Origin of the sequence: Streptomyces sp. NPDC016459, assembly GCF_040632845.1 — a bacterium.
Taxonomy (GTDB): Bacteria; Actinomycetota; Actinomycetes; order Streptomycetales; family Streptomycetaceae; genus Streptomyces.
The window spans coordinates 448,893-506,563 of record NZ_JBEYCR010000003.1 but is presented as its reverse complement, the minus strand read 5'-3'; the positions used below and the strand labels follow the sequence as shown (position 1 = coordinate 506,563).

Sequence of the window (57,671 nt, the reverse complement as noted above, 5' to 3'; positions counted from 1 at the left end):
GAGCAGGTGGAGACCCGTCTGGAAAGCGAACAGGTCCGCCGCTGCATGCGCGGCCTGACCGAACTGCAGCGACAGACGGTGACCCTGGCCTACTACGGCGGGCTGACCTACCGTGAGGTCGCGGAATCCCTGCGCACACCGCTTCCCACGATCAAGACACGCATGCGCGACGGGCTGATCCGGCTCCGCGACTGCATGGGGGTGACCACGTGAAACAGCACCATTCCGACATCCACACCTTCGCAGCCGTCTACGCGCTCAGCGCCCTTGACGGGTCCGAACGGGAGGCGTTCGGCGACCACCTCCAGCACTGTGACGAGTGTCGACAGGAAGTAGCGGGGTTCGAGGCGACCGCCGCACGGCTGGCCGTCGCAGCGGCCCAGGTCCCGCCGGCCTCCATGAAACAGCGGACGATGTCCGCCATTGAGGCGGTACGCCAACTGCCGCCCCGCGTACCCGTCGCCGTGACGACGAGCCTCGCCGGAAGACTGCGGCGCAAGGTCGTCCCCCTCGCGCTTGCCGCCAGCCTGGCCGCCGGCGCGTCGTTCGCGGGCCTCGCCGCCTGGCAGTACCAGGAGACGGCGGACTCCCAGCAGCAGGCCCGCCAGGTCCAGCGGCAACTCGACGCGGTCAGCACCGTACTGTCCGCTCCGGACGCACGCGCCGTGCACGGGAGGGCCACCAACGGCGCCCTCACCAGCGTCGTCGCCTCGGAACGGCAGAACAAGGCCGTCTTCACCGCGACCGGCCTGCCCACCCCGGCACCGGGCACGACGTACCAGCTGTGGCTCGACCACGAAGGCACCATGCGCCCGGCCGGCCTCATCCGCACGGACGGCACCGTCCTCGTCGACGGCAATCCCTCCGACGCCACCGCGGTCGGCCTCACCCTCGAACCCTCCGAAGGGTCCTCACAACCCACCACCACCCCGTTGCTCCTGATGACCCTGCCCGCCTGACCCCCACCCGAGGTGCTTCCCCTCTCGCCGCCCCTGTGTCGCGCGGCGGGAGCACTGTGGGGCAACACCCGGACAGTGGCGGTGGTCGGTGCCGGGGTGGCCGCCCCGACCGCCGCCCACGTCTTGGCCTGCCCGTACGAGGTCTTCCGGTCCCGGCCCCGCGGCTGCCGCCCGCGTGCGGAACACGCCGAACCCACCGTGCACAGGCCGGCGCGACCGGGCCGAGCGACCCCGGTACGCCGCCCGAGCCCGGCGGTCAGGCGACCACGGCGAGCCCGCCGGACGGCGACGACCCGCCGGTGCCGGATGCGGCCCGGTGATCCGGGTCGGGGCATTCGCCGGCAGTACGCGGCGGCTCCGTCGAGGATCTCGTCCGCGGTCTTCGTCCAGACGAAGGGCTCGGTTCGGTCGTTCCCGTCGGTGACCCGCCATCCGGGGCGGGTATCACCCGCTGCTCGGGGCACACGACGTTCATGCACGGACAACACGCGCGTCCCGCGAGCACCCTGCCCGGCCCTGGCTCCACAGCTCAGCCGCCGCCCGTCCGAGGCGGCGGCGCCAAGCACTCCCGCCGTGGGCGTCTCACCGGCGGCTGACAGCACGGTCGGTCTCCGCCCCTCGACATCGAAGACATCAAGGAGTCAGAAGGTGAAGGGCTTCCGCAGCTTCATCCTGCGCGGCAACGTGGTCGATCTGGCCGTCGGTATCGTCATCGGAGCCGCGTTCACCGCCGTGGTGAACGGCTTCGTCGGCGCCTTCCTGACGCCGCTGGTCGGACTGGCCACCGGCGTCACCGGAGACATGAGCCGTAAGACCTTCACCGTGGGCGCCACCCAGTTCCCCTACGGCACCTTCATCAACGCGGCGATCAGTTTCCTCCTCCTCGCCGGCGCCCTGTACTTCCTGGTCGTCCTGCCGATCAACAAGCTGCACGAGCGCCTCGCCCCGCACCACGACGTCCAGGCCCCCAAGCGGGACTGTCCCGAATGCCTCAGCCCGGTCCCCGCTCAGGCCCGCCGATGCGCCTCCTGCACCGTCCCCCTGCCCGCCGTACCCGCGCAGGCCGGGGAGACGACCCAGCGCGCCGGGTAACCGGCGACCTCCGCGAGGCGGGTATCGAGACAAGGGAATCCAGACCCCGAGGCCCCGTCCCGCAGCCTGTCCTGCGTTCCTCCAGGTCAAAGCCGATGAAAGCAAGAACTTCGCAACTTCCTGACTGCCTTTGCGCTAGGGTTGCGCAGGTGACGCGAAGACTTGCCTTGGTGGCGAAGAAGGTGGGAGTCAGCGAGGCCACGGTCAGCCGGGTTCTCAACGGTAAGCCGGGGGTCTCGGAGACCACCCGTCAGTCGGTGCTCACCGCGCTGGACGTCCTCGGTTATGAGCGTCCCACGCAGCTGCGGGGAGAGCGGGCCAGGCTGGTGGGTCTGGTGCTGCCGGAGCTGCAGAACCCCATCTTCCCGGCCTTCGCCGAGGCCATCGGCGGGTCGCTGGCACAGCAGGGGCTCACCCCGGTGCTCTGCACGCAGACCAGGGGCGGCGTCTCGGAAGCCGACTACGTGGACCTCCTCCTGCAGCAGCAGGTCTCCGGTGTCATCTTCGCCGGCGGTCTCTTCGCCCAGGCCGACGCGCCGCACGGGCACTACCGGCGGCTTGCGGAGCGCAACATCCCCGTCGTCCTCGTCAACGCGCCCATCGAGGGGCTCGATTTCCCCTGCGTCTCCTGTGACGACATCGCCGCGGTCGAGCAGGCGTGGCGCCATCTCTCCTCACTGGGGCACGAACGCATCGGTCTGGTCCTCGGCCCCGAGGACCACATCCCGTCGCGCCGCAAGCTGACCGCCGCGACGGCGGCCGCGCACGCGGCGGGGGCGGCGTTGCCGGCGGAGTTCGTGGAGCGCTCGATGTTCTCGCTCGAAGGCGGGCAGGCTGCAGCGGCGCGACTGTGGGACCTCGGGGTGACCGGGGTCATCTGCGCGAGTGACCCGCTGGCCCTGGGCGCCGTCAGGGCCGCTCGCCGGCGTGGACTCGTCGTCCCCGCCGATGTGTCCGTGCTCGGTTTCGACGACTCGGCCTTCATGAACTGCACCGATCCGCCGTTGTCGACGGTGCGGCAGCCGATCGAGGCGATGGGGCGGGCTGCCGTCGATCTTCTCCACGCCCAGATCCAGGGGACGCGGACGCACCCCGGCGAGCTGCTCTTCGAGCCTGAGCTCGTGGTGCGGGGCTCGACCGCGCCGCCGTCCGTCGCCTGAACCCGCCTTCCCCTCTCCGCACCTCCCCCCAGGGGCCGGACCTCACGGTCCGGCCCCTTGTCCGTGCGCCCGGACGCCGTGGCGGAGGGGGCGGCCGAGGCGTTGACCAGGTGCGCGCGCCCCGCCGACGAAGCAGTCGTGCCCATCCCGTTGACAAAGTGGTGACCTGGCGGAAACCTGTCACCCGGTCATCGCAAAAGATTGACTGAATAACTCAAAAAGACTTGCTGACAGTCAAATGTTCCACCATGTCCGTGGAAGGAAGAGGACGTCATGCGATTGAGAGACCAGGGGCGACGAGTGATCGTCGGCTCCGTGATGGCGGGTCTGATAGGCGTGGGGATGCTCCCCGCTCCCGCCCATGCCGCGGAGGGCCCGAACCTGGCCCTGGGCAAGCCGGCCAGCGCGGGCGGTACGAACGGCGGCTACGTCGCGGGCAACGTGACGGACGGAAGCCAGGCGTCCTACTGGGAGGGCCCCACCGGGGCGTTCCCGCAGTGGGTGCAGGTCGACCTGGGGGCACGCACCGAGGTCGACCGGGTCGCACTGAAGCTGCCCGCCTCCTGGGGCTCCCGCGTCCAGACGCTGAGCGTCCTCGGCAGCACGGACGGATCGTCGTTCGCCGCGCTCTCCGGGTCGGGTCCGCGCACCTTCGATCCGGCGAGCGCCAACACCGTCAGCATCCCCGTCACGGCGACCACGGCCCGCTTCATCCGGGTGCAGGTGGCGGCCAACACCGGCTGGAACGCCGCCCAGTTGTCCGAGCTGGAGGTCTTCGGCGAGGAGGACGGCGGCGGTCCGGTCGACCCGCCGCCGACCGGCACCAACCTGGCGCGGAACAAGCCGATCGAGGCCTCCTCGTTCACCCAGTCGTATACGGCGGCCAACGCCAACGACGGGAGCACCGCCACCTATTGGGAGTCGGCCGGTCTCCCCGCGACCCTGACGGCGAAGCTCGGTGCCAACGCCGACATCGAAGCGGTCCGGATCAAGCTCAACCCCGACCAGGCGTGGGGTCCGCGGACCCAGGCCGTCGAGGTGCTCGGCCGCGAGCAGTCCGCGTCCGGCTTCACCTCCCTCAAGGCCCGCGCCGACTACGCGTTCAGCCCGTCCTCCGGGGGCAACACCGTCACCATCCCGGTCACCGGCCGGTACGCGGACCTCCAGCTGAAGTTCTTCTCCAACAACGGCGCTCCGGGCGCTCAGGTCGCCGAGTTCGAGGTCGTGGGCGCCGCCGCCCCCAACCCCGACCTCACCGTCACCGACCTCACGTGGACCCCCTCCTCCCCCTCGGAGACGGACCCCGTCGAGGTCAGCGCGACCGTCCGGAACGCGGGCACCGCCGCCTCCCCGGCCACGTCCGTCAGCGTCAGCCTCGAAGGCGCCGTGGCGGGCACCGCACAGGTCGGCGCGCTCGCCGCCGGCGCCTCCACGACCGTCAAGATCCCCGTCGGCAGGAAGGCGATGGGCAGTTACACCGTGTCCGCCGTCGTCGACCCGGCGAACACCGTCGTGGAGCAGGACGACAGCAACAACAGCCGGACCGGTTCCTCCAAGCTGGTCGTGGGCCAGGCCCCCGGCCCGGACCTCACGGTCACCGCGATCACACCGAACCCGGCCGCTCCGGCCGTCGGTGCGCAGGTCTCCTTCACGGCCACGGTCCAGAACCGGGGCACCACCGGGGTCGCGGCGGGGACCGTCACGCGTCTGACCGCGGGCTCCACCACCCTCAACGGCGCCACCCCCGCCGTCGCCGCCGGCCAGACGGTCAACGTACCGATCTCCGGCACCTGGACCGCCGCGAGCGGAGGGGTCAACCTCACCGCGACGGCCGACGCCACCGCGACCGTGGCCGAGACGAACGAGAACAACAACGTCTTCAGCCGTTCGCTCGTGGTGGGCCGGGGCGCGGCCGTGCCGTACACGGAGTACGAGGCGGAGGACGCCCGCTACCAGGGCACCCTGCTCACCGCCGACGCCAAGCGCACCTTCGGTCACACCAATTTCGCCACCGAGTCCTCGGGGCGCAAGTCGGTCCGTCTCAACTCGACCGGTCAGTTCGTGGAGTTCACCTCCACCAACGCGTCCAACTCCATCGTCGTACGCAACTCCATCCCGGACGCCCCGTCCGGCGGCGGCGCCCAGGCCACGATCAGCCTCTACGCGAACGACGTCTTCGTCCGCAAGCTGACCCTGTCGTCGAAGCACAGCTGGCTGTACGGGACGACGGACGATCCCGAAGGCCTGACGAACGCGCCGGGTGCCGACGCGCGCCGGCTGTTCGACGAGTCCCACGCGCTGCTGTCCCAGAGCTACCCGGCGGGCACCAGGTTCCGCCTGCAGCGGGACGCCGGTGACACGGCCTCCTTCTACATCATCGACCTGATCGACCTGGAGCAGGTCGCGCCCCCGGCGGCCCAGCCGGCCGGCTGCGTCTCGATCACCCAGTACGGTGCGGTGCCCAACGACGGTCTCGACGACACCGACGCCATCCAGCGTGCGGTGACGGCCGACCAGAAGGGCGAGATTCCCTGCGTGTGGATCCCGGCCGGCCAGTGGCGCCAGGAGCAGAAGATCCTGACCGACGACCCGCTGAACCGGGGGATCTACAACACGGTCGGCATCCGTGACGTGACGATCCGAGGCGCCGGCATGTGGCACTCGCAGCTGTACACCCTCACCCCGCCGCACCAGGCGGGCGGGATCAACCACCCGCACGAGGGCAACTTCGGCTTCGACATCGACCACAACACCCAGATCTCGGACATCGCCATCTTCGGCTCCGGCACCATCCGGGGCAACAACGCCCAGGAAGAGGGCGGTGTCGGTCTCAACGGGCGCTTCGGCAAGGGCACCAAGATCAGCAACGTGTGGATCGAGCACGCCAACGTCGGCGTCTGGGCCGGCCGTGACTACACGAACATCCCCGAACTGTGGGGACCGGGCGACGGCGTCGAGTTCAGCGGCATGCGGGTCCGCAACACCTACGCCGACGGCATCAACTTCGCCAACGGCACCCGGAACTCCACCGTCTACAACTCGTCCTTCCGCAACAACGGTGACGACGCGCTGGCCGTCTGGGCGAGCAAGTACGTCAAGGACATCTCGGTGGACATCGGCTCCAACAACCACTTCCGCAACAACACGATCCAACTGCCGTGGCGTGCCAACGGCATCGCGGTCTACGGCGGCTTCGGCAACACCATCGAGAACAACATCATCGCCGACACCATGAACTACCCCGGCATCATGCTGGCGACCGACCACGACCCGCTGCCCTTCTCCGGACAGACCCTCATCGCCAACAACGCCCTGTACCGCACGGGCGGCGCGTTCTGGAACGAGGACCAGGAGTTCGGCGCCATCACCCTCTTCGCCCAGGGCCAGCCCATCCCGGGCGTCACCATCCGGGACACGGACATCGTCGACTCGACGTACGACGGCATCCAGTTCAAGACCGGCGGCGGCGAGGTGCCGAACGTCAGGATCACGAACGTCCGGATCGACAAGTCCAACAACGGCTCCGGCATCCTCGCGATGAGCGGCGCCCGCGGCAGCGCCACCCTGTCGAACGTGACGATCACCAACTCGGCCGAGGGCAACATCCTGGTCGAGCCCGGCTCGCAGTTCGTCATCAACAACCCGTGACACCGTCACCGGCGCCCGAGGCGTCGTGACCGCGGGGTCCGGCCACGGCGGTGGCCGGACCCCGTCCACACCGCGACCCGCCCGCACCGCGCCCCCTCCCCCACCGCGTCCCGCCGAGATCGAGGACACATGAGAATCCAGAACTGGAGATCACGGAGCATGAGCGCCGTGATCGCGACGAGCCTGCTGGCCCTTGGCGGTCCCTTCATGACCGCCCAGGCCGCCGGGGGCCCCAACATCGCCGTGGGAGATCCCGCGGCGGCCAGCAGCGCCCTGCCCGAGTACGGTGCCGCGAACATCACCGACGGCAACCAGGGCACGTACTGGCAGAGCTCCGGCTCGAACCTCCCCCAGTGGGTGCAGGCCGACCTCGGTACGAGCACCCGCATCGACGAGGTCGTCCTGAAACTGCCGGCGGGCTGGGAGAGCCGCCAGCAGACGCTCGCCGTCCAGGGCAGCGCCGACGGCACCAGCTTCGCCACCCTGAAGAGCTCGGCCGCGTACGCCTTCAGCCCCGGCGCCGGCAACACCGTCACGGTGAGCTTCCCGGCCGCCCAGGCGCGCTTCGTACGCGTCGACATCACCGCCAACACCGGCTGGCCGGCCGCCCAGCTCTCCGAACTCGAGGTGCACGGCGCCGACGGCTCCTCGGCGAACCTGGCGGCCGGCAGGACCCTCACCGCGAGCAGCCACACCGACGTATACGCGCCGGGCAACGCCAACGACGGCAACAAGGCCACCTACTGGGAGAGCCGCAACAACGAGCTGCCCCAGTGGCTACGGGCCGACCTCGGCTCCTCCGTCCGCGTCGACCGCGTCGTGCTGCGCCTGCCCGACGGCTGGGGCGCGCGCAGCCAGACCCTGAAGGTCCAGAGCAGCGGCAACGGTACGGACTTCACCGACCTCACCACGTCGAAGGCGTACGAGTTCACGCCGTCCGCCCAGAACACCGTGACGATCCCGTTCGGCGCGACCACCGCGCGGTACGTCCGGGTCCTCGTCACGGCGAACACCGTGCAGGCGGCCGCCCAGCTCTCCGAGCTGGAGGTCTACGGCCCGGGCACCGGTGACACGCAGGCGCCGACGGCCCCGGCGAACCTGACGTACACCGAGCCCGCGACCGGCCAGGTGAAGCTGGTCTGGAACGCCTCCACCGACAACACCGCCGTCACCGGCTACGACATCTACGCCAACAACACCCTCCTCACCAGCGTCGCCGGCAACATCACCACGTACACGGACAACCGCCCCGCCAACCAGACCGTGACCTACCACGTCAGGGCCAAGGACGCCGCCGGAAACCAGTCCGCCAACAGCAACACCGTCACCCGGCAGGCCGATTCGGGTGACACGCAGGCGCCGACGGCCCCGGCGAACCTGGCGTACACCGAGCCCGCGACCGGCCAGGTGAAGCTGGTCTGGAACGCCTCCACCGACAACACCGCCGTCACCGGCTACGACATCTACGCCAACAACACCCTCCTCACCAGCGTCGCCGGCAACATCACCACGTACACGGACAACCGCCCCGCCAACCAGACCGTGACCTACCACGTCAGGGCCAAGGACGCCGCCGGAAACCAGTCCGCCAACAGCAACACCGTCACCCGTAACGGCAGCGGCTCCACCGGTTCCAACATGGCCGTCGGCAAGCCCATCAGCGCTTCCTCCACGGTCCACAGCTTCACGGCGGAGAACGCCAACGACAACAACACCGCCACCTACTGGGAGGGCGCGGGCGGCAGCTACCCGAACACCCTCACCGTCAAGCTCGGTGCCAACGCCGACCTCGACCGGCTGGTCCTGAAGCTGAACCCCGACACCGCCTGGGGCGCGCGCAACCAGACCGTCGAGGTCCTCGGCCGCGAGCAGAACGCGTCGGGCCTCACCAGCCTGGTCGCCCCGAAGAGCTACACCTTCGACCCGGCCGGCGGAAACACCGTGACCGTCCCGGTCACCGCACGCGTCGCCGACGTCCAGCTCAAGTTCACGGCCAACTCCGGATCAGCGGCGGGCCAGCTCGCCGAGTTCCAGGTCGTCGGCGTCCCCGCGCCCAACCCGGACCTGGAGGTGACCGGCCTGACCACCACGCCGGCCGCACCGGTCGAGTCGGACGTCATCACCGTGTCGGCCACGGTCCGCAACAGCGGTCCCGCCGCCGCGCCGGCCAGCTCCGTCGCGCTGCGCCTGGGCGGCACCAAGGTCGCCACCGCCCAGGTCGGCGCCCTCGCAGCGGGAGCGCAGACCACGGTCACCGCCTCCCTGGGGGCGCGGGACGCCGGGTCGTACCAGCTCAGCGCCGTCGCGGACGAGGCGAACGCGGTCGTCGAGCAGAACGAGACCAACAACACCTACACCAGCCCGAGCGCGCTCGTCGTCAAGCCGGTGTCGAGCTCCGACCTGGTCGCCGCCTCGGTGACCACGTCGCCGTCGAGCCCGGCCGCCGGTGACACGGTCACCTTCAAGGTGGCCGTGCGGAACCAGGGCACCCAGGCGTCCGCCGCGGGCGGCCACGACGTCACCCTCAGCCTGGTCGACTCCACGGGCGCGACGGTCAGGACCTTCACGGGGGCGCACACCGGGACCATCGCCGCCGGAGCCACGGCGGAGGTGAACCTCGGCCCCTGGACCGCGGCCAACGGCTCGTACACCGTGAGGACCGTCCTCGCCGCCGACGCCAACGAGCTGCCGGTCAAGCGGGAGAACAACACCTCCACCCAGCCGCTCTTCGTGGGCCGGGGCGCCAGCATGCCGTACGACATGTACGAGGCGGAGGACGGTACGGCCGGCGGCGGCGCGACCGTGGTCGGTCCCAACCGGACCGTCGGTGACATCGCGGGCGAGGCCTCGGGCCGGAAGGCGGTGAACCTGGACGCGACCGGCGAGTACGTCGAGTTCACCACCCGGGCGTCCACCAACACCCTGGTCACCCGCTTCTCGATACCGGACGCCCCGGGCGGCGGCGGCATCGACTCGACGATCAACCTCTACGTCAACGGGGTCTTCACGAAGGCCCTCCCGCTGACCTCGAAGTACGCGTGGCTCTACGGCGCCGAGACCATGCCGGAGAACGCGCCCTCGGCCGGCGGCCCCCGCCACATCTACGACGAGGCCCACCTCGTGCTGGGGCAGACGGTCCCGGCGGGCAGCAGGATCCGCCTCCAGAAGGACGCCGCCAACAGCGCCGCAAACTACGCGATCGACTTCGTCAACCTGGAGCAGGTCGCCCCGGTCGCCAACCCCGACCCGGCCGCGTACGCCGTCCCCACCGGCTTCGGCCAGCAGGACGTCCAGAACGCGCTCGACAGGGTGCGGATGGACTCCACGGGCAAGCTCGTCGGCGTCTACCTGCCGCCCGGCGACTACCAGACGTCGAACAAGTTCCAGGTCTACGGCAAGCCGGTGAAGGTCGTCGGCGCGGGCCCCTGGTACACGAAGTTCCACGCGCCCGCCTCCCAGAACAACACCGACGTCGGCTTCCGGGCCGAAGCCGCGGCGAAGGGCTCGACCTTCCGTGACTTCGCCTACTTCGGCAACTACACCTCGCGCATCGACGGTCCCGGCAAGGTCTTCGACTTCGCCAACGTGACCGACATGCAGATCGACAACATCTGGACCGAGCACATGGTGTGCCTCTACTGGGGCGCAAACACCGACCGGATCACGATCAAGAACTCCCGGATCCGGAACATGTTCGCCGACGGCATCAACATGACCAACGGCTCCACGGACAACCACGTGGTCAACAACGACGCCAGGGCGACCGGTGACGACAGCTTCGCGCTGTTCTCGGCGATCGACGCCGGCGGCGCCGACATGAAGAACAACGTGTACGAGAACCTCACGTCGACCCTGACGTGGCGGGCGGCGGGCGTGGCCGTGTACGGCGGCTACAGCAACACCTTCCGCAACATCCACATCGCCGACACGCTCGTCTACTCCGGCGTCACCATCTCCTCGCTGGACTTCGGCTACGCCATGAACGGCTTCGGAACCGAACCGACGACGCTGGAGAACATCTCGATCGTCCGGGCCGGCGGCCACTTCTGGGGGAACCAGACCTTCCCCGGCATCTGGCTGTTCTCCGCCTCCAAGGTGTTCCAGGGCATTCGCGTGAACAACGTCGACATCGTCGACCCCACCTACAGCGGCATCATGTTCCAGACCAACTACGTCGGCGGTCAGCCGCAGTTCCCGATCAAGGACACCGTGCTCACCGACATCTCCGTCACCGGGGCCCGCAAGAGCGGCGACGCCTGGGACGCCAAGTCCGGCTTCGGCCTCTGGGCCAACGAGATGCCCGAGTCCGGGCAGGGCCCCGCCGTCGGCGAGGTCACCTTCAACGGGCTGCGGATGAACGGCAACGCCGTCGACATCCGCAACACCACCTCCACCTTCAAGATCAACATCAACCCGTAGCCAACCCCTTCCCCGGCGACCTCCCGAAGGCCGCCCACCGCCGGCGCGGGCCTCCCAGGAGGCCGGCGCCGGCGGACCACCGCCACGCCCTCCCGCCACTGATCCACCCCCGGCCCTCCGACCCGTAACGACGTACGGTCGGGAGCGCGCATCCACGGGAGTGAGAGCGGGACTGGCGCGGTGGGATCCCGCCGCGCGAAAGACCCGGCCGCCCGCAGCCCCGAGCGCGGGCGGCCGACCGCTGTCCGGACCCGGAGGCCCCGCCTCCTGGAAGGTCGGGCGAAGCCGGCCGGAGTCGAACCGGCGTCCTCGCGATTGTGGAGACCGCGCGCGTCGACCTCTGCGCTACGGCTCCGCCCGGCGGTGATCGTACCCGGGCCGCGCCGTTCAGGGCCGTTGTCGCGAGGGCCTCACGGTCACGGCTGCTTGGACCCGCGGCGCAGGCGCCGTGCGGTGAGGTATCCGCCCGCCACGGTGGCCCCGACGGCCAGGGCGAGACCGATGCCCACGCTGAGGCCGGACGGGCCGGACGCTCCGCCGATCCCCGCTCGGGTGCCACGGCTCGGAACGACGGGGGCCGTGGGCTGCAGGGGGGTGGCGCTGGGATTCACCGGCTGGACGGCGGTGGAGCGCGGGCTCACCGGCGGCACGGTCGCGGCACTCGGGAGCAGCGGCGGCACGGTGGGAGCGCTCGGGCTCACCGGCGGCACGGTCGTGGCACTCGGGAGCAGCGGCGGCACTGCGCCCATGCTGCTGCGTCTGGGCAGTGCCTCGCAGGCGATGCCGTCATCGGGGCCCTGGTCCTTGTCGAGCCTGTTCGGGTCGCGCGTGTCCCGGTCGAACTCCTCCTGGGCGTCTTCCTGATACCGGAAGTGGCGGCAGTCGAGATCCTGGGCGTGGGCGAGACCGGAGAACGGTGCGACGGAGGCGATCGCCAGGGCTATGCCGACGACCACGCTGCGACTGCTCATGGGAAGACCTCCTCAGTACCTTGTAGGCGTCACCCCACGCTAAGAGCGGCCCACGCCCGGGGCCGCGTGACGCTAGGCCGAACGGGCATCACGCCGGGTGGCCCACCCGCCCGCCCGTCCGGGTCCCGCCCCTGACGTTCCGTCGCGCGCCTCGACTCCGACGGGTGCGAGCCGTACGCGGACCGCGGTGACGGACTCGCCCACCTGCTCTTCCGCCCGCCTTGCGATCCCAGGGCGGAGGCGGGTACGCGGCATGCGAAACGTGGGCGCCGCGCCCTGATCCCTGTCGGGCGGCGGCCGTGTTCCCCACCCGGCCGGACTGTCGATTCACTGTGACGTGATCACGGTTGCGTTACGCATGACTGTCAGGCAATTACGAAATCAGCGCGAGATCTTGCGTTCACTTGTTCGTGGTGATTGAGTGTGCCGCGCCCCACAACGCACCGGCGATGGGGCCACCTCCACGTTCTTGCCCGAAGGGGTCCACGCATGAGAAGTGCCCGGTTCCGCCGCAGCCGTCGTGTCGCCGCAGTCACCCTCGTCTCCGCACTCTCGCTGACCGCGCTCGCCGCCTGCGGCACGAGCAGCAGCAGCGACGACGGCAGCGACGGAGCCCCGCAGAGCGGGTCCTCCGACCCGTCTGCCCCGCTGGACCCGAAGACCAAGGTCACGCTCACGATCGACTGCATGCCACCCACGGCGAAGGCGGCCGAGCTGAAGGAGTGGAAGGAGGACGTCGCCGAGTTCAACAAGACGTACCCGAACGTCACGATCGAGGGCCGCTCCACCCCCGGCCAGTGCCTGGAGCCCCCGCGCTTCACCGCGATGCTGAAGGCCAAGTCGCAGCCGGACGTGTTCTACACGTACTTCACCGACCTGCCGCAGGTGCTGTCCGAGGACGGAGCCGCGGACATCACCGCGTACGTCCACGACAAGAGCGTGCCGGCGCTGAAGGACATCGACCCGAACGTCCTCAACTCCCTCAAGCAGGACGGAAAGCTCTACGGGCTGCCGACCAGCAACTACACCATGGGCCTGCTGATCAACCGCAAGCTCTTCAAGGACGCCGGTCTCAACCCCGACGCCCCTCCGCGCACCTGGGAGGAGGTCCGCGCCGCCGCCAAGAAGATCGCGGGCCGGGGCAAGGGCGTCGCCGGCTTCGGCGAGTACAGCGCGGGCAACACCGGCGGCTGGCACTTCACCGCGCAGATGTACAGCATCGGCGGCGAGGTCGTCGACGCGAGCGGCAAGAAGGCCGCGTTCAACAACGACCTCGGCAGGCAGGTCGCCGCGAACCTCCACGCCATGCGCTGGGAGGACGACTCCATGGGCAAGACCCAGCTGCTCAAGTGGGGTGACCTGCAGAAGCAGATCGCCACCGACAAGCTCGGCATGTTCCTCGCCGCCCCCGACGACATCGCGTACATGGTCCAGCAGTTGGGGGCGGCGTACGAGAACTTCGGCATGGGACCGATCCCCGGCGGCAAGAACACGCTCGCCGGCGGCAACAACTACATGATCAAGAAGGGCATCTCCGGCGACAAGATCAAGGCCGCCGTCGCCTGGCTCAACTTCAAGAACCTCACCGTCGGCAAGGGCCAGTTCGACTGGGCCCGCACCAAGGCCGACGGCCTTCCGGTGGGCATCCCGCAGCCCAACTTCTGGCTGAACGGGTCCAAGACGACGGACGACGCCGCCCGGGTGCAGCACGCCACCATGCCGGTCGCCAACTTCAAGGCCTTCATGGACAACCCCGTCGCCGGCAAGAACGAGCCGCCGAAGGCGCAGGAGGTCTACAAGGTCCTGGACAACGTGATGTCGGGGCTCCTGACCAACAAGGACGCGGACATCGACAAGCTCCTCGCCGCCGCGGAGGCGCAGGTCAACCAGGTCCTCGCCAACCAGTGACGGGCCGGGCGGGGGAGGGGCCGCGGCCGCCCCCGCCCGCGGACCGGACCTTCACGGCCGGCCCCTCCCCCACCGCCCGTCCCGATCCCCCGAACCGGCAGCCAGTACCAAGGAGCGACCATGTCGGCCCCCAGCCTGACCCCGAGCAAGGCGGACAGCCCCCGCCCGTCCCCGCCGACCGAGGCCGGTCCCGTGCCCGCCGGCGGCCGGTTCGCCCGGAGCCTGCGGCGCAATCTGACCGCCCACGGATTCCTCATCGGCGCGGTCCTGTGCTTCGGGGTCTTCTCCTGGTATCCGATGGTCCGGGAGTTCTTCCTCGCCTTCCAGAAGACCGAGAACGGCCGTACCACCTGGGTCGGGCTCGACAACCTGGCGACGGTCGTCAACGACCCGGCGTTCTGGCAGGCCTGGGGCAACACCGCCCTGTTCACCGTGCTGGCGCTCGTCCTCGGCTTCGCGGTGCCCTTCCTCGTCGCGATCGTCATCAACGAGTTCCACCACGGCCAGGGCTACCTCCGGCTCCTCGTCTACCTGCCGGTGATGCTGCCGCCGGTCGCCTCGGTCCTCCTCTTCAAGTACCTGTACGACCCCGGCTACGGCCTCCTCAACACGCTGTTCACCTCGATCGGCCTGCCCGAGCAGCAGTGGCTCCAGGACCCCGACATCTCGATGGTCGCCGTCGTCATCGCCTCCACCTGGATGAACATGGGCGGCGCGACGCTGATCTACCTCGCCGCCCTCCAGTCCATCCCCGGCGAGCTGTACGAGGCCGCCGAGCTCGACGGCGCGGGACTGCTGCGCAAGATCTGGCACGTCACCATCCCGCAGACCCGACTCATCCTGTCGCTGATGGCGCTCATGCAGGTCATCGCCACGATGCAGGTCTTCGTGGAGCCGTTCCTGCTCACCGGCGGCGCCGGCCCCGAGGGGTCGACGACCACCGTCGTCTACCTGATCTACCAGTACGCCTTCAACTTCAACAACTACGGTGCCGCGGCGGCGCTCGGTCTGCTCCTGCTCGTACTGCTCGCCGGATTCTCGGCGGTGTACGTCAGGCTCAGCCGCGCCGAGGACGAGTAGGACCGGAGAGCAGCCATGTCCACACGCACACTCATCTCACCGGCGGTCCTCGCCAGGCCCCGCGGCAAGGTCCTCTACTGGACCGTCTTCGCCGCCGTCGTCCTCCTGTTCACCCTGGTCTTCCTCGGCCCCCTCTACTGGCTCGTGTCCAGCGGATTCAAGGACGCCCAGGAGGTCATCCAGACCCCGCCCACCCTCGTCCCGGACACCTTCGAGCCCGAGAACTACTCGCGGGCCTGGGAGGTCATGGACCTGGCCACCCTCCTCTTCAACACCCTCTACTACGCCTTCGGCGCGCTCGCCTTCCAGCTCGTCCTGGACGTGGCGGCCGCGTACTCGCTCTCGAAGCTGCGGCCCCTCTTCGGCAAGGCGATCCTCGGCATGATGCTCGCCACGCTGATGATCCCGGCGACGGTGCTCGTCGTGCCGCAGTACCTCACCGTGCTCGACGTGCCGGTGATCGAGCGCAACCTGCTGAACACGCCGTGGGCGATCTGGCTGCCGGCCGTCACCAACGCCTTCAACATCTTCCTCCTGAAGCGGTTCTTCGACTCCATCCCCAAGGAGCTCCTCGACGCCGCCTCCATGGACGGGGCCTCCTCCACACGGGTCCTGTGGTCGATCGTGCTGCCGATCTCGCGGCCCATCCTCGGCGTCGTGTCGATCTTCGCGGTCGTCGGCGTGTGGAAGGACTTCCTCTGGCCGATGCTCACCCTCCCCGACCCGACGAAGCAGACCCTCAACGTCGGCATCTACTCGCTCTCCAACGGCGTCCCGGTGAACGTCCTCATCGCCGCCCTCACCATCGCCTCCGTTCCCACGCTGCTGCTCTTCCTGATCTTCCAGCGCAACATCATGAGCGGTCTCACCGCCGGCGGGCTCAAGGGCTGACCGAGCCCCTTCGTGCTCCACTCCGCACCCCAGAACTTCGTCGCCGGCCCGCCTTCCCGTGCCCCGCCGCACCGGGCCGGCGACGAGGAACCCCGACCTGCCCGAAAGGACCCTCACGTGGCAGCCCCTGACCTCCCCCGCACCCATGACTGGTGGCGCAGCGCCGCCATCTATCAGGTGTACCCACGCAGTTTCGCCGACGGCGACGGCGACGGCACCGGGGACCTCGCGGGCGTCCGGGCGAGACTGCCCTACCTCGCCGAACTCGGTGTCGACGCGATATGGTTCACGCCCTGGTACCTCTCTCCGCTGGTCGACGGCGGCTACGACGTCGCCGACTACCGCACCATCGACCCCGCCTTCGGCTCCCTGGCCGAGGCCGAGAAGCTCATCGCCGAGGCCCGCGACCTGGGTCTCCGGGTCATCGTCGACATCGTCCCGAACCACGTCTCCGACCAGCACGCCTGGTTCCGGGCCGCCCTGGCCGCAGGCCCGGGCAGCCCCGAGCGGGCCCGCTTCCACTTCCGGCCCGGCCGGGGTGAGAACGGCGAACTCCCGCCCAACGACTGGCCGTCGCAGTTCTCCGGGAACACGTGGACCCGCGTCGCGGACGGTGAGTGGTACCTGCACCTCTTCACCCCCGAGCAGCCCGACCTCAACTGGTCCCACCCCGATGTCCGCCGCGAGCACGAGGACATCCTCCGCTTCTGGTTCGAACGAGGGGTCGCCGGCGTACGGATCGACTCCGCTGCCCTGCTCACCAAGGACCCCGACCTCCGCGACTTCGTCGAGGGCGTCGACCCGCACCCCTACATCGACCAGGACGAGATCCACGACGTCTACCGTGCCTGGCGCGCGATCGCCGACGCGTACGGCGGTGTCTTCGTGGGGGAGGTCTGGCTGCCCGACTCCGAGCGCTTCGCCCGCTACCTCCGCCCGGACGAACTGCACACCGCCTTCAACTTCAACTTCCTCTCCTGCCCCTGGGAGCCGGACCGGCTCCGCCGGACCATCGACGACACCCTCGCCGAACACGCCCCCGTGGGCGCCCCCGCGACCTGGGTCCTCTGCAACCACGACGTCACCCGCACGGTGACCCGGTACGGCCGCGACGACACCGGCTTCGACTTCGCCAAGAAGCGCTTCGGCACCCCGACCGACCTGGTCCTCGGCACCCGTCGGGCCCGTGCCGCCGCCCTCCTCACCCTCGCCCTGCCCGGCTCCGTCTACCTCTACCAGGGCGAGGAACTCGGCCTTCCCGAGGCCGACATCCCCCGCGACCGCATCCAGGACCCGATGCACTTCCGCTCCGAAGGGGTCGACCCCGGCCGCGACGGCTGCCGCGTCCCGCTCCCCTGGGAGGCCGACGCCCCGTCGTACGGATTCGGCGCCGGTACGGATCCCTGGCTGCCGCAGCCCGCCGACTGGGCCCGCTACGCCGTCGACCGGCAGGCCGCCGACCCCGGCTCCATGCTCAGTCTCTACCGCACCGCCCTGGAGCTGCGCCGCACGGAGGCCGGGCTCGGGGACGGTCCCATGGGTTGGCTGCCGTCCCCCGACGGGGTGCTGGCCTTCGCCCGCGCGGAGGACCTCCTCTGTGTCGTGAACCTCTCCGGCGAGCCCGTACCCCTTCCGCCGCACGCCGGCGTCCTGCTGGCCAGCGACGAGCTGCCGGCCGACGGCGCGCTCCCCCCGGACACCGCCGTCTGGCTGCGTACCTGACCGCGCCGCCCCTCGGCGGCATCCCCTCTGACAGAAGCGAGCCCGACATGCATCCGAGCCGATCCGGCCGCGGCGCGCGCGGCGGCCGAAGAGCCGTCCTCGCGACCGCCGCCCTCGTACTGAGCCTGAGCACGGCCCTCGACGGCATCGCGGCGGCGGGGACGGAGGGCCGGGAGGCCGCGGCCGGTCCCGTGGTCACCAGGGCGGCCCTCTCCCCGGACCTGGTCGCCGGCCGCGGTGCCACCGTCGCCTTCGACGAGCAGGAGGCGGAGAACGCCACCACCGACGGCACGGTCATCGGACCGGACCGGACTCCCTACACGCTTCCGTCCGAGGCGTCGGGACGCTCCGCCGTGCGGCTGGCCTCCGGGCAGTACGTCGAGTTCGTCCTCCCACGGGACGCCAACGCCCTCACCGTCCGCTACAGCATCCCCGACGCGCCCGGTGGCGGCGGCATCACCGCTCCGCTGGACGTCGTCGTCGACGGACGCCACCGCAGGACGATGACCCTGACCTCCCAGTACTCCTGGCTCTACAACCAGTACCCCTTCACCAACGACCCGCGCGCCGACCTGCTCCACCCGGACTGGTGGATCACCGAGTGCGCCTGCGTCCCGGCCGCCACGACCCCCGCGCCGGAGATCACGAAACCCTTCCGTCCCACCCGCTTCTACGACGAGCAGCGCCTCCACCTCGGCCGCACCTTCGAGGCGGGCGACCGGGTCCGGCTGACCGTCCCCGCGGGCAGCCCCGCCGCCTGGACGGTGATCGACCTGCTGGACACCGAACTGGTCGCCCCGCCGCACGTGGAGCGCGGCGGCGTGAACGTCCTGGCCTTCGGCGCCGATCCCACCGGCCGCCGCGACGCCGCCCCCGCCGTCGAGCGCGCCATCGCCCTCGCCCGCCGGACCGACCGGCCCGTGTACCTGCCGCCGGGCACCTTCCGGGTCGACCGGCACATCCTCGTCGACGACGTCACCGTCGTCGGCGCGGGCAACTGGCACACCGTCCTCAAGGGGCGCCAGGTCACCCTGTCCGAGCCCGCACCCGACGGCTCCCGTCACACCGGTGTCGGCCTCTACGGCCGGAGCGCGGCCGAGGGCGGCAGCCGGAACGTGCACCTCTCCGGCTTCGCCATCGAGGGTGACGTCCGCGAGCGGATCGACACCGACCAGGTCAACGCGATCGGCGGCGCCATGAGCGACTCCACGATCGACGGCCTGTACCTCCACCGCACCAAGGTGGGCCTCTGGTTCGACGGCCCCATGCGGAACGTGAAGGTCACGGACAACGTGATCACCGACCAGATCGCCGACGCCCTCAACTTCCACACCGGCGTCACCGACTCCCTCGTCCACGACAACTTCATCCGCAACACCGGGGACGACGGGTTGGCGATGTGGTCGGACAGGAAGGCCGACGCGCGCAACACCTTCTCCCGGAACACCGTCCAGTCCCCGACCCTGGCGAACGGCATCGCGATCTACGGCGGCGAGGACAACACCGTCAGCGGCAACCTCGTCGCCGACCCCGTGCGCGAGGGCAGCGGACTCCACGCCGGCGCCCGCTTCGGCGCCGAGCCGTTCACCGGCACGCTCCGCTTCACCGACAACACCACGGTCCGCGCGGGCACCCTCGACCTCAACTGGAAGATCGGCCTCGGGGCTCTCTGGTTCTACGCCCTCGACGGCTCGATCGACGCCGACGTCCGGGTCACGGGCGACCACTACCTCGACTCCACGCACAACGCGATCATGCTGGTCAGCGAGTACGGGGTGAAGGACCGCTACGGCATACCGGCCGTCCACTTCAAGGACATCCGGGTCGACGGCACCGGCAACTCGGTGCTCAGCGCCCGGACCAAGGGCTCCGCCACCTTCGAGAACGTCGACGCCCGCAACGTCGGGGCCGTCGGCGTGAACAACTGCGGCTCGTTCAACTTCCCGGCCACCGGCTCGGAGTTCGCGCTGACCGACCGCGGAGACAACGACGGCGGCTGGCTCGCGCCCTGGCTGCTGCCCAACACCGTCACCTGCGACGACCGCCCGCCCGTCGTCGCACCACCGGCACCGGCCACCTGGTGACGCGCCGCCGGAACGCCTGAGGGATGTGGCCGGTCCCGGTCCACGGACCGGGACCGGCCACACGGACTCAGCGCAGTCGGCGGGCGCGCAGCACCACGTCGTCGGTGTGGTGCGCGCCGGCTCCGCCGTCGGGTGCCACGCGCGGGCGCTGCTCGTCCACCTCCACCACCCAGTCGTCGTCGAGCAACGCCACGACCATGGAGGGCCAGACGTAGTCCGCGGGGTCGAAGCCGCTGTCGTTGACCTGCTGGGATTCCATTCCCGCGTGGTGGACGAGCAGGAGCACACCGCCGACCGCGACGGCCGAGAGCAGCGCACGCTCGGCCGAGGCGTCGGGAGTGCGCTGCAGCGCCGGGTACTGCGCGGAGACCAGGTCGAAGGAGCCGGCGGGGAGCGCCGCCTCCGTCAGCGTGGCGTGGACCCAGTGGATGTCGACGCCGGCGTCCCGGGCGTGCCCGGTCGCCCGCTCCAGGGCCACGCCCGAGACCTCCAGGGCGGTCACGTCCCAGCCTTCGCGCGCCAGCCAGACCGCGTCCGCGCCCTCGCCGCAGCCGACGTCGAGCACCCGGCCGGGGGTGAGCCCGGCCGCGGCGACCTCGGCCACGAGCGCGCCGTTGGGCCGGCCGCTCCACAGTTGTTCCCGGTCGGCGTACCGGTTGTCCCACTCCGCCCGTACCGCGGGGTCTCCGACGTATCCGTCGGCGGGCGGGGAGGTGTCGGAGGCGGGCGTTCCCGCTGCGATGTCGTCGGTCATGGGTCCACCGTCGCCGACCACGCCGCGGTCCCGCCACTGCTGTTGCCGGTCCGGCAAAACGCTGCTCGGGAGAAGGTGAGGATCCGGATGGTGGAGGACAGGCCGTGGGTCGCTGTCCGCCGGGCGGGAGCCCGCCGTTCACCCGCCGGACACGCCCAGGAGTCGGCGGGTGCGGGCGCTCGCCCCGCTGAGTGCGATCGGGATGCCCAGGCTCGCGCACATCCGGTGGGCGCGGGCGAGGGTGCTGAGGGTGGCGGGGGTGGGGTCGGCGCTCGGGACGGCGATGACCACCCTGGTGGGCCGGTGCGCCTGCACCAGGGCCTGGATCTGGAGCGCGCCGGCGGCCCGGTTGGTGACGTCCAGGTCGCGGTGGAGGGTCACCGTCAGGACCTGGTCGCTTACGGCATGGCTGATGAGCATGGTGATCCTCCGCGCGGGACGAGGAAGACCCACGTCCGGACACGGGGTGGGCGGTTCGTCCGAGGATGTCACGGAGATCGTCCCGACGACGTCCTCGTGGCGCCGGCGGCGCGGAGTGTCCGGCCGGAGGGGGCCCCGGCCACTCCTGCGCGGGAGCGGCGTCGACGGCACGGGAGTGTCCGGGTCGTCTGAGCCACGGCCGCTCCTGCCCCCCGCGAGGTACGGCGCGAGGGGCAGGCTGCGCGGCATGGCGACGCTGCCGGTGGACCTCACCCCCGTGGGCTGAACGTCCGCCGGGGCGACGGGCGTCAGGCGCGGCCGCGCAGCGCGGCCGCGTAGGCCTCGTCGGGGTCGAGACGGCGCAGTTCCTCGGCGATCAGCTCGGAGGTGGTCCGCACCTTCAGAGCGAGGACCCGGCTGGGCTGGCCGGGGATCGCGAGCCTGGCCACCGGTCCCTCGGGACGGTCGATGCGGATCTCGCCGTCCGCGGTGCCCATGCGGACGGCCGTGACGACGGGACCGTCGGTGACGACCCGGTCGACGGGGACGCCGAGCCGCACCTCGAACCAGCGGGCGAGGAGTTCGGCGCTGGGGTTCTCCGCCTCGCTCTCGACGGCGGCCGAGGTCACGGTCAGCGGGGCCTGGTCGAGCGCGGCGGCCAGCATCGAGCGCCAGGGGGTGAGCCTGGTCCAAGCGAGGTCCGTGTCCCCGGGGGCGTAGGAGGCGGCTCGGATCTCCAGGGCCGCGAGGGGGTCTTCGACCGCGTACATGTCGGTGATGCGGCGCTGCGCGAGGGAGCCGAGCGGGTCCCGGGAGGGCACGTCCGGGGCGTCGACGGGCCACCAGACCACGATGGGCGCGTCCGGCAGGAGCAGCGGCAGGACCACGGAGTCGGCGCGGGCGCCGAGTTCGCCGTGGAGCCGGAGCAGGACCGTCTCGCCGGATCCGGCGTCGGTGCCGAGGCGGACCTCGGCGTCGAGCCGGGTCCCGTGGCGCTCGCGGGGTGAGCGGGCATGGCGCTTGATGACCACGAGGATGCGGGAGGGGTGTTCCCGGGAGGCCTCGTTGGCGGCCCTGACGGAGTCGTAGGCGTGCTCCTCGTCGGTGACGACGACAAGGGTGAGCACGACGCCGGCGGCGGGGGTGCCGACCGCCCTGCGGCCTTGCAGAATCGCCTTGTTGATCTTACTGGAGTCGGTGTCCGTCAGATCGATCTTCATGCGCGGCGGCCGTCCCTTCCTCTGCGGCGAGCCTAACCCTCCCCCGCGGCGGAGGGGTTGCGGACCCCCACCCCGGGACGGGACGGGCAGCTTCCGGACCCGGCTGGGGGGTTACGCGGGTCCGGGGTCCGGCTCGGGTGGGGTGGGGTTACGCCTCTTCCGGGTCCGGCTCCGCGGCGGACTGGGCCTCGGCGCGGCGGCCGACCACGGCAGCGGCGGCGACGGCGGTGCCGAGGAAGGCCGTGGCCACCACCCAGGGGCGGTCGAGGGCGTGCCCCGTGGCGTGGTCGACGGAGTACCGGCCCGCACCGGTGACGCCGATCGCGGCGGCGACGAAGCCGAGGAACGCCGGGTACTCGTAACCGCCGCCCTGGGCGAAGAAGCCCGCGGGGGCGTGGACGGCGACGGCGCCCGCCATGGCCCCCGCGGCCGCCGCGCCGGCGGCCGGGGTGGCGAGGCCGAGGGCGAGCAGGACACCGCCGCCCGCCTCGCCGAGACCGGCGGCGACGGCGCTCTCCCGGCCCGGCCGGAAGCCCATGGCCTCCATCGCCTTGGTGGTGCCCTCGATGCCGCCCCCGCCGAACCAGCCGAGGAGTTTCTGGGTGCCGTGCGCGGCGAGTACGGCACCGGTACCGACCCTCAGGACGAGGAGCCCGAGATCGCGCCGGTTGGGGTGGCCCATGTGTTTCTCCTGTGCGGGAGGCGGACACGTATGCCCTCCACTGTCGTCGCCCTCTCCGGCCCGCGCCTGCCGGGGCACCGGCTGAGTACTCCGCTTGAGTCATGTTTTGCGGCATTTGTCCGGTGCCGTTTCAGTGGGAGGGACGTCACCGTTCATGGGACCCTCACGAGCGGCGCCTCGTGGCGGCCCGAGGAGGTGCGTACGCACGACCGCCGGGGCCGCCGCTGAGCGCGCTCGCGGGCGCCGTCTGGCAGGCGCTGCCGGTGGCCGGAGTCGCGGCGCTGGTCCTCGGCGTCCTCGCCGGAGTGGTGCTCATCGTGTCTCCGCTGGAGTCGGCGGCGGTGCTCGCGCTCCCCGGCGGGATCTGGCAGGTCGCCGTCGGCGCGGTCGAGATCGTGGCGGCGTTCCAGGTGCGCTCGCGCGCCAGGCACCTGCCGACCGGGGCGGGACGCGACGGTTCGCCCGCTCCCCTCCGTCGCACGCGTCCCACCCCGCCGTCCGCCCGATTCCCGGGCGGGCGGCGGACACTGTTGACGCGTGCGCTACATTTTGCCGGTCCTAGACCACCGATCCCCCGAGATCGCGACCTTGCGGAGCCGGCACCCCATGAGCGACATCGTCAACGGCCTCGGCCGGGCCGGCGCCTACGGCGCCCTCGGCGTGGTCCTGCTGATCCTCGGCATCGTGCTCGTGGACCTGCTGACCCCCGGGAAGCTCGGGCGCCAGATCTGGGAGGACCGCAACCGCAACGCGGCGACGCTGCTGAGTTCGGCGCTCCTCGGCATCGGCGGCATCGTCTTCACCTCGATCTGGACGACGTACGACGACTTCGGCAAGGGCCTCGTCTCGACGGCCGCCTTCGGGCTCCTCGGCCTGGTGATGATGGCCGTGGCGTTCCTGGTCGTGGACCTGGTCACGCCGGGGAAGCTGGGCGCCACCCTGGTCGACCCGCAGCCGCACCCGGCGGTCTGGGTGACCGCCTCCTGCAACATCGCGGTCTCGGCGATCGTCTCCGCCTCGATCGCCTGACACCCGGCTCCTTCCCCCCGGTTCACCTCACATGGGCTCCACCTCCAGGAAGCGGCGCCCGCGCGGGCCCTTGTAGAGGAGGGCCTCCCAGCCGAGCCGCGCCAGGGCCGGCACACACGCGCCGAGCGCCGCCTCCTCCTCCCGCGCGGCGCCCGAGCCCGAGGGGCCCAGCCACTCCACCACCGCTGTGCCGGACCGGTCCCCCGCGCGGACCCGGTATCCGGTGGTGACCCGCACTCCCGAGGCGTCCACGGCCGAGGCCGCGAGCCCTCCGGACTCCAGGGCGAGGGCCACGGCACGCACCGGCTGCCGGCGCTCCCAGTCGGCTGGCGCCGTCCTCGGGTCCCCGCCCCGGTCCAGGGTGAGCCGCCTGATCTGGAGCAGTCCGTCGACAGCGGCCCGTATCTCCCGGGACCGCTGCTCGGCATCGGCAGGGGGCAGCGGCGGTCCGTCGCCGGTGGCCGCCTCGAAGGCGCCACCGCCCCCTGACCCCGCCGTCACCGCGGCCGCCGTACGGCAGCGGTGACGTCCTGCGACCGCTTCAGCCTGGTCGTCGTCATCATGGTGAAAACCGTAGGGGCACCCACTGACATCGGTACGCGTAGGCGAGGAAACGTGACCGGCTGCCGGACGGGCGTCGGTCCCCGGAGTCTGACGGGTGTCCGCCCGGCGCGGCAGCCCGTCCATCCGTGTGAACGGGCGGGCGTCGGGCATGTGGCCGACGCCCGCCCAGGGGCCTCGTCCTGGCGGGCGGAGGTCGTCGGCTTGGACTTTCGCGCCGGTTCGTGGATCCTTCTCCGACCCCGTGGCGGGCGGTCGGCCGGCTCGCGATCATTGCCGTATGAACGACGACATCCCGCTCCCGCTCGCCATGGCCTGGGTGACCGCGCCCAAGGCGTGGTCCCTCGCCGAAGGCGTCCTCTCGGTCACGGCCGCCCCTCACACGGACGTCTTCACCGACCCGATCGGCGGTGGCGCCCGCCGCGACGCCGCCGTGGCCCTGACCGTGCCGCCGGAGGGCGACTGGCAGCTCTCGGCCCGCCTCCGGGTCGACTTCCGGTCCGCCTGGGACGCGGGCGCGCTCGTCGTGTGGGCGGACGACGACCACTGGGCCAAGCTCACCTTCGAGCAGGCGCACGACGGGGCTCCGAGCGTCTATTCGGTCGTGACCCGCGGCCGGTCCGACGACGCGCTCGCGGGTCCGGTGGCGGGGGACGCGCTGTGGCTGCGCATCAGCCGGATCGGGGAGGGGTACGCCTTCCACGTATCGGACGACGGCGCGATCTGGCGCCTGGTACGGCAGTTCACCCTGGGCGAGGACGGCGCCGCGCCGCGGGTCGGCATCGTGGCGCAGTCGCCCGTCGGCGAGGGCTGCCGCGTCGACTTCGACGCGTTCCGTCTCGACCCGACGACGCTCGCGCACCTCTTCGACGGCCGGTGACCGTCCGAGGACGCGTGCGTACGGGCGTCAGCGCCCGGCGAGCGTCCAGTGAAGGACGGCCAGTTCTGTGGGGAGCGGCACGTGTTCGAGCCGGTGGGCGCCGCCCGCTCGCCCGCCGTCGAGCTGCGGCGCCGCCCCCGCGCCTACGCCGATTCGCGGTGGACGAGTTCCGTCGGCAGGATCACCGCCGACGGTTCCTCGCCCGCGATCCGGGCCAGCAGCATCCGTACCATCTCGGAGCTGATCCGGTCCCAGGGCTGGCGGATCGTGGTGAGCGAGGGCCGGGAGGACAGGGCGGCCGGGGAGTCGTCGAAGCCGCCCACGGCGATGTCCTCGGGCACCCTGCGGTCGGCGCGGGCGAGGGCGTCGAGGACTCCCTGGGCCATCAGGTCGGAGGCGACGAACACGGCGTCGACGTCCGGGGCCCGTTCCAGGAGGGCGCGGGCCGCGTCCTCGCCGCTGGCCCGGCTGTAGTCGCCGGCGGCGATCAGCGTCTCGTCGACGGGCAGCCCGCACTCGGTGAGCGTCTCGCGGTAGCCGGCGAGGCGTTCCACCCCGCCGGGGGTGTCGAGCGGTCCGGTGACGGTGGCGATCCGGCGCCGCCCGGAGGCGTACAGGTGGCGGACCATGTCGCGGGCGCCGTCGCGGTCGTCCGCGGCGACATAGCCGATCTTGGCGGTCTGGCCGAGCGGCTTTCCACAGGCGACGACGGGGACGCCGGCCTCGTGCAGCCGGGCCACCACGGGGTCGCCGGAGTGGCTGGAGACGAGGAGGACGCCGTCGACGTGGCCGGCCTCGATGTAGCGGAGGTTGCGGCGGCGCTCGTCCTCGGTGCCCGCGATCATCAGGAGCAGCGGGATGTCCTGGGCCGCGAGCGCCTGGGTGCAGGCGCGGAGCAGCACGTTGAAGTTGGGGTCCTCGAAGAAGCGCTCCTGCGGTTCGGTGAGGAGGAAGGCGACGGAGTCGGACTTGCCGGTGATCAGCGAGCGGGCGTGCCGGTTGACGACGTAACCCGTTCTGCGGATGGCGGCGTCGACGGCGGCCTTCGCCGTCGGGCTGACGTAGTGGCCGCCGTTGAGGACGCGGGAGACGGTGCCGCGCGAGACGCCGGCCTCGCGGGCCACGTCGTGGATGGTCGCCGGTCGGCGCCTGCTCGCTGCTGCGCTCATGCTCTGTGTTTCCCCTCGATCCCCTGTGCTCAGGACTTTACGGCGCCGGAGAGCAGGTCAAGGCTCCAGAAGCGCTGGATGACCAGGAACAGGGCGATGAGCGGGACGATCGCGAGGAGCGCGCCGGTGATCACCAGGGTGTAGAGGGCGGGTGTGTTGGAGCCCTGGGCGAGCAGGGTGAAGAGGCCGACGGTCATCGGGAACTTCTCGTCGTCGCTGAGCATGATGTACGGCAGGAGGAAGTTGTTCCAGATGGCGACGAACTGGAAGAGGAAGATCGTCACCAGGCCGGGGCCCATCATCGGGACGGCGATCCTGAGGAAGATCCGCCACTCCCCCGCGCCGTCCATCCGGCCGGCTTCCACCAGCTCCGCGGGGACGGCGGCGCCGGCGTAGACGCGGCCGAGGTAGACGCCGTACGGGGAGAGGATCAGCGGCAGCAGGACGGAGAGGTGACTGTCCGTCAGGTCGACCTTCGCCATGAGCAGGTACTGCGGGATGGCGAGGATGACCGGGGGCATCAGGACGCCGGTGAGCAGGATGTTGAAGACGGTCTCCCGGCCGCGGAAGCGGTACATCGCGAGGGCGTAGCCGGAGACGGCCGAGACCATCGTGGAGAGGATCGCGCCGAGGCCCGCGTAGAACAGCGAGTTGCCCATCCACTTCCAGTAGACGCCGTCCCGGTAGGCGTCGAGGTCGGCGAGGTTGTCGGCGAAGCCGCTGCCGGGGAGGAAGGTGAAGGTGGAGAAGAGTTCGGTGCCGGACTTGGTGGAGGCGACCACGACCCAGGCGACGGGGAGCAGGCAGTAGGCAGCGCCGAGCAGCAGGGCCGCCGTGGGCAGGACGGCGAATCGGCGGGGGCGCGGGGGTCCTTGGGAGGTGCTGGGGGTGGTGCCGGCGGCGGGGGCGGACCTGCGGGTCGGGGCGGTGGTGTCGAGCGTGCTCACCGGCTCCCTCCTTGCTTCGTGCGGGTGGTGGTGAGCCTGAGCAGGCCGAAGGAGAGCAGGAACGTGGCGAGGGCGAGGACGACGGCGGTCGCCGACGCGCTGTGGACGTTCCCGGCGACGAAGGCGTCGCTGTACACCTTCATCAGGGGGCTCCAGGTGGTGGAGATGCCGTTGGTGAGCGGCTTGAGCGTGGTGGGCTCGGCGAAGACCTGGAGGGTCGCGATGATCGAGAAGAAGAAGGTGAGCACCAGCGAGGGGGCCACCATCGGGATCTTGATGCGGAGCGCGATCTGGAGCGGGGTGGCGCCGTCGAGCTCGGCCGCCTCGTACACCTCGGTGGGGATGGAGCGCAGCGAGGTGTAGATGACGATCATGTTGAAGCCGGTGCCGCCCCAGACGGCGATGTTGGCCATGGCGCCCATGAGCATGCCGCCGTCGAGGAGGTCGGGGCGGGGCAGGCCGGCCCGGTCGAGCAGGTGGTGGAAGGGGCTGACGTCGGGCAGGTAGAGGAAGCCCCACAGGAGCGCGGCGACGACGCCGGGGATGGCGTACGGGAGGAAGATCGCGAGCCGGGCGAAGGAGCGGGCGCGGACGCGTTCGGTGTCCAGGAGCAGGGCGAAGAGCAGGGCGAGGCCCAGCATGACGGGGACGACGATCGCTCCGTAGCCGAGGACGCGGAGGGCTCCGTGGCCGAGTTCGGGATCGGTGAGGGCGTCCGTGTAGTTCTCGATTCCGGCCCACACCTCGGAGCGGGCGCCCTTGCCGAGGCCGAGGCCCTTCACCTGGACCTTGTGGAGGCTGAGCCAGAGGGCGTAGCCGATGGGCAGGGCGAAGAAGAGGGCGAAGAGGACGACGGCGGGGAGGAGGAAGCCGTACGGGGCGGCCTTCACCCCGTACGGCGTCCGGCGTGCGGTGGTCACCGAGCGACCTCGAAGCCCTGCTTCTCCAGGTCGGCGACGGTGGCGTCCCGCATCGCGGTGAGCGCCTCGCCGAAGCCCGACCTGGCCTTGGCGGCCTTGCCGTAGCTGTCCTTGAAGGCGGAGTAGGCGACGTTCACGTTGGGGCCCCAGGCGGCCGGTGCGGTGGTCTTCGCGATCTCGGCGGCGCGGGCGTAGAAGTCGGGCTGGTGGGGGAAGTGGTCGGGGGCCTTGGCGAGGGCGCCGCTGGTCTGGGCGGCGGTGGCCGCCGGGTAGATGCCGCTCTCCTTGACGAGGGCGGCGAGGGCCTTCGGGTCGGTGTTCAGCCAGACGGCGAACCGGGCGGCGGCCTCCTTGTGCTTCGAGTCCGCGGTGACGGCGGTGGAGGAGCCGCCCCAGCTGCCGGTGGCGGACTCGCCCTTGGTCCACTGCGGGAGGGGCGCCATGGCCCACTTCCCCTTGGTGTCGGGGGCGGCGGTGGTCAGGACGCCGGGGGCCCAGACGGCGCTGACCCAGCCGATCTGCTTGCCGGTGTTGACGGCCTTGTTCCAGGCGGGGGTGTACATCGGCTGGTTGTCGACGGCGCCTTCGGCGACCAGGCCGCCCCAGAAGTCGCTGACCTTGCGGGTGGCGGGGTCGTCGATGCCGACCTTCCAGGTGTCACCCTCGAAGGTCCACCACGTGGCACCGGCCTGCTGGGCGAGGCCGGCGAACTGGCCGGCGTCGTTGGCGGAGAACGTGGTGAGTGCCTTGTCGGGGGCCTTCTTCCGCAACTCGCGCGCGGTGGTGGCGAACTCGTCCCAGGTGGTGGGGACGGAGAGGCCGTACTGCCGGAAGAGGTCCTGGCGGTAGAAGAACATCATCGGCCCGGAGTCCTGCGGCAGCGCGTAGACGGCGTCGCCGCCGAAGGTGGTCTGCTGCCAGATGCCGGGGGCGAAGTCGTCCTTGGCGTCCTGGGTCTCCTTCGCTATGTCGGCGAGGGCGTCGTTGCTGACGAGGGTCGGCAGCGCCTGGTACTCGGCCTGCACCAGGTCGGGGCTCTTGTGGGCCTTGGCCGCTGTGATGATCTTGGTGACCAGGTCGTCGCCGGAGGCCTGCTTCTGCACCGTGACCCGGATGTCGGGGTGTTCGGCGTTCCAGAGGGCGGCGACCTTGTCCATGCCGGGCGCCCAGGCCCAGTAGGTGAGCTCGACGGGGCCGGAGCCCGAGCCCCCCTTGGCGTCGGAGCCGGAGCCGCAGGCGGTGAGCGCGGTGGCGCCGACGAGGACGGCGGTGGCGGCGGCGAGGCCGCGGCGCGTGAGGTGGGGCATGGGGGTTCTCCCTGACCGAATGGGGCCTCATCCGGGGACGGTGAGGCCGGCCATGCATCTGTGAGCGTTCACAGTAGAGAAACGTTCCGGACACTTGTCAATGGTTGTTCGTGTGCGGTTATGTTGCGATGCCCGCTCGAGATCGAGTGTGTGCACGTTCCCAGCAGACACGGCTTTCATCGTTCGAGGTTTCAGGAGAGACTCATGTCGCAGCCCACGCCCAAGGGCCTGCCCCGGCTCGCGTTCGGCGGGGACTACAACCCCGAGCAGTGGCCGGAGAGCGTCTGGCAGGAGGACGTCCGGCTCATGCGGGAGGCCGGCGTCACCATGGTGAGCGTCGGGATCTTCTCCTGGGCCCTCCTCGAACCGGAGCCGGGCCGGTACGACTTCGGCTGGCTCGACCGGCTGCTCGACCTGCTCCACGAGCACGGCGTCCGGGTCGACCTCGGCACACCGACCGTGGCACCGCCCGCCTGGTTCTACCGCGCCCACCCGGAGGCCCTGCCCGTCACCGCCGAGGGAATCCGGTACTCGTACGGCTCACGCGGAGCGATCTGCCACAGCTCCGCCGCCTACCGCACGGCCGCCACCGGCATCACCACCGCACTGGCCCGCCGCTACGGCGCCCACCCCGCGCTCGCGCTCTGGCACGTCCACAACGAGTACGGCGTCCCCGTCAGCGCCTGCTACTGCGACAGCTGCGCCGCCCACTTCCGCCGCTGGCTGCACGGGACGTACGGCTCCGTGGAGGCCGTGAACGAGGCCTGGGGCACCGCCTTCTGGGGGCAGCGGTACGGCTCGTACGAGGAGATCGACCCGCCCCGGGTCACGCCCACCGTCGGCAACCCGGCGCAGCGGCTCGACTACCGCCGCTTCGCCGACGCGACCCTGCGCGAGAACTTCCTGGCGGAACGGGACATCCTCCACGAGCTGGCGCCCGGCATCCCGGTCACCACCAACTTCATGACCGCCCTCAGCCAGTGCGACTCCCTCGACTACTGGGCCTGGGGCCGCGAGGTCGACCTCGTCACCAACGACCACTACCTCATCACCGACGGCCGCCGCACCCACGTCAACCTCGCCATGGCCGCCGACCTCACCCGCTCCGTCGCCGGCGGAGCGCCCTGGCTGCTCCTCGAGCACTCCACGTCCGGGGTGAACTGGCAGCCGCGCAACCCGGCCAAGCGTCCCGGCGAGATGGCCCGCAACTCCCTCGCCCACGTCGCCCGCGGCTCCGACGGCGCCCTGTTCTTCCAGTGGCGGCAGTCCCGGCGCGGCGCCGAGAAGTTCCACTCCGCGATGCTCCCGCACGGCGGCACCGACACCCGGATCTGGCGGGAGGCCGTCGCCCTCGGCGCCGGCCTGGACGCGCTCAGCGGGGTACGCGGCACCCGGACCGTCCCCGACGTCGCCGTGCTCTGGGACTGGCACTCCTGGTGGGCGCAGGGCCTGGAGTGGCGACCCAACGAGGCCCACGACGCCCGCGAGCGCGCCGACAGCTTCTACGAGACCCTCTACGACCGGCACCTCACCGTCGACTTCGCCCATCCCGAGTCCGACCTCTCGGCCTACCCGCTGGTCGTCGTCCCCGCGCTCTACCTCACCACCGGGGCCGCCGGGCAGAACCTCCGCGCGTACGTCGAGAACGGCGGCACCCTCGTCGTCTCGTACTTCTCCGGGATCGTCGACGAGCACGACGCCGTGCACCCCGGGCCCTACCCCGGCGCGCTGCGGGACGTCCTCGGCGTGACCGTGGAGGAGTGGTCGCCGCTCCTCGACGACCAGCGCGTACGGATCGCGGGGCCGGACGGCGCCACCCTCACCGGCGACGTGTGGACGGAGTTCGTCCGGCCGTGCGGCGCCGAGACCGTCTGGACGTACGCGGACGGGCCCGCCGCCGGCGGGCCCGCCGTCACCCGGCACCGGCTCGGCCGGGGCACCGCCTGGTACGTCTCCACCCGGCTGGACACGGCCGCGCTCGACGCGATCGTCGCCGCCGCCTGCGAGGACGCCGGAGTCGCCCCGCGCACCGCGCTCCCGCGAGACGTGGAGGTGGTGCGGCGCGCCGGGGAAGGCGGGGCGTACGTCTTCGTCCTGAACCACACCGGCGAGGACGCGAAGGTGCCGCTGGACGGCGCCGGGACCGAACTCCTCACCGGCGGAACTCCGGCGGTCGGCACGCTCACCGTCCCGGCCGGCGCCGTCAGGGTCGTACGCCTGACCGCGCCATCCCCCTCCCCGGCCGGTCGCCGGGGCCCCGTTCTCCCCGGGGACGGCAGCGCCCGCCGCGCCACCCCCCGGGCGAGCCGTACCCCACGAGGAACCACCGCACGACACCTCCCGTCCGCCACCGTCGAATGGACTCGACCATGCACCCCGCCCCCCTCAGAAACCGCTTCCGGCTGCGCGCCTCGGCCGTCGCCGCCGCGCTCGGCGCCCTCCTCCTGGCGCCGCTGCCCGCTGCCCCGCGGGCCGATGCCGCAGCCACCCTCATTAACGCCGGGTTCGAGGCCGGCGCCACCGGGACCGCCACCCCGGCCGGCTGGTCCACCTACTCGGCCGCCGGACAGCACGCGGCCTCGTTCACCGAGGCCGGGGGCCGCGGCGGCGGGCACCGCCTCAGCCACTGGTCGGCGTCCGCGTACAAGGTGGAGACGTACCAGTACCTCTCCGGGCTCACCGACGGCACGTACACGCTGAGCGCCTGGGTGCGCTCGGGCGGCGGCCAGAACGCGGCCTACCTGGCCCTGCGCGGCTGCGGCTCCGCCGAGCGGCGCACCGATCTTCCGGTGACCTCGAACGGTGCCTGGATACGGCTCGTCACCTCCGTCGAGGTGATCGGCGGCGCCTGCACGGTCAGCATCAACTCGGACGCCGGGGCGGGGCATTGGCTCAACGTCGACGATCTCACCTTCGCCCCGGGGTCGACCGGGCTCGCCGTGAAGGGCGTCGACCTGTCCACGCTCAAGAAGAGCCAGGACCTGGGCGGCGTCTACCGGACGAGCGCGGGCGCCGTGGGCGACCCGGTCGCGATCCTGCGGAACGCGGGCGCGAACTACGGACGTCTCAAGGTGTGGGTGAACCCCGCCGACGGCTACAACGACAAGGCCCGCGTCCTCGCCGCCGCCCAGCGCGTCAAGGCCCAGGGCATGAAGCTGCTCGTCGACTTCCACTACTCCGACATCTGGGCCGACCCGGGCGCCCAGACCAAGCCCGCCGCCTGGCAGGGCCACTCGTACGCACAGCTGAGGACCGACGTGTACCAGCACACGTACGACGTCCTCAACGCCCTGAAGGCACAGGGCACCACGGCCGACATGGTGCAGATCGGCAACGAGATCAACACCGGCATGCTGTGGCCCGAGGGTTCGACGAGCAACTGGTCACAACTCGCGGGGCTGCTCGACTCCGGGATCTCGGCCGCCAAGGCGGTCTCCTCCGGCACGCAGATCGCCCTGCACCTCGCGCACGGCGGTGACAACGCCCTGTACCGGACGTGGTTCGACAACGCGAAGGCGCGGGGCGTGAACTACGACGTGATCGGGCTGTCCTTCTACGGCTACTGGCACGGTGCCCTGTCCTCGCTCCAGAGCAACCTCGACGACATCTCGGCCCGTTACGGCAAGAAGGTCCTCGTCGTGGAGACCGCGTACCCGTTCCGCCTTGACAGCGAGGACACGCACGAGAACATCATCGACCTGCCGTCGGAGCTGGTCCCCGGCTATCCGGCGACCCCGGCCGGGCAGTCAGCCTGGCTGCGGGACGTCATGAACGTCGTCGAGGCCGTCCCGAACGGCCGTGGCCTCGGAGTCGTCTACTGGGAGCCGGCCTGGACCGCCGTCACCGGCAACGGCTGGGACCCGGCCGACCCCTCCTCCGGCAACGGCTGGGAGAACCAGGCCCTGTTCGACTACGACAGCAGGCTGCTGCCGGCGGCGGGCCGGTTCGCCCGCCGCTGACCGCACACCAGGAGGAAGGGGCGGGCTCGTTCGCGAGCCCGCCCCTTCCTGCTCCCCCGGCTGCCACTCGGCCGGCGAGCCGTCGTCCCGGCGCCAGGCCGGGTTGCTCCGGCGGTGCCCGATCCCGGCCGCCCGCCCGACCGCCTTCGCGTCGACCTCGATGCCGAGGCCCGGTCCGGTGGGCGGGGCCACGTGCCCGTCCTCGTACCGGAAGACCGAGGGGTCGACCGGGTGGTCGAGGAGGTCCGAGGGCCCGGTCAGCCGGATGCGCCGGCCCCGGGAGCGGCGGGACGGCCGGCGCGCCGGGTCCGCAGCCACGGAGGCCTGAGGGGAGCGTCCGGGGCCTGGGCGGTCCCCGGTTCGCGCGCTCGGTCCGCGCCGCCCGCGGTCCGCGTCCCCGGTCCGCGCCCCCGGGTCCGCGACCCCGTCAGGGATTCCTCGGCATCGAAGCGCTTCGATCTTCCTGAGCTCGATCTCTGGACACGTCAACCCCGCCGCGTTACGGTCTCGCTGAGCTGCCGAGGTGATCGTCCGCCCGTGATCGTCCGACAGCGCCGCAGGTCTTCGTCGAAGCGATTCACCTCAGTCACGGCCCCCGAGGAGAACGGATGGTCACGCTTGCCGAGGTCGCCCGGCACGCCGGGGTGTCGGCCAGCACCGTGAGCTATGTCCTCAGCGGCAAGCGGCCCATCTCGGACGACACCCGGCAGCGGGTGCGGGACAGTATCGACCGGCTCGGCTACCAGCCCCACGCCGGGGCCCGCGCGCTCGCCAGCAGCCGGTCCCGGATCATCGCGCTCATGGTGCCGCTGCGCACCGACATGTACGTGCCGGTGATGCTGGAGATCGCGGTCGCCGTCGCCACCGCCGCCCGCGCCCACGGCTACGACGTCCTGCTCCTCACCGGGGAGGAGGGCCCGTCGGCACTGCGCCGGGTCACCGGCAGCGGGCTCGCCGAGGCGGTGATCCTCATGGACGTGCAACTCGACGACGAGCGGCTGCCGGTCCTGCGCGCGGAGGGTCCGCCGGCCGTCCTCGTCGGCATGCCCGCGGATCCCGCGGGACTCAACTGCGTCGATCTGGACTTCGCGGCGGCCGGGGCGCTGTGCGTGGAGCATCTGGCCGGTCTCGGACATCGGGAGATCGCCGTGATCGGCGAGTCCCCCGGGGTCTACGCGCGGCACACGGGCTTCGCCGAGCGGACCCTGCGCGGGCTGCGCGACCGGGCGGCCGGACTCGGGATCCGCCTGCTCCACCGGCCGTGCGAGGGCGGTCATGACGCCGTGGCGGCGGTGCTCGCCCGGATCCTCGACGAGCGGCCGGCGACCAGTGCCTTCGTCGTGCAGAACGAGACGGCGGTCGAGCCGCTGCTCGCGCTGCTGCGGCGGACGGGCAGGGCCGTACCGGAGGACGTGTCGGTGGTCGCGGTGTGCGCCGACCAGATCGCCGCCCAGGCCTCGGTGGCGGTGAGCTCGGTGCCGATCCCGGCGCAGGAGCTGGGCCGCAGGGCGGTGGAGCGGCTCGTCGGGTGCCTGACCCGGCCGGAGGCCGAGGACGCCGTCGGGGTCGAACTCCTGACGCCCGAACTGACGGTACGGGCCAGCTCGGGCCCGGCACCGCGCGCCGGCGGGGACTGACGGCCCGCGCCGAACGCCCCGCGCGGGAAGGGGGGACGCGCGCACCTCACCCCCCGCGAGACGGGGTCCCGCACCCCGCACCCCGCACCCCGCACGAGACGCCGGCCCCACACCCCACGGGTCGCGTCCTCAGGAGTCGACGGTCCGCTCCTCGCCCGCGCGCAGGACCAGGCGGCTCGTCCCCCACGGGGTCCTGAGGTCGATCTCCGCGTCCCGGTCCGGGTGGAGGACCGCCCGGTACGCCCCTGGTGACCACGTGAGGTCCAGGCGGGCGCCGAACCGGGTCCGTACGCCCGTCAGTCGGCCGCGCGGGCACCGGTCCGGCGGCGCGGGCAGCAGGACGAGCCGCCCGGGCGTGGACTGGACGAGGGCCTCGATGAGGAGCGCGGGCAGGGCGTGCGCGGCGTCCGCGTTGTAGACGTCACGGGCCGGGTAGTGCGCGCTCATCAGGGAGTCGTGGAAGTAGTCGCCGGTGAGCACGCGCGCGAGTGCGGCGCCCGTACGGCCCGCGTCCCCCAACCGGGCGGCGACCAGGCCGTGGTGGAGGTGTCCGTGGGCCGAGTCGTTCTCGGGGCCCCGGAGTGCGAGGGCGCGCAGGGCGGCCCCGGCGAGGGCTGGGGTGTCGTACGGGGTGATCTCGTCCAGCGGCCAGACGGGGTAGAGGTGGCTGAGGTGCCGGTGGTCGTAGCGGTCGTCGAGTCCGGCCCAGGCCCATTCGGCGAGCGCTCCGTCGTCGTTGACCCGGTACTCCGGGAGCCGGGCGGCGAGCGCCCGCAGACGGGTGGCGTCCGGGGCCGACGCCCGGTCGGCGGCGGCGCGCAGGGCGTGCCGGGCGGCGGCGATGTCCATGGTGGCGTTCACCGCCGCGCCCCCGCTCCATCCGCGCGGCCGGTTCTCCGGGGAATAGGAGGGGACGACGGCGATCCGCCCGTCGGGGCCGGAGCGGGTGAGGAAGTCCTCGTAGAAGAGGGCGAGTTCGCGCAGGAGGAGTGACGTCCTGGGGTCCCGTCGTCCGTTTGCCTCCTCGTCGTCGAGGAGCGGTTTGAGGAGCCAGTCGGTGCCCGCCGTCCACAGGTGGAGGGGGTATTCGCGGCTGAAGTGGTACGAGTGCCCCGAGATGCCGTCGGTGTGGGAGGGGGCGACGATGCCGCGGGTGCCGAAGATCGCGCGGGCGTTGTCCCGCCAGTCCTCCACCTGCCGGTGGAGCAGGGCCGCATGGGCCTCCGTCACCTCGGGGAGGTCGGCGGCGACGGCGGACGCGGTCTGGAGGTTGAGGTTGGCGTCGGTGGTGAACGCCCCGGACCAGGCCGTCTCCCACTCCCCCGTCCAGAGGCCCGTGAGCCGGGGCGGGTGCGTACCGGAGGAGGAGAGCAGGTGGTAGCGGCCCGCGGCGAAGAGGCGTTCCAGGAGGGCGGTGCTGTCGGGGCGGCGGAGGAGGGCCGAGCCCGGCAGGGCCCGGTCGGCCTCGTCCGCGCCGAGGTCGAGGGTGACACGCCGGTAGGCGGTGCCGTGCAGGGCGGTGTGGCGGGCGAGCAGCCGGGCGTGGAGCGCCTCGGGGTCGACGGGCGCGCCTCCACCGGCCAGCACGCGCAGGGCTTCCGTCTCTCCGGTCGTGTCGAGGTCCCCGGCGTGGCTTCGTACCCGGGTGAGGAGCAGCATGCGTCCGGCGCCCTCGACGCGGATGCCGGAGGCCGTGACGGTGGTGCGTCCGGTGTCGGTGAGCAGGAGGGTGAGGCCGGTGTAGCCGAGTGTGCTGCCGGGGTAGCGTGCCCGCAGGGTGAGGACGGACTCCCCGCGGGCGGTGGCGACGCCGCGCCCCGCCTCCAGGTCGGCGGGGACGCCGGGCAGCCGGTGGTCGAGCTCGATTTCGACGACGGGCCCGGGCGAGGTGACGTACTGGACGAGGACGTCGTCGGCGCGGGAGACGAAGACCTCGCTCCGCCGCTCCCCGCGGAGGCAGGAGACGACCCCGGTGGTGAAGTCCACGGAGCGGCGTACGGGGAGGGCGGGGGTGTCGGGCGGGCGCCGGACCCGGGTCAGGAACCCGGGGTGGAAGGGCCGCACCCAGCGCAGCGGCCGCCCGTCCGTGAACGTTTCGGCCGCTGTCGGGTCCCCCGCGAGCAGGGCGTCCTGGAGGGCGGGGAGCGCGGCGGCGAGCCGGGGCGGCGCGGTGGCGGCGGGCGGGTTGTTCGGCCGTACGAGGGTGTGGTGGGTGACGATCACCCGGTCGTCCTCGGGGTCGCCGTGGACCAGCGCGCCGTGGCGGCCGTTCCCGGTGAGGAAGGCGTCCTCCCAGCGGGAGGCGGGCGCGGGTTCCCAGGTGCCGTGCACGACGGATGGTCCCCCGCCGCCGTGTACGGCAGCGGTCGCGTACGTGCGGGACGGCGGGGTCACGTCATGGGGGCTCGGCATCCGGCTCTCCGTGGGCGAGGGGGACTTCGGGTGGGCTCAGCCCTTCACTGCGCCGGTGAGCATGCCCTTCTTGAAGTGCTTCTGGACGAAGGGCGAGAGGACGGCGACGGGGAGCAGGGCGAGGACCATGACGGCCATCTGGACCGCGAGCCCGGAGAGGTCTCCCGCCTTGACGGCCTGGCCGAGACCGACGGGGATCTCCTGCTTCTGGACGAGCTGGATGAGGACGTTCTGCAGCGGCATCATGTTCTGGTCGCTGAGGTAGATGGAGGCGTTGAACCAGGCGCTCCAGTAGCCGACCGCGTAGAAGAGGGTGATGACGGCGATGACCGCCCGGGACAACGGCATCACGATCTGCCAGAGGATCCGCAGGTCTCCCGCGCCGTCGATGCGGGCGCTGTCGACGAGTTCGGGCGAGACGCCCATGAAGAAGCCGCGCAGCACGAGGATGTTGAAGACGCTGACGGCGCTCGGGAGGATCAGCGCGAGGTAGGTGTCGGTCAGACCGAGGGTCTGCACCAGGAGATAGGTGGGGATGAGGCCGGCGCCGAAGAACATGGTGGCCATGAGGGTCAGCAGCAGGAAGCGGTGGCCGAGCGAGCCGGGCCGGGAGAGTCCGTACGCGCAGAGGATCGACACGGTCATGGAGAAGAGCGTGCCCGTCAGGGTGACGAGGACGCTGACGACGGCGGCGCGGGTGACCTGTCCGCCGCTGAGGAGTTCCTGGTAGGCGATGAAGGTGATGTCCCTGGGGACGACCACAAGACCGCCGGTCTCCGTGATCGTCTTCTTGGAGGAGAGGCTGGTGACCACCACGATCCACAGGGGGAACAGGACCGCGAGGCAGGCGAGGACGAGGACCGCGCCCTTGGCCGCGAGTCCGGCCCCTCCGGGCGGCTCCTCCCACACGGGTCGGGCGGGCGCCGCCCACCGGGACCTGGGACTCCGGGTCACTTCCGGTACACCCCCTGCTCGCCCATGAGGTGGGCCGCCTTGTTCGCCGAGAGGACGAGCACGAGACCGACGACTCCCTTGACCAGTCCGGCCGCGGCCGCGTAGCTGAAGTCCTGGCTGCGCAGACCGGTCCACCACACGAAGGTGTCGAGGACTTCGGCCGCCCCCGGCCCTACGGCGTCGCGCTGGAGCAGCAGCTGTTCGAAGCCGACGGTCAGGGCGTCGCCCACGCGCAGGACGAGCAGCAGCGCGATGACGGGCCGCAGCGCGGGCAGGGTGACGTGCCACATGCGGCGCCACCGGTTCGCGCCGTCCATGGCGGCGGCCTCGTACAGGTCCTGGTTGACGGCGGCGAGTGCGGCGAGGAAGACGATGACGCCCCAGCCCGCGTCCTTCCAGATGCCCTCGGCGGTGACGAGGAACTTGAAGACGGCCGGGTCGGTCATCAGGTCGAAACCCTCGTGGCCGTGCTGCCGGAGGGTCTGCGCGATGATCCCCGCCCCGCCCAGGATCTGCTGGAAGACCGTGATGACGAGGACCCAGGAGAAGAAGTGCGGCAGGTACAGGACGGCCTGGACGATCGCCCTGACCCGGGGCCGCAGGACGCTGTTGACCAGCAGGGCGAGCGCGATGGGCACCGGGAAGAAGAGCAGCAGCTGGAGGAGGAACAGGACGAGGGTGTTCTCGACGGCGTGCCAGAACCCGGGGTCGGCGAAGACCCGTTCGAACTGGGCGAGTCCGACCCAGGGGCTCTCCAGCATGGCCGTGACGCCGTTGGTGGAGACGTACGGGTCGTAGTCCTGGAAGGCGACCACGTTCCCGAGGATCGGCACGTAGTGGAAGACCAGGACGAGCGCGAGGGCGGGGGCGGTCATGAGGAGGAGGGTCCGGTCGCGCCGGAGCCGCCGGCCGAGCGGGACGCGCCCGTCCGTACGGCTCCGGCGCCGGTCTCGGCGGCGGTCGCCGCGCGGGGGCGGGCCCGCGGCGGCCCGCCCTGCCGGCTCCGGCCTCGGGGTGTCGAGCGTGCTCACGGTCAGCTCGCCGCGGAGCCGTTGGTGTCGAGGAGCTTCCGGTACCAGTCGCGCAGCTGGTCGCCGCCCTTCGTCTTCCACTCGGAGACGGCCTGCTGCATGTCGGAGACCTTCTTGCGGCCGCGGACGATGTCCTTCTCCAGCTGCTCGAAGTCGTTCATGAGGCCGGTCCACCGGGACGGTTCGGTGACCGTCATGCCGTAGAAGGAGGACTTGGAGGTGACGGCGCCCATGCGCTGCTGCCACTCGATCATGGCCCGGGTGACGTCGGGGGTGTCGGGGTGGGCGATGTAGGGGGCGGGGCTGGCGACGAACATCCAGGAGCTGCTGACCTCCTGGTTGCCCTTGTCGGTCTTGACCGGCAGGCCGTCCTTGACGGTGTGGTGGACGCCCTCGACCCCGTAGTCGGTGAGCATCCGCTCCTTGGTGCCGTAGGGGGCGGCGGTGAAGTCGGCCATGGCGAGGACGTCCTCGATCACCGCCTTGGAGCTGCCCTTCCTGACGAAGGCCCAGATGTTGGCGGGGTTGGTGGCCCACAGCTTCGGGAGGCCGCCCGCGTGGCCCGGGATGTCCATCGCGGCCATGGCGAACGACCGGTTCTGCGCGGCCTGTTCGGCGGACTTGGCATACCAGTGCGAGAGGTCGTTGTTGTAGATCAGACACTGGCCGGCCGTGAAGCGGTTGCCGGTGTCGCCCTGGTTCTGGGCCTTCTCGTCGGGGTGGACGACTCCGGCGTCGTAGAGCTTGCGGGTCCACTCCAGGGCTTCGAGGTACTCGGGGGTCTCGATGCGGTTGACCAGCTTGCCGTCGACCAGGTGCCAGCCGAGCGCCTTGTCGCTGCCGGGCAGCACACCGAACATGTTGTACGCGGTCCAGGTCATGTCCCCACAGGCCCACACCTTCGCCCTGGCGCTGGTGATCTCCTTGGCGAGCGCGAGGAACTCCGCAGCGCTCCTGGGGAGTTGCCAGCCCTTCGCGTCGAAGAGGTCCTTGCGGTAGAAGGGCGCGATGTTGGTGACGTAGGAGGCCGGCATGGGCAGGCCGCGGAGTTTGCCGCCGAAGAGGGAGCGCTGCCAGGCGTCGGTGGGGATCGCCGCGAGGTTGGGGTAGGCCTTGACCTTGTCGCCGGAGAGGTACGGGCCCAGGTCCTCGAACTTGGCGTCGACGGCGCTGGGGATCTTGCCTCCGAGGTTCCAGCTGGGGACGACGACCACGTCGGGGATCTCACTGGACGCGAGGACGGCGCCGAGCTTCTGGTCGTAGACGTTGCCGTCCTGGTTCTGCCAGGCCGCCCGGACGCCGATGGCCTCGTTCATGGCCGTGTAGTACGGGTTGTCGGGGGCGGGCGGGGGTCCCCAGAAGGGCGCCATGATGGTGACGGCGCCGCCCTTGCCCCGCTTCACGGCGACGGAGGCCTTGAGCTCGGCGCTCGGGACGGCGCGGGTGAAACCGGCCGCCGAGCCGTTCTTCGACGCGATGTCGGGGGCCACGACGGCGCTGGGGACGAAGGCGGGGAGGAGCTTCGCCGCGTCCTTGCCGGTGGTGGTGCCGTCCTTCTTCCCGTTGTCCGTTCCGCCGCCTCCGCAGGCCGTGAGCAGCGGTGCGCCGCCGGCCACCGCCGCGGCGGCGACGGCGGTGGAAGCGAGGAAGCCCCTGCGGCTCGGGACGGCTCTCCGGGAGCCCGTGGAGACGGCGTTCGGCGTCATTGCGTCAACCCTTCATGGCACGCGCCAGGACTAACGGCGACCGTGGAGGTGCCGGCCGGCTGCGGTGGTGGAGGTGGTGCGGGGCGGGGCAGGGCGGATCCCGGGCGCCTTCGACGAGGGAGTCGAAGCGCTTCGACATTGCTGCGAGGTTAAGTGAACGTCACGGGCGCGGCAAGGGTCGTTCCGCAGAAACTCACCGCACTTCCAGAGCCAAGTGTGGCGGGACACGCGGGAGATGACCGTCGAAGCGCTTCGAATCGACTGTCGGTCAGGAGCCGACGTGGTCCTGGGGGGGCGGACACCTCCTTCGCGACCGTGGACCCGTGGACGGATGGCTACGTCTCTGTCGCCGCCGAGGGCGTGGAGGTTGCCGTCGACCCGAAATCCATGGATCCGCGAGACGGGTCCGAACGCGCGCCGGCGAGGGCGACGGACAGTGCCGCCACGACGAGCACCTTGCGCTGCTCCGGTCCTCGTACCGCCCGTGGGTTCGTCATGACCCCCGACCCTGAGGCCGCCGCCGACGGTCGGTGGAGGGAGGGCCGCAGGCCGGGGCCGTAGAAAACGCTTGCGCGAAGCATTGACGAAACACCCACGTCCCCCTAGCTTCATGCCCGTTGCACTTCGTACGTCATATATGAGACGCGATACATGAGATCTGAGAGCGCGCCATGTCCTTCGCCCCCAGTCCCATCCCCTCCCGCACCCAGTACGTCCTCGAAGCGATCAAGCACGACATCCTCACCGGGGGACTCAGACCCGGCCAGGCGCTCGTGGAGACCGAACTCGCTGCCCGTTTCGGGGTGTCGAAGACCCCGGTCCGCGAGGCGCTCAAGACCCTCGCGGGCAGCGGACTCGTGGTGATGAGCCAGTACAAGGGCGTCACGGTCCGGATGGTCGACGCGGACATGGCCCGCGCCGTATACGACGTACGGCTGCTCCTAGAGCCCGAGGCGGTCCGCCGCGCCGTCGCCTCCGGGGCCCCGCTCGACACGGCCCACGAAGCCCTGCGACGGGCCGCCGGTGCCGAGGACCCGGCCGAACGGTCCCTGGCCAACCGGGACTTCCACCGCGCGCTCTACCTGCCCTGCGGCAACCCGCTGCTCGGCCGCATGCTCGACGAGGTCCGTGACCAGGCCGCGCTCGTCTCCACGGTCGCCTGGGCCGCCGTCCCCTCCTGGGAGCGCGAGGCGGCGGAGCACGAGGCGATCCTGCGGCTCGCCGTCGCGGGTGACGTCGACGGGGCCGGCCGAGCCGTGCACGCCCACATCGCGTCGTTCGTCGAGCGCGCCTTCCCCCACTCCCCCCTGGACAGCGAATGAGCGGGCAGCAGCACGTGAGCATCGATTTCGAGACCCTCAGGACCGCCCTCGCCGACGTCGTGGCCATCCCGGTCACCCCGTTCGCCGAGGACGGCTCCGTGGACACCGTCACACACCGGGCGCTGCTGCGCCGGCTGCTCGACGGCGGGGTCCGCACCCTCACCCCGAACGGCAACACCGGGGAGTTCTACGCCCTCACCCCCGAGGAGCGCCGCTTCCTCACCGAGGTGACCGTGGAGGAGGCCGGCGACCGCGCCGTGATCCTGGTGGGCATCGGCCATGACGTACCGACGGCGGTGGAGGCGGCGCGGCACGCACGGGCCACCGGTGCCGGGATGGTGATGGTCCACCAGCCGGTCCACCCGTACGTCTCCGAGAGCGGCTGGGTCGACTACCACCGGGCCATCGCCGAGGCCGTCCCGGAGCTCGGTGTCGTCCCCTACATCCGCAACCCGCTCCTGAGCGGGGCCCGGCTCGCCGAGCTCGGCGCCGCCTGCCCCAACGTCATCGGGGTGAAGTACGCGGTCCCCGACGCGGCCCGGTTCGCCGGCTTCGCCCGGGACGCGGGCCTCGACCGGTTCGTGTGGGTGGCGGGCCTCGCCGAGCCGTACGCCCCCGCCTACTTCGCGAGCGGCGCCACCGGCTTCACCTCCGGCCTGGTCAACGTCTCCCCCGCGGTCTCCCTGGAGATGCTGGGCGCCCTGCGGGCGGGCGACTACACGGCCGCCATGAAGGTGTGGGAGCGGATCCGTCGCTTCGAGGAGCTGCGCGCGGCGAACGGCAGCGCCGACAACGTGACCGTGGTCAAGGAGGCCCTCGCCTCCCTCGGGCTCTGCCGCCGTTCCGTCCGCCCGCCGAGCCGGGAACTCCCGGAGACCGAGCGGGCCGAGGTCGCCGCGATAGCCGCCGGCTGGTCGGCATGAGCGGCGACGGGACCCGGCGTACGGAGCAGCGGCCCGCCGCGCCGCAGTCGGCCGGGCAGGCGTCCACGGGAGGGTTGCGGCCCGAGCAGCTCCGGAGCCATCAGTGGTACGGCACGGACGGACTGCGGTCGTTCAGCCACCGCGCCCGCACCCGGCAGCTCGGTTATCTGCCCGAGGAGCACCTCGGGAAGCCGGTGATCGCGATCCTCAACACCTGGTCCGACATCAACCCGTGCCACGTCCATCTGCGCGACCGCGCCCAGGCCGTGAAGCGGGGGGTGTGGCAGGCGGGCGGCTTTCCGCTCGAGTTCCCGGTCTCCACCCTTTCGGAGACCTTCCAGAAGCCGACGCCGATGCTCTACCGCAATCTGCTCGCCCTCGAGACCGAGGAGCTGCTCCGCTCGTACCCGGTGGACGGGGCGGTGCTGATGGGCGGCTGCGACAAGACGACCCCGGCGCTCCTGATGGGCGCGGCCTCGGTCGACCTGCCGACCGTGTTCGTGCCGGCCGGGCCGATGCTGCCGGGGCACTGGCGGGGGGAGACCCTCGGCTCCGGTACGGACATGTGGAAGTACTGGGACGAGAAGCGGGCCGGTCTCATCGGGGACTGCGAGATGGCGGAGCTGGAGAACGGTCTCGCCCGCTCCCCCGGGCACTGCATGACGATGGGCACGGCGTCCACGCTGACGGCCGCCGCCGAGACCCTGGGCGTGACCGTGCCGGGCGCCTCGTCGGTGCCGGCGGTGGACTCGGGGCACGACCGGATGGCTGCGGCGTCGGGGCTGCGGATCGTGGAACTCGTACGGCAGGACCTGCGTCTTTCGCGGCTCCTGACGGCGGAGGCCTACGAGGACGCGGTCGCCGCGGTGCTCGCGCTCGGCGGCTCCACCAACGCGGTCATCCATCTGATCGCGATGGCGGGGCGCTCGGGGGTGAAGCTGACGCTCGACGACTTCGACCGGATCGCGCGGACGGTCCCGGTGCTCGCGAACCTGCGGCCCGGCGGCCGGTACCTGATGGAGGACTTCCACTTCGCCGGCGGGATGACGGGTTTCCTCTCCCGGCTGACCGACGTCCTGCACCTGGACCGGCCCACCGTCTCCCACCCCACGCTGCGGGAGCAGCTGCAGGGGGCCCTCGTCCATGACGACGAGGTGATCCGGGTCCGGTCGAGGCCGCTGGCGGCCGAGGGCGGGGTGGCGGTGCTGCGCGGCAACCTGTGCCCCGACGGCGCGGTCATCAAGCACATCGCGGCCGAGCCGCGGTTGCTCGCGCACACCGGTCCGGCGATCGTCTTCGACGACTACCGCTCGATGCAGCGGACGATCGACGATCCGGCGCTCGGCATCACGGCCGACCACGTGCTCGTGCTGCGGGGCGCGGGTCCCAAGGGCGGGCCGGGGATGCCGGAGTACGGCATGCTGCCCATCCCCCGGTACCTCCTGGAGCAGGGGGTGCGGGACATGGTGCGGATCTCCGACGCGCGGATGAGCGGGACGAGCTACGGGGCGTGCGTGCTGCACGTGGCGCCCGAGTCGTATGTGGGCGGGCCCCTCGCCCTGGTCCGCACGGGCGACACGATCACCCTCGACGTCGCGGCGCGCTCCCTCCACCTGCACGTCCCGGACGAGGAGCTGGAGAGTCGCAGGGCGGCGTGGACCCCGCCGCCGCCCCGTTACGAACGCGGATACGGCGCGCTCTACATGGAGCAGATCTCGCAGGCCGACACCGGCTGCGACTTCGAGTTCCTGGCGCGGCCGGGCGCCACCCCCGATCCGTACGCGGGCTGAGACCCCACCCGTACACCCGACCGGCCGCAGCCGCGCCACGCGCCCCGGCCGGCCCCCTGTCTCCACCCTGCCCGCACCCCGTCCGACATCTCGCACGTCGTTCGCGAAGCGCTTCACCGAGAACGGAGCCGCCGTCATGGCCTCAGCTGTGACCCCACCGCCCCAAGCCGTCACGGCACGGGTACGCCGCCGCACGGGGGCGGCCCCCCGCCGCCTGCCGTACCTGCTGATCGCCCCCGCCGGACTGCTGATGCTGGGCTTCATCGCCTACCCGGTGCTCAGCGTCTTCTACTACAGCCTCCAGCACTACAACCCGACGAAGCCCTGGCGGAACGGCTTCGCCGGCCTGGAGAACTTCACCCGGATCTTCACGGACGACCCGCACTTCTGGGGGACGCTGACCTTCAGCCTCAAATGGGTCGTCGTCGAGGTGACGCTCCAGCTGCTCTTCGGTCTGGCGCTCGCCCTCATCGTGAACCAGACGTTCGTCGGCCGCGCCCTCGGCCGGGCCCTGGTCTTCTCGCCGTGGGCCGTCTCGGGTGTGCTGACCTCCGCGATCTGGGTGCTGCTCTACAACTCGCAGACCGGCATCAGCCGTTACCTGGCGGACATGGGCCTCGGCACGTACGGCACGTCCTGGCTCTCCGACACGGCCACCGTGTTCCCCGCGGCGATCGTCGCCGACCTCTGGCGCGGGGTGCCCTTCTTCGCCATCCTCATCCTGGCCGACCTCCAGTCCGTACCGAAGGACCTGTACGAGGCGGCCGAGGTCGACGGGGCGGGCCGGGTCCGCCAGTTCGTCCACATCACGCTGCCCCACATCCGGGACGCGATCGTCCTGTCCACGCTGCTGCGCGCGGTGTGGGAGTTCAACAACGTCGACCTGCTGTACACGCTGACCGGCGGCGGCCCCGCGGGCGTGACGACCACGCTGCCGCTCTACATCGCCGAGACCAGCGTCGAGGCCCACAACTTCGGATACGCGTCCGCCCTCACCACGGTGGCGTTCGTGATCCTTCTCTTCTGCTCCGTGATCTATCTGCGCCTGAGCAAGTTCGGAGGCGACGGCAAGTGACTGCCGAATCCATCCTCAGCCCGGCCCCGGCCGCCCCGGTCGCGCAGGCGGCGCCGCCGCCCGACCGGACCCCGCCCGCCCCCGCCCGCTCCAGGCACCGCGCCTGGGACGAGGTGCCCCGCTGGCAGATCTACCTGCCCCTCGGGATCTACCTCCTCTTCACGCTGATCCCCTTCTACTGGATCCTGCTCTTCGCCGTACGGCCCGCCGGGTCCACGTCGCTGCTGCCCTGGCCGATGACGACCGCGCACTTCGAGAAGGTGTGGAACGAGCGCAGCTTCGGCGTCTTCTTCCAGAACAGCCTGCTCATCGGGGTGGCGGTGCTGATCAGCACCACGTTCGTCGCCCTGGCCGGCGGTTACGCGCTCGCCCGCTTCGACTTCCGGATCAAGAAGGGCTTCATGCTGGCCCTGCTCTGCTCCCAGTTCGTGCCGGGCGCCCTGCTCCTCGTCCCGCTGTTCCAGATCTTCGCCGAGCTGCGGATGATCAACTCCCTGGGCAGTGTGATCATCGCCGAGACCGTCTTCCAGCTGCCGCTGTCGATGATCCTCATCAGCGGGTTCATCAGGAACGTGCCGTACTCCCTGGAGGAGGCGGCGTGGGTCGACGGCTGCAACCGCTTCCGCGCCTTCCGGGTCGTCGTCCTCCCGCTGCTGAGGCCCGGTCTGGTCGCGGTCGGCTCCTTCGCCTTCGTGCACGCCTGGAACCACTTCCTGTTCGCCCTGATGTTCCTCAGCAGCCAGGACAAGCAGACGATCCCGGTGGGGCTCAACACCCTCATGGGCGCCGACAGCGTCGACCTCGGGGCGCTCGCCGCGGGCGGGGTCATCGCGGCCGTCCCCGTCGTCATCGTCTTCGGCTTCATCCAGAAGTGGCTGGTCACGGGGTTCAGCGCCGGGGCGGTGAAGGGATGAGCGGCGCCCACCCGAGCCAGGAGGGCGTGCACGCCGCACGCGGCCCGCTGCCCGTCGTCCTCGCGGGCGCCCGCGGCCACGGCCGCAGCCACCTCCTCAACATCCGCCGCCTCGAGGAGCGGGGGCTCGTCCGGCTGGCGGGGGTGTGCGAGCTGCGCCCCCTCGACGCGGCCGAACTCGACGGCGTCGGGGACCCCGAGCAGTCCGCCGACTTCGAGGCGCTGCTCGCCTCGACCGGAGCCCGGATCGCCGTGCTCAGCACCCCCATCCAGACCCACACCGACATGGCCATCGCCGCGGCCCGGCACGGGGCGCACATCCTCCTGGAGAAGCCTCCCGCCCCGTCGTTCGCGGAGTTCCGCAGGATGACCGAGGGTGTCGAGGCGGCCGGGGTGGCCTGCCAGATCGGTTTCCAGTCGCTCGGCTCGCACGCGGTGCCCGCGATCCGGCGGCTGGTCGAGGAGGGCGCCATCGGCGAACTCCTCGGCGTCGGCGCGGCCGGGGCGTGGGTCCGCGACGAGGCGTACTTCCGACGCTCCCCCTGGGCGGGACACCGCCGGCTCGGCGGGGTCGACGTCGTCGACGGGGCGCTGACCAACCCCCTCGCCCACGCCGTCGCCACCGCGCTCGCGCTGTCCGGCTCCACCCGGGCCGAGGACGCCGTGCACATCGAGACCGAGCTGCTGCGCGCCCACGCCATCGAGTCCGACGACACCTCTGCGGTACGGGTGGTGACCTCGGCGGGCACCCGGGTCACGGTCGCGACGACGCTGTGCGCCGAGACGTCGTCGGAGCCGTACGTGGTCGTCCACGGCGGCCACGGCCGGATCACCTTCTGGTACCGGCAGGACCGGGTCCTCGTGCAGCGGGCCGGGCACGGCCCGGTGGAGACCGAGTACGGCCGCACCGACCTCCTGGAGAACCTCGTCGCGCACGTCACCGACGGCGAGGCGCTGCTCGTGCCGCCGGCGGAGACCGGCGCGTTCATGCGGGTCGTCGAGGCGGTACGGACGGCACCGGACCCGGTGGAGATCCCCGCCGCGCACTGGCACACCGAAGCCGGTGGCAGCGCGCCGCGCCGGGTCGTCGACGGCGTCGACGCGCTGGTGGACGCCAGCGCCGACGAGCTGCGTCTCTTCTCCGAACTCGGCGCCGCCTGGGCGCCGCCGACCCGGGCGGGGGTCCGATGACCCCGGAGGCCCCGACCGTACTGCGCTGCGCGGGACGGGTGGTCGCCCACTACACCACCCGGCCCGGCCTCGCCCTCGACCACTCCCCCCGGCCGTACCTCCATCCCGTCACCACCCTCGGGGGGCGGCCGGTGACCGAGACGGTGCCGGAGGACCACCGGCACCACCTGGGGGCGGGCGTCGCCGTGCCCGATGTGGCGGGCCACAACTTCTGGGGCGGCCGCACCTTCGTCCGCGGTCGCGGTCCCGTCGCGCTCGACAACCACGGGGTGCAGCGGCACGACGGGTTCAAGCTCCGCGATCCGGACGGTTTCGTGGAGGAGCTGAGCTGGACGGCGGGTGGCGAGCGGCTGCTCCGTGAGCACCGTACGGTGGCGGCCGTCGCGCTCACCGACTCCGCCTGGGCCTTGGATCTCACGTTCTCCCTCACCAACGCGTCGGGGCGGGACCTGTCGATCGGCAGCCCGGCGACCAACGGCCGGCTCGGCGCCGCGTACGGCGGTTTCTTCTGGCGGGCGCCGATGGAGGCGACGGCCCCGGTGGTGTTCGGGGCGGACGCCGACGGCGAGGAGGCGGTCCACGGGGTCCGCTCCGACTGGGTGGCGCTGGCGGGCGAGGGCTGGACCCTGGTGTTCGCCGGGGCGACCGCGCGGACCCGTGAGGACCCGTGGTTCGTCCGCGCCGCCGAGTACCCGGGGGTCGGCTCCTCGCTCGCCCACGGGGAGCGGCTCGCGGTCGGGGACGGGGAGACCGTCGTACGGAGGGTGGTGACCGTCGTCGCCGACGGCCGTCTCGACCGTGACGGGGCCGCGGCCCTGGTCCGCAAGGCGGTGGCGTCATGAGCGCGGCGACCGTCACCGGTGACCTGGGCGACGGTACGTACCGCAATCCGGTCCTGGCGGCCGACTGGTCCGACCCGGACGTCCTGCGCGTGGGCGAGGACTACTACCTCACCGCGTCCAGCTTCGGCCGTGCTCCCGGCCTGCCACTGCTGCACTCGCGGGACCTGGTCAACTGGACGCTCGTCGGCCACGCCCTCGAGCGGCTCGAACCGGCCGCCGCGTTCACCGAGCCCCGGCACGACCGGGGGGTGTGGGCGCCCTCGTTCCGGCACCACGACGGGCGGTTCTGGATCTTCTGGGGCGACCCCGACCACGGGATCTTCCAGGTCAACGCCCCTTCCGTGCGCGGTCCCTGGACGGCGCCGCACCTGGTGAAGGCCGGACTCGGGCTGATCGACGCCTGCCCCCTGTGGGACGAGGAGTCGGGCGAGGCGTACCTCGTGCACGCCTTCGCCAAGTCCCGCGCCGGCTTCAACAACCGGCTCGTGGGACACCGGATGAGCCCGGACGGCACGAAGGTGCTCGACGAGGGCCGGGTCCTCGTCGACGCCGACCGGATACCGGGCTGGTTCACCCTGGAGGGCCCGAAGCTGTACCTGCACGACGGCAGGTTCTGGATCCTCGCGCCGGCCGGGGGCGTGGCCACCGGCTGGCAGGGGGCGTTCCGGTCACGGTCGTTCTTCGGGCCGTACGAGGAGCGGATCGTCCTCGCGCAGGGCGACACCGACGTCAACGGCCCGCACCAGGGCGGCTGGGTGCGCACCCAGCGCGGCGAGGACTGGTTCCTGCACTTCCAGCAGTCGGGCGCGCACGGCAGGATCGTCCACCTCCAGCCGATGCGCTGGCAGGCGGACGGCTGGCCCGTGCTCGGCGACGGCGGCGCCCCGGTCCTGGTCCATCGCAAGCCGGACCTGCCGGAGCAACCGCCCGCGCGGCCGGCCGTGGACGACACGTTTCCCGGCGGGCGGTTCGGGCGCCAGTGGCAGTGGACCGCGAACCCGGCGGAGGGCTGGGCCAGTCAGCACGCCGGGGACGGTCTGCGTCTCGGCTGTGTGCGCACGGACCGCATCGGCGATCTGCGGGGCGTGCCGCACGTGCTCACCCAGCGGCTGCCGGCCGGGGCCCTCGTGGTCGAGGTCGCGCTGCGGCTGGACTCCGAGGCGCCCGGGGCCCGCGCGGGGCTCGTCGTCCTCGGCGACGCGTACGCGTGGATCGGTCTTGAGCGGGCCCCGGACGGCACGGCCCGGCTCGTGCACCGCTTCGCCCCGGCCGGCGCCGACGTCGAACGGGACGCGGCGCGCCCGGTGCCCGTCGCCGGGGACCGGGCCCTGTTACGGATCGAGGTCACGGCGGACGCGCGCTGCCGGTTCTCGTACGCCGGCACCGCCGACGCCGTCGGCGGTCCGGTCCGGCTCGGTCCGGAGTTCGCCGCCACGCCCTGGCGCTGGGTCGGCGCGCTGCTCGGTCTGTTCGCCGGGGCTCCGGCGGGCGCGGGACACGCCGGGACGGCCGTGTTCTCCGCGTTCCGTGTCACCCCCGCCTGAACGGTTCCTCCCCCGGGCGTCCCCGACGCCCCTCGTCCTCCCCCACATCGCATCCCCCGTACGTCCCCATCACATCCGAGAGAAGAGAGCCGACGATGACCATCTTCCCCGGCGGACGGCGCAGAGCCGCCCTCGCCCTCGCCCTGTCCGGTGTCCTCGCCCTGACCGCCACCGCCTGCGGTGACGACGGCAGCGGCGCGGGCGGCGGCAAGGGCACCGAGGGATCGGGCAAGGGAAAGATCACCTTCTGGGACAACAACGGCGGTGTCCGCACCGACATCTGGAAGGAGATCATCGCGGACTTCGAGAAGGCGAACCCCGACATCGACGTCGAGTACGTCGGGATCGCCTCCAAGGAGGTCCAGTCCAAGTACGACACCGCGATCCAGGGCGGTGGCCTGCCGGACGTGGGCGGCGTCGGCGCGGCGATGCTCGCGGGGATCGCCGCGCAGAACGCCCTCGAGCCGCTGGACGCCCGCGTCGAGGCGAGCTCGCTCAAGGGCAAGCTGAACACCGCCATGGTCACGAGCGTCACGGCGGCGGGCGGTCAGGACAAGCTGTTCACCGTCCCCACCTCCGCCAGCAACGGCGTCCTCTACTACCGCACCGACCTGTTCAAGGCGGCGGGTCTGCCGGAGCCCTCCACCTGGTCGAAGTTCTACACGGCGGCCGAGAAGCTGACGGACACCGACAAGAACCGCTTCGGCTACACGATCCGCGGCGGCGCGGGCTCGATCGCGCAGGCCCTGGACGCCATGTACGGCCAGAGCGGCATCACCAGCTTCTGGAACGGCGAGAAGACCACCGTCAACGACCCGAAGAACGTGGCGGCCCTGGAGAAGTACGCGGGCCTGTTCAAGCGGACCACCCCCGCCGCCGACGTCAACAACGACTTCACCAAGATGGTCGCGCAGTGGGACAGCGGCGAGATCGGCATGCTGAGCCACAACCTGGGCTCCTACCAGGACCACGTGAAGGCGCTGGGCACGGACAAGTTCCGGGGCATTCCCAACCCGACCCTCGACGACGGCACCCGGGTGCAGGTCTCCAACCCCGTCGACGGTCTCGGTCTGTTCTCCACGAGCAAGAACAAGGCGGCCGCCTGGAAGTTCATCGAGTTCGCGGCCTCGCACGCCTCCAACAGCAAGTGGAACAAGTCGGCCGGCGCCATCCCCGCGAACACGGACGCCGCCAAGGACCCGTGGCTCCAGGAGTCCGAGCCGACGAAGCTGGGCGCGGAGGTCCTCTTCAGCGGCGAGGCCACCATCGTGGAGCTGCCGTACTACCTGCCGGACTGGAACACGATCTCCAAGGCCGAGAACGAGTCCGGCTTCCAGAAGGTCCTGCTCGGCACGTCCACGGCCAAGGCGTTCCTCGACCACCTGGCCGAACAGCTGAACGCGGCGCAGGCCGAGTGGCAGCAGCAGAACTCGTGAGCGTAGGCCGCCGCGCGGTGGTCACGGCCGGGGCGGGCCTCGCGCTCGCCCTGGCCGGGGCTCCCCCGGCCCGTTCCCAAGGACACCCCCGTATGCGCACCCTCTTCCTCGCGGGCGACTCCACGGCCGCCCAGAAGTACGCCGACGCGGCGCCCGAGACGGGGTGGGGCATGGCCCTCCCCTTCTTCCTGCACCGGGGCGTACGGGTCGCCAACCACGCCGTCAACGGGCGCAGCACCAAGAGCTTCCTCGACGAGGGGCGCCTCGACGCGATCCTGACGGCGATCCGCCCCGGCGATCTGCTCCTGGTCCAGTTCGGCCACAACGACCAGAAGGTCGCCGACCCCTCCCGCTACACCGAACCGTGGACCACGTACCAGGACAACCTGCGGGTCTTCGTCGAGGGCGCGCGGGCCCGGGGCGCCCTCCCGGTGCTCGCGACCTCCGTGGAGCGGCGGAAGTTCGATGCCGACGGCACCGCCCTGCGGACGCTGGGCGCCTACCCGGCGGCGATGCGGGAGACCGCCCGCGCGTCGGACGTCCCGCTCCTCGACGTCGAGGCCCTGTCGCTCGCGCTGTGGCACCGGCTCGGCCCCGAGGCCACGAAGCCGTACTTCAACTGGACCCCGACCGAGCAGGACAACACCCACTTCAACCCACGGGGAGCGATCGAGGTGGCCCGTCTGGTCGCTGCCGAACTGCTCCGCACCCATGTCCTCGCGCCACGTGAGACGCGCCGCCTGGACGACGACATCCCCACCGACCTGATCACCTGGCCCGATGCCGAGGAGAGCCGTCCATGAATCGACGCAAGCAGCTGGGAGTGGTGGCCGCGACCGCGCTCGCCCTGACGGTCACCGCCCCCGCGGCCGGCGCGCACGCCGGTCACCGGCCGGGCGCCGACCCGGCCCGCGCGACCCTGCCGGCCGGTGACGGCTGGGCGTCCACCGGGACCGGCACCACCGGTGGGGCCGCCGCCGACGCCTCCCGGGTCTTCACCGTCACCACCTGGGAGGAGTTCCGGGCCGCGCTCGCCGTCCCGGGCACCGAGCCGAGGATCGTCAAGGTGGCGGGCACGCTGAACGCGACCGCCGCCGGCTGCGCCGCCTTCGAGGCCCCCGGCTACGACTTCGCCCGCTACCTCGCCGACTACGACCCGGCCGTCTGGGGGTACGAGACCGAGGTCAGCGGTCCCCAGGAGGATCTGCGGGCCGCGTCCGCGACCGCCCAGGGCCAGGCGATCAAGGTCAAGGTGCCGTCGAACACCACGATCGTCGGGGTCGGGAGGCACGCCGGGATCACCGGTGCCAGCCTCCAGGTGCAGGGCGTCGACAACATCGTGATCCGCGACCTCACCCTGGAGAGCCCGCTCGACTGCTTCCCGCAGTGGGACCCGACGGACGGTGCGACGGGGGCGTGGAACTCCGAGTACGACAGCCTCGTCGTGTACGGCTCCACCCATGTGTGGATCGACCACAACACGTTCACCGACGGCGCCCACCCGGACAGTTCGCTGCCCTCGTACTACGGGGAGGTGTACCAGCAGCACGACGGCGAGCTGGACGTCGTGCGCGGCGCGGACCTCGTCACGGTGTCCTGGAACGTCTTCACCGACCACGACAAGACCCTGATGATCGGCAACAGCGACAGCGCGGGCGCCACCGACCGGGGGAAGCTGCGGGTCACCCTCCACCACAACCTGTTCAAGAACGTGATCGAGCGGGCGCCCCGGGTCCGGTTCGGCCAGGTCGACGCGTACAACAACCACTTCGTGGTGCCGGACGCGGCCTACGCGTACAGCCTGGGGATCGGGCAGGAGTCCCAGCTGGTCGCGGAGAAGAACGCGTTCACGCTGGCCCCGGGCGTGCCGGCCGGGAAGATCCTGAAGAAGTGGAAGGACGCGCCGGTCACCACCGTCGGCAACTACGTGAACGGCAGGCCGGTGGACCTTCTCGCCGTCCACAACGCGCAGTTCCCCGAGGAGCTGCTGCGCGCCGACGCGGGCTGGACGCCCGTCCTGCGCACCCGCGTCGACCACCCGAGGGCCGTGCCCTGGCTCGTCGGCCTCGGCGCGGGCGCCGGCCGTTCCCGCTGAGCTCCCACCCTCCAGGAGGACCCGCATGCCCCCGTACCCCACCGGAGCCGTCCCGGGACGCCGCTCCCTGCTCCTGGGCGGCGCCGGAGCCGCGCTCGCCCTCGCCCTGCCGGCCGCGCCCGCGGCGGCCTCGCCGCTCCGGCGCCCGTTCGGCCGGTTCGGTTCGCCCGCCGACCGGCTCACCGGGCGGACGCTGTACGTGCATCCCGGCGGTCTCGGCGACCACACCACGGTCCAGGCCGCGGTCACCGCGGCCGACGGGCCCGGCTGGACCCTGGTGCTCGCCCCCGGGACGTACCGGGAGACGGTCGCCGTCGGTCCGTCCCGTACCGGCATGACCTGGATCGGCGCGAGCGGGGACCCCCGGGACGTCGTCGTCGTGTACGCCAACGCGGCCGGGACGCCCCGGCCCGAGGGCGGTACGTACGGCACCTCCGGCTCCGCCACGACCACCGTCCAGGCCGACGGCTTCACCGCCCAGGGGGTCACCTTCGCCAACGACTTCCTCCGCACCGACCTGCCGGGGAACCCCGGCACCCAGGCGGTCGCCCTGAAGGTGCAGGGCGACCGGTCGGCCTTCTTCCACTGCCGGTTCCTCGGCCACCAGGACACCCTGTACGCCGACTCCACGGCCCTGTCCGCCTTCGCCCGCCAGTACTTCGCGCACTGCTCCGTGGAGGGGGACGTCGACTTCGTCTTCGGCCGGGGCACCGCCGTCTTCGAGCACTGCCACTTCCGGACGCTGTTCCGCCCCGACCTGGCGTCGGCGCCGCACGGCTTCGTCTTCGCCCCGTCGACGGCCCGCGCCAACCCGTACGGCTTCCTCGCCGCCCGCTGCCGGGTCACCAGCTCGGCCCCGGACGGCTTCTACAAGCTGGCCCGGCCGTGGGTGCCGAGTTCGGACCTCACCGCCCGGCCGTCCCTCGTCGTCCGGGACAGCGTCCTCGGCGCGGGCGTCGACGCGGTGACCCCGTACGCGAACATGCGGGAGACCTTCCCGTGGCAGGAGCAGCGTTTCGCCGAGTACCGCAACACCGGTCCGGGCGCGCGGATCGGCGTCCCGGCGAACCGTCCCCAGCTCACGGCCGCCGAGGCGGCCACCGTGACGGCGGCGGCGTACCTGGGCGACTGGGTCCCCCGCCGGCCCTGCCCCTGACGGGAGCACTCCACCACCGGGCCCCTCCACGGGGTCCGGTGGTCTTCCCGTTCTACGGGCGCAGCAGGGGGAAACGGGCGTCGGCCCACAGGGCGCGGGGAGCCGCGGGGACGTCGTCGGCGGGAGTGTCGTCGGTGCGCCATGTCCTTGCGTGGGTGCCGGAGTCGTCGACGGCGGGCCAGCCCGGGTCTCCGGTGGCGGCGAAGTCGGCCCAGGCGCGCACCATGCGGTGGGCGAGGCCGTGGTCCTCGGGGGTGGGGGCGCCGCCGATGAGGAAGGCGATGTCCTCGCTGTCGACGTTGCCGAAGGCGAAGGGGATGTCCGCGCAGTGCCAGGCCCGCACGTCCCCGTCCTGGCCGGTGCGGCGGCGGTCGAAGCGCGCGAGGAACGTCCGGCCGCCGGCGCGGGCGTGCAGCTCGGCGAGCCGGTGGGCGTACTCCGCGAACAGGAGGTCGCCGAAGACGGCGAGGTAGACGTCGAGCACCGGCGCTCCGGGCAGCGCGGCGCGATAGCCGGCAACCAGACCGTCGGGGAGGCCGAAGTCCTCCGCGAAGCGCGCCAGTTGTCCGTCGGTGGTGACCTTGGCGCTGCTGCCGACGGCGTCAAGCAGCCAGTACTCCTCCGTGGTGTGGCAGACCAGGAGGTCCACTCCCGTGCTCAGTCCCGCGGCCATCCCGGTGAGGGGGTCGGTGGGCAGGACGTCCCCGTCGAGGACGGGGGCGTAGAGGGAGGGGTCGTAGTGCCGGGACCCGGAGGCGGGGTCCCTCCGGTAGGCGTCGACCACCTGGTCGGAGGCGAGGACCAGGGCCTGCGGGGTCGCGGCCGCGAGGCCGTCGGGCGTGGCGGGGCAGCCCGCGGCGGCGGCGACCTCGCGGGTGGTCGCGGCGGCGACGTCGAGCGGGTGGCAGGGACTGGCGGGGCTGTGGGCGATGGCCCGGCGGAACAGCCCACGGGCGCGGTCCATCACCATGAGGCAGGCGACCGAACCGGCCCCGGAGGACTGTCCTGCGACCGTCACGTTGTCGGGGTCGCCGCCGAACGCGGCGATGTTCTCCCGGACCCAGCGCAGGGCCGCGACCTGGTCGAGCAGGCCCCGGTTGTCCGGATGGCCGGTGGTCCCGTCGGCGGGGACGTGGCCGAAACCCTCGAAGCCGACGCGGTGATTGAAGGTGACCACGACCAGACCGGCGCGGGCGAGCGCGTCGCCGTCGAAGTCGGGCTGGGCCGACGAACCGAAGGTGTAGGCGCCGCCGTGGATCCAGACGAGGACGGGCTGGGCGCCGCCGTCCGGGGCCGGGGTCCAGATGTTGACGGTGAGGATGTCCTCGTCGCCGGGTGACCACACGGGCGAGCCGGGCAGCTCCGCCGACTGCGGGGCGACGGGGCCGAAGGCGGTGCAGTCCCGTACTCCGGTCCACGCGGGCGCGGGAGCGGGCTCCCGGAGCCGGTGGACGCCGAACGGCGGGGCGGCGTAGGGGATGCCGAGCACGGCGACGACTTCGGCGGAGGTCCGGAAGCCGCGCACCGCGCCATGTGTCGTCCTGAAGATGTCCATGGCGTAAGCGTGGCATCGCGGTCACGGACGGCGCCAACACCAGGATCACCACGATTCACGCACGGGTGATGTCAATACGAGGGTACCGGCGGGGACTTCGGCTCCGGCAGCCGGGCGCAGCGGCGGCAGGCGCGCGCCGAGGTCGCCACCGCCGCGTGGGAGGCGGCCGCGAGGGCTCCGGCGCAGGCGAGCAGCGGCCAGTTCACGGCGAGGGCGGCGGCGGCGGCGAGGGCCAGCGTCGTGACCGCCATGGCGACGCCCGCGGTGGTCCCGGTCCAGGCGACCACCAGCGGCAGTCGGCGCGGCG

44 protein-coding genes, 1 tRNA gene and 1 pseudogene (2 of these 46 cut by a window edge) are annotated in these 57,671 nt (G+C 71.8%); 28 read left to right on the top strand and 18 right to left on the bottom strand.

Going from position 1 to position 57,671, the window contains the following annotated elements; genetic code table 11:
• The 6 genes from sigK to ABZ567_RS12405 all read left to right on the top strand — a co-directional run.
• Positions 1-213, top strand: the 3' portion of a protein-coding gene (gene sigK, locus ABZ567_RS12430) for an ECF RNA polymerase sigma factor SigK (RefSeq protein ID WP_360787662.1). 375 nt of this gene lie to the left of the window's left edge; 213 of the gene's 588 nt are visible here — the last part of the coding sequence; the start codon falls outside the window, past its left edge; the stop codon is at positions 211-213.
• The gene (locus ABZ567_RS12425) at positions 210-959 is read left to right on the top strand and encodes an anti-sigma factor (RefSeq protein ID WP_360787562.1); all 750 of its coding nucleotides are present in this window, start codon (positions 210-212) and stop codon (positions 957-959) included. Before sigK ends, ABZ567_RS12425 begins: the two co-directional genes overlap by 4 nt.
• Positions 960-1,607: 648 nt before the next feature.
• On the top strand, positions 1,608-2,051 hold the full coding sequence (mscL, locus tag ABZ567_RS12420; protein WP_360787559.1) for a large conductance mechanosensitive channel protein MscL: 444 nt from the start codon (positions 1,608-1,610) through the stop codon (positions 2,049-2,051).
• A 149-nt stretch (positions 2,052-2,200) separates the two neighbouring features.
• Entirely contained in the window at positions 2,201-3,211 is a 1,011-nt protein-coding gene (locus ABZ567_RS12415; RefSeq protein WP_360787556.1) for a LacI family DNA-binding transcriptional regulator, read from the top strand.
• A 273-nt stretch (positions 3,212-3,484) separates the two neighbouring features.
• Positions 3,485-6,859, top strand: coding sequence for a CARDB domain-containing protein (locus ABZ567_RS12410; RefSeq protein ID WP_360787553.1), 3,375 nt, complete (start codon positions 3,485-3,487; stop codon positions 6,857-6,859).
• Positions 6,860-6,988: 129 nt separating this feature from the next.
• Positions 6,989-11,278 (top strand): discoidin domain-containing protein, encoded by a 4,290-nt coding sequence (locus ABZ567_RS12405; protein ID WP_360787550.1) that lies wholly within the window; start codon positions 6,989-6,991, stop codon positions 11,276-11,278.
• A gap of 280 nt (positions 11,279-11,558) precedes the next feature.
• On the opposite strand, the gene ABZ567_RS12400 is transcribed toward ABZ567_RS12405, so the two are convergent.
• A tRNA-Trp gene (locus tag ABZ567_RS12400) sits at positions 11,559-11,633 on the bottom strand.
• Positions 11,634-11,694: 61 nt separating this feature from the next.
• Positions 11,695-12,249 carry an excalibur calcium-binding protein gene (locus tag ABZ567_RS12395; protein WP_360787548.1) on the bottom strand — a complete coding sequence of 185 codons (555 nt, stop codon included), beginning with the start codon at positions 12,247-12,249 and terminating at the stop codon, positions 11,695-11,697.
• A 489-nt stretch (positions 12,250-12,738) separates the two neighbouring features.
• On the opposite strand from ABZ567_RS12395, the gene ABZ567_RS12390 reads away from it, so the two are divergent.
• The 5 genes from ABZ567_RS12390 to ABZ567_RS12370 all read left to right on the top strand — a co-directional run bounded on the left by ABZ567_RS12390 (position 12,739) and on the right by ABZ567_RS12370 (position 19,934).
• Positions 12,739-14,157: an extracellular solute-binding protein gene (locus ABZ567_RS12390; RefSeq protein WP_360787546.1), complete on the top strand. Its 1,419-nt coding sequence runs from the start codon at positions 12,739-12,741 to the stop codon at positions 14,155-14,157.
• A 120-nt stretch (positions 14,158-14,277) separates the two neighbouring features.
• Entirely contained in the window at positions 14,278-15,237 is a 960-nt protein-coding gene (locus ABZ567_RS12385; protein ID WP_360787544.1) for a sugar ABC transporter permease, read from the top strand.
• A gap of 15 nt (positions 15,238-15,252) precedes the next feature.
• Positions 15,253-16,128 carry a carbohydrate ABC transporter permease gene (locus ABZ567_RS12380; protein ID WP_360787542.1) on the top strand — a complete coding sequence of 292 codons (876 nt, stop codon included), beginning with the start codon at positions 15,253-15,255 and terminating at the stop codon, positions 16,126-16,128.
• 117 nt (positions 16,129-16,245) lie between these two features.
• Positions 16,246-17,850, top strand: a complete 1,605-nt coding sequence (locus tag ABZ567_RS12375) for a glycoside hydrolase family 13 protein (protein WP_360787539.1) — start codon at positions 16,246-16,248, stop codon at positions 17,848-17,850.
• Positions 17,851-17,897: 47 nt separating this feature from the next.
• Positions 17,898-19,934 (top strand): glycosyl hydrolase family 28-related protein, encoded by a 2,037-nt coding sequence (locus tag ABZ567_RS12370; RefSeq protein ID WP_360787536.1) that lies wholly within the window; start codon positions 17,898-17,900, stop codon positions 19,932-19,934.
• A 67-nt stretch (positions 19,935-20,001) separates the two neighbouring features.
• Here the strand turns inward: ABZ567_RS12370 and ABZ567_RS12365 are convergent, their stop codons facing one another.
• The 5 genes from ABZ567_RS12365 to ABZ567_RS12345 all read right to left on the bottom strand — a co-directional run bounded on the left by ABZ567_RS12365 (position 20,002) and on the right by ABZ567_RS12345 (position 23,441).
• A complete protein-coding gene (locus ABZ567_RS12365) occupies positions 20,002-20,688 on the bottom strand; it encodes a class I SAM-dependent methyltransferase (RefSeq protein WP_360787533.1) in 687 nt (228 codons plus the stop codon).
• A gap of 138 nt (positions 20,689-20,826) precedes the next feature.
• Positions 20,827-21,108, bottom strand: a complete 282-nt coding sequence (locus tag ABZ567_RS12360; RefSeq protein WP_360787530.1) for a hypothetical protein — start codon at positions 21,106-21,108, stop codon at positions 20,827-20,829.
• A gap of 308 nt (positions 21,109-21,416) precedes the next feature.
• On the bottom strand, positions 21,417-22,328 hold the full coding sequence (opcA, locus tag ABZ567_RS12355) for a glucose-6-phosphate dehydrogenase assembly protein OpcA (protein WP_360787527.1): 912 nt from the start codon (positions 22,326-22,328) through the stop codon (positions 21,417-21,419).
• 148 nt (positions 22,329-22,476) lie between these two features.
• Complete coding sequence (locus tag ABZ567_RS12350) at positions 22,477-23,010, bottom strand: DoxX family membrane protein (RefSeq protein WP_360787524.1); 534 nt, start codon at positions 23,008-23,010, stop codon at positions 22,477-22,479.
• Between the two features lie 152 nt (positions 23,011-23,162).
• Positions 23,163-23,441 carry a hypothetical protein gene (locus tag ABZ567_RS12345; protein ID WP_360787521.1) on the bottom strand — a complete coding sequence of 93 codons (279 nt, stop codon included), beginning with the start codon at positions 23,439-23,441 and terminating at the stop codon, positions 23,163-23,165.
• Between the two features lie 175 nt (positions 23,442-23,616).
• On the opposite strand from ABZ567_RS12345, the gene ABZ567_RS12340 reads away from it, so the two are divergent.
• Positions 23,617-24,039: a DUF350 domain-containing protein gene (locus ABZ567_RS12340; RefSeq protein ID WP_360787518.1), complete on the top strand. Its 423-nt coding sequence runs from the start codon at positions 23,617-23,619 to the stop codon at positions 24,037-24,039.
• A gap of 27 nt (positions 24,040-24,066) precedes the next feature.
• On the opposite strand, the gene ABZ567_RS12335 is transcribed toward ABZ567_RS12340, so the two are convergent.
• The gene (locus tag ABZ567_RS12335) at positions 24,067-24,540 is read right to left on the bottom strand and encodes a hypothetical protein (RefSeq protein WP_360787515.1); all 474 of its coding nucleotides are present in this window, start codon (positions 24,538-24,540) and stop codon (positions 24,067-24,069) included.
• 340 nt (positions 24,541-24,880) lie between these two features.
• Between ABZ567_RS12335 and ABZ567_RS12330 the strand changes: the two genes are divergently transcribed.
• Positions 24,881-25,480 carry a DUF1349 domain-containing protein gene (locus ABZ567_RS12330; protein ID WP_360787512.1) on the top strand — a complete coding sequence of 200 codons (600 nt, stop codon included), beginning with the start codon at positions 24,881-24,883 and terminating at the stop codon, positions 25,478-25,480.
• A gap of 143 nt (positions 25,481-25,623) precedes the next feature.
• On the opposite strand, the gene ABZ567_RS12325 is transcribed toward ABZ567_RS12330, so the two are convergent.
• From ABZ567_RS12325 to ABZ567_RS12310, 4 genes are read right to left on the bottom strand one after another with little or no spacing between them, the layout of a single operon-like run.
• Positions 25,624-26,649, bottom strand: a complete 1,026-nt coding sequence (locus tag ABZ567_RS12325) for a LacI family DNA-binding transcriptional regulator (RefSeq protein ID WP_360787509.1) — start codon at positions 26,647-26,649, stop codon at positions 25,624-25,626.
• A 29-nt stretch (positions 26,650-26,678) separates the two neighbouring features.
• Complete coding sequence (locus ABZ567_RS12320) at positions 26,679-27,596, bottom strand: carbohydrate ABC transporter permease (RefSeq protein ID WP_360787506.1); 918 nt, start codon at positions 27,594-27,596, stop codon at positions 26,679-26,681.
• On the bottom strand, positions 27,593-28,516 hold the full coding sequence (locus tag ABZ567_RS12315) for a sugar ABC transporter permease (protein ID WP_360787503.1): 924 nt from the start codon (positions 28,514-28,516) through the stop codon (positions 27,593-27,595). The genes ABZ567_RS12320 and ABZ567_RS12315 overlap by 4 nt, the downstream gene beginning before the upstream one ends.
• Positions 28,513-29,823 (bottom strand): extracellular solute-binding protein, encoded by a 1,311-nt coding sequence (locus tag ABZ567_RS12310; RefSeq protein WP_360787500.1) that lies wholly within the window; start codon positions 29,821-29,823, stop codon positions 28,513-28,515. The genes ABZ567_RS12315 and ABZ567_RS12310 overlap by 4 nt, the downstream gene beginning before the upstream one ends.
• A gap of 204 nt (positions 29,824-30,027) precedes the next feature.
• Between ABZ567_RS12310 and ABZ567_RS12305 the strand changes: the two are divergent.
• The 3 genes and pseudogenes from ABZ567_RS12305 to ABZ567_RS12295 form a co-directional block, all read left to right on the top strand.
• A pseudogene (locus tag ABZ567_RS12305) lies at positions 30,028-32,043 on the top strand (beta-galactosidase); the annotation flags it as partial.
• A 149-nt stretch (positions 32,044-32,192) separates the two neighbouring features.
• The gene (locus ABZ567_RS12300) at positions 32,193-33,782 is read left to right on the top strand and encodes an arabinogalactan endo-1,4-beta-galactosidase (protein WP_360787497.1); all 1,590 of its coding nucleotides are present in this window, start codon (positions 32,193-32,195) and stop codon (positions 33,780-33,782) included.
• A gap of 608 nt (positions 33,783-34,390) precedes the next feature.
• Positions 34,391-35,419 carry a LacI family DNA-binding transcriptional regulator gene (locus ABZ567_RS12295; RefSeq protein WP_360787494.1) on the top strand — a complete coding sequence of 343 codons (1,029 nt, stop codon included), beginning with the start codon at positions 34,391-34,393 and terminating at the stop codon, positions 35,417-35,419.
• Positions 35,420-35,548: 129 nt separating this feature from the next.
• On the opposite strand, the gene ABZ567_RS12290 is transcribed toward ABZ567_RS12295, so the two are convergent.
• Genes ABZ567_RS12290 through ABZ567_RS12275 form a run of 4 tightly spaced genes read right to left on the bottom strand, consistent with a single transcriptional unit; the run spans position 35,549 to position 41,522 of the window.
• Positions 35,549-37,831 (bottom strand): glycoside hydrolase N-terminal domain-containing protein, encoded by a 2,283-nt coding sequence (locus ABZ567_RS12290; RefSeq protein WP_360787491.1) that lies wholly within the window; start codon positions 37,829-37,831, stop codon positions 35,549-35,551.
• A 36-nt stretch (positions 37,832-37,867) separates the two neighbouring features.
• A complete protein-coding gene (locus tag ABZ567_RS12285) occupies positions 37,868-38,785 on the bottom strand; it encodes a carbohydrate ABC transporter permease (RefSeq protein ID WP_360787488.1) in 918 nt (305 codons plus the stop codon).
• Positions 38,782-39,816, bottom strand: a complete 1,035-nt coding sequence (locus ABZ567_RS12280) for an ABC transporter permease subunit (protein WP_360787485.1) — start codon at positions 39,814-39,816, stop codon at positions 38,782-38,784. The genes ABZ567_RS12285 and ABZ567_RS12280 overlap by 4 nt, the downstream gene beginning before the upstream one ends.
• 2 nt (positions 39,817-39,818) lie before the next feature.
• Complete coding sequence (locus ABZ567_RS12275; protein WP_360787482.1) at positions 39,819-41,522, bottom strand: Tat pathway signal sequence domain protein; 1,704 nt, start codon at positions 41,520-41,522, stop codon at positions 39,819-39,821.
• A gap of 671 nt (positions 41,523-42,193) precedes the next feature.
• On the opposite strand from ABZ567_RS12275, the gene ABZ567_RS12270 reads away from it, so the two are divergent.
• The 12 genes from ABZ567_RS12270 to ABZ567_RS12215 all read left to right on the top strand — a co-directional run bounded on the left by ABZ567_RS12270 (position 42,194) and on the right by ABZ567_RS12215 (position 55,809).
• Positions 42,194-42,844 (top strand): GntR family transcriptional regulator, encoded by a 651-nt coding sequence (locus ABZ567_RS12270; RefSeq protein ID WP_360787479.1) that lies wholly within the window; start codon positions 42,194-42,196, stop codon positions 42,842-42,844.
• A gap of 14 nt (positions 42,845-42,858) precedes the next feature.
• Positions 42,859-43,767 (top strand): dihydrodipicolinate synthase family protein, encoded by a 909-nt coding sequence (locus ABZ567_RS12265; protein ID WP_360787476.1) that lies wholly within the window; start codon positions 42,859-42,861, stop codon positions 43,765-43,767.
• Positions 43,764-45,557: an L-arabinonate dehydratase gene (gene araD / locus ABZ567_RS12260; protein ID WP_360787473.1), complete on the top strand. Its 1,794-nt coding sequence runs from the start codon at positions 43,764-43,766 to the stop codon at positions 45,555-45,557. Before ABZ567_RS12265 ends, araD begins: the two co-directional genes overlap by 4 nt.
• Before the next feature lie 136 nt (positions 45,558-45,693).
• Positions 45,694-46,632: a sugar ABC transporter permease gene (locus ABZ567_RS12255; protein ID WP_360787470.1), complete on the top strand. Its 939-nt coding sequence runs from the start codon at positions 45,694-45,696 to the stop codon at positions 46,630-46,632.
• 11 nt (positions 46,633-46,643) lie between these two features.
• On the top strand, positions 46,644-47,546 hold the full coding sequence (locus ABZ567_RS12250; protein ID WP_360787659.1) for a carbohydrate ABC transporter permease: 903 nt from the start codon (positions 46,644-46,646) through the stop codon (positions 47,544-47,546).
• Positions 47,543-48,736, top strand: coding sequence for a Gfo/Idh/MocA family oxidoreductase (locus ABZ567_RS12245; RefSeq protein ID WP_360787467.1), 1,194 nt, complete (start codon positions 47,543-47,545; stop codon positions 48,734-48,736). The genes ABZ567_RS12250 and ABZ567_RS12245 overlap by 4 nt, the downstream gene beginning before the upstream one ends.
• Entirely contained in the window at positions 48,733-49,578 is an 846-nt protein-coding gene (locus tag ABZ567_RS12240; RefSeq protein WP_360787464.1) for a PmoA family protein, read from the top strand. Before ABZ567_RS12245 ends, ABZ567_RS12240 begins: the two co-directional genes overlap by 4 nt.
• Positions 49,575-51,122, top strand: coding sequence for a family 43 glycosylhydrolase (locus tag ABZ567_RS12235; protein ID WP_360787461.1), 1,548 nt, complete (start codon positions 49,575-49,577; stop codon positions 51,120-51,122). The genes ABZ567_RS12240 and ABZ567_RS12235 overlap by 4 nt, the downstream gene beginning before the upstream one ends.
• Before the next feature lie 95 nt (positions 51,123-51,217).
• Positions 51,218-52,558 carry a sugar ABC transporter substrate-binding protein gene (locus tag ABZ567_RS12230; protein ID WP_360787458.1) on the top strand — a complete coding sequence of 447 codons (1,341 nt, stop codon included), beginning with the start codon at positions 51,218-51,220 and terminating at the stop codon, positions 52,556-52,558.
• Positions 52,555-53,361 carry a rhamnogalacturonan acetylesterase gene (locus ABZ567_RS12225; RefSeq protein WP_360787455.1) on the top strand — a complete coding sequence of 269 codons (807 nt, stop codon included), beginning with the start codon at positions 52,555-52,557 and terminating at the stop codon, positions 53,359-53,361. Before ABZ567_RS12230 ends, ABZ567_RS12225 begins: the two co-directional genes overlap by 4 nt.
• Positions 53,358-54,653 (top strand): pectate lyase, encoded by a 1,296-nt coding sequence (locus ABZ567_RS12220; RefSeq protein ID WP_360787452.1) that lies wholly within the window; start codon positions 53,358-53,360, stop codon positions 54,651-54,653. The genes ABZ567_RS12225 and ABZ567_RS12220 overlap by 4 nt, the downstream gene beginning before the upstream one ends.
• Positions 54,654-54,678: 25 nt before the next feature.
• Positions 54,679-55,809 carry a pectinesterase family protein gene (locus tag ABZ567_RS12215; protein ID WP_360787449.1) on the top strand — a complete coding sequence of 377 codons (1,131 nt, stop codon included), beginning with the start codon at positions 54,679-54,681 and terminating at the stop codon, positions 55,807-55,809.
• Between the two features lie 52 nt (positions 55,810-55,861).
• Here ABZ567_RS12215 and ABZ567_RS12210 read toward each other — a convergent pair whose 3' ends face one another.
• Both ABZ567_RS12210 and ABZ567_RS12205 read right to left on the bottom strand, forming a co-directional pair.
• On the bottom strand, positions 55,862-57,364 hold the full coding sequence (locus ABZ567_RS12210) for a carboxylesterase family protein (protein WP_360787446.1): 1,503 nt from the start codon (positions 57,362-57,364) through the stop codon (positions 55,862-55,864).
• Positions 57,365-57,435: 71 nt separating this feature from the next.
• A protein-coding gene (locus tag ABZ567_RS12205) for a permease prefix domain 1-containing protein (RefSeq protein WP_360787444.1) crosses the window boundary here: on the bottom strand, positions 57,436-57,671 show its 3' portion. It continues 463 nt past the right edge of the window; 236 of the gene's 699 nt are visible here — the last part of the coding sequence; its start codon lies beyond the right edge, outside the window — the gene reads right to left on this strand; it ends in the stop codon at positions 57,436-57,438.

Bases quoted from the DNA above. Each gene is read 5' to 3' on its own strand.
- ABZ567_RS12410 (WP_360787553.1), top strand. From the start codon at position 3,485: ATGCGATTGAGAGACCAGGGGCGACGAGTGATCGTCGGCTCCGTGATG.
- ABZ567_RS12405 (WP_360787550.1), top strand. From the start codon at position 6,989: ATGAGAATCCAGAACTGGAGATCACGGAGCATGAGCGCCGTGATCGCG.
- ABZ567_RS12395 (WP_360787548.1), bottom strand. From the start codon at position 12,249: ATGAGCAGTCGCAGCGTGGTCGTCGGCATAGCCCTGGCGATCGCCTCC.
- ABZ567_RS12390 (WP_360787546.1), top strand. From the start codon at position 12,739: ATGAGAAGTGCCCGGTTCCGCCGCAGCCGTCGTGTCGCCGCAGTCACC.
- ABZ567_RS12385 (WP_360787544.1), top strand. From the start codon at position 14,278: ATGTCGGCCCCCAGCCTGACCCCGAGCAAGGCGGACAGCCCCCGCCCG.
- ABZ567_RS12380 (WP_360787542.1), top strand. From the start codon at position 15,253: ATGTCCACACGCACACTCATCTCACCGGCGGTCCTCGCCAGGCCCCGC.
- ABZ567_RS12370 (WP_360787536.1), top strand. From the start codon at position 17,898: ATGCATCCGAGCCGATCCGGCCGCGGCGCGCGCGGCGGCCGAAGAGCC.
- ABZ567_RS12365 (WP_360787533.1), bottom strand. From the start codon at position 20,688: ATGACCGACGACATCGCAGCGGGAACGCCCGCCTCCGACACCTCCCCG.
- ABZ567_RS12360 (WP_360787530.1), bottom strand. From the start codon at position 21,108: ATGCTCATCAGCCATGCCGTAAGCGACCAGGTCCTGACGGTGACCCTC.
- opcA (WP_360787527.1), bottom strand. From the start codon at position 22,328: ATGAAGATCGATCTGACGGACACCGACTCCAGTAAGATCAACAAGGCG.
- ABZ567_RS12350 (WP_360787524.1), bottom strand. From the start codon at position 23,010: ATGGGCCACCCCAACCGGCGCGATCTCGGGCTCCTCGTCCTGAGGGTC.
- ABZ567_RS12340 (WP_360787518.1), top strand. From the start codon at position 23,617: ATGAGCGACATCGTCAACGGCCTCGGCCGGGCCGGCGCCTACGGCGCC.
- ABZ567_RS12330 (WP_360787512.1), top strand. From the start codon at position 24,881: ATGAACGACGACATCCCGCTCCCGCTCGCCATGGCCTGGGTGACCGCG.
- ABZ567_RS12325 (WP_360787509.1), bottom strand. From the start codon at position 26,649: ATGAGCGCAGCAGCGAGCAGGCGCCGACCGGCGACCATCCACGACGTG.
- ABZ567_RS12310 (WP_360787500.1), bottom strand. From the start codon at position 29,823: ATGCCCCACCTCACGCGCCGCGGCCTCGCCGCCGCCACCGCCGTCCTC.
- ABZ567_RS12300 (WP_360787497.1), top strand. From the start codon at position 32,193: ATGCACCCCGCCCCCCTCAGAAACCGCTTCCGGCTGCGCGCCTCGGCC.
- ABZ567_RS12295 (WP_360787494.1), top strand. From the start codon at position 34,391: ATGGTCACGCTTGCCGAGGTCGCCCGGCACGCCGGGGTGTCGGCCAGC.
- ABZ567_RS12290 (WP_360787491.1), bottom strand. From the start codon at position 37,831: ATGCCGAGCCCCCATGACGTGACCCCGCCGTCCCGCACGTACGCGACC.
- ABZ567_RS12275 (WP_360787482.1), bottom strand. From the start codon at position 41,522: ATGACGCCGAACGCCGTCTCCACGGGCTCCCGGAGAGCCGTCCCGAGC.
- ABZ567_RS12270 (WP_360787479.1), top strand. From the start codon at position 42,194: ATGTCCTTCGCCCCCAGTCCCATCCCCTCCCGCACCCAGTACGTCCTC.
- araD (WP_360787473.1), top strand. From the start codon at position 43,764: ATGAGCGGCGACGGGACCCGGCGTACGGAGCAGCGGCCCGCCGCGCCG.
- ABZ567_RS12255 (WP_360787470.1), top strand. From the start codon at position 45,694: ATGGCCTCAGCTGTGACCCCACCGCCCCAAGCCGTCACGGCACGGGTA.
- ABZ567_RS12245 (WP_360787467.1), top strand. From the start codon at position 47,543: ATGAGCGGCGCCCACCCGAGCCAGGAGGGCGTGCACGCCGCACGCGGC.
- ABZ567_RS12240 (WP_360787464.1), top strand. From the start codon at position 48,733: ATGACCCCGGAGGCCCCGACCGTACTGCGCTGCGCGGGACGGGTGGTC.
- ABZ567_RS12235 (WP_360787461.1), top strand. From the start codon at position 49,575: ATGAGCGCGGCGACCGTCACCGGTGACCTGGGCGACGGTACGTACCGC.
- ABZ567_RS12230 (WP_360787458.1), top strand. From the start codon at position 51,218: ATGACCATCTTCCCCGGCGGACGGCGCAGAGCCGCCCTCGCCCTCGCC.
- ABZ567_RS12220 (WP_360787452.1), top strand. From the start codon at position 53,358: ATGAATCGACGCAAGCAGCTGGGAGTGGTGGCCGCGACCGCGCTCGCC.
- ABZ567_RS12215 (WP_360787449.1), top strand. From the start codon at position 54,679: ATGCCCCCGTACCCCACCGGAGCCGTCCCGGGACGCCGCTCCCTGCTC.
- ABZ567_RS12210 (WP_360787446.1), bottom strand. From the start codon at position 57,364: ATGGACATCTTCAGGACGACACATGGCGCGGTGCGCGGCTTCCGGACC.